Here is a 55564-nt window from a genome sequence, read left to right as displayed (position 1 = left end):
CGTCACGGTGTTCCGCGGGGACCGGCTGGTTCTCGACGGCGTGTCCCTGACGCTGGATGCCGGGGATGCCATGATCCTGACAGGTCCGAACGGCGCCGGGAAATCCACGCTTCTACGGACGATTTCCGGTCTGCGCCGCCCCGATTCAGGCGAGGTCATCCGTTATGGCGATCTTGCCTGGCTCGGCCATCAGGACGCCCTCAAGCCCGGCCTGACGCTGGCGCAGAACCTTGCTTTGGCTGAAAAGCTCGGTACGAACAGCCTGCCAGACGCACTTGAAGCCCTGGACCTGACCCACCTGACTGATCTTCCGGCGCGTCTGCTCTCTTCGGGACAGAAGCGCCGCGCCGCTTTCGCCCGCGTCATGCTGTCCGGCGCTCCGCTCTGGCTGCTCGACGAACCAACCGTCGGGCTGGATGTCGCCAGTATCGAACGCCTCGGTGCCGTCATGGCCGCCCATCGCGCCAAAGGCGGTGCCATGATCGTCACAACGCATGTCCCGCTTCCCCTCGACAACACCCGTTCGCACGAGCTGCCATCGCTCGCACATGTAGAGTCCTTCTGGCTGTCATGACCGCTTTTCTTGCCCTGATCGACCGTGACCTTCGTCTGGCGTTCCGCTTCGGTGCCGACACGCTGGCCTCGCTGCTGTTCTTTATCTTATGTGGCAGCCTGTTCCCGCTCGCGCTCGGCCCATCGCCGGATCTGCTGCGACACATGGGGCCGGGCATCATCTGGGTCTGTGCCCTGCTTGCCTGTCTGCTGCCGCTGGACCGTCTGTTCGGAGCCGAACTCGAGGACGGCTCCCTCGACCTGCTGATGCTGACCGGCCCGACTCCGGCCGCCGTGGCCTTCGCCAAAATGGCCGCCCACTGGCTGACGACCGGCCTGCCGCTCCTGATCGCCAGTATTCCGCTCGGCATCATGCTGGGCGTCAGAGGCTCGGAACTGCCGCTCCTGCTGCTCGGCCTTGCGATGGGCACGATGTCCCTCTCGCTCCTCGGCGGTATGGCAGCCTCGATCGTGCTTGGCGCGCGGCGCGGCGGCGTGCTGCTGCCGCTACTGGTCCTGCCGCTCGCAACGCCTGTGCTGATCTTCGGCGCAGCCTCGTCCTATGCGGGACAGCTTGCGACGTCACCTGCCGCCAGTCTGGATCTGCTGGGAGCGTGCCTCTTCGCCTGCCTGCCGCTGTGCCCCCTCGCCGCCGGACAGGGCCTGAAGGCCGCCGTGGGCTGAAGGAGCTGTCATACCTTAACAGGATGTCATCCGCAGGCCTTTGACGACATGACTCCTTTGTGAAACGACTGGAGCATATTCGTTTCATATCGAGATCATCGTCATGCCCAAACGCCCTTCGCTCAGAAGCTCCCTTTTATCCTGCGCAGCCCTGATGGGCTTCAGTCTTGGCGCTGCTCAGGCCGAGCCGGGCTATCTGCGTGAACCCTCGATTTCCGACCAGACCGTCCTGTTCAATGCCGAACAGTCCGTCTGGAGCGTGCCCCTCGCTGGCGGGCAGGCCCAGCGTCTGACGACCGTACCGCAGGGTGCGAACGCCATTGATCCGCACCCCGTCATGTCCCCGGACGGCACCCAGATCGCCTTTGCCGCCAATTTCGATGGCCCGACCGAAATCTATGTCATGCCCCGCAGCGGCGGAACGCCCCGGCGCCTGACATTCGAGAACGTCGCCCGCCTGAAGATCATCGGCTGGGACGCTCATGCAGGCATCCTCTACGCCGCCCCCGCCGCCACAGGGCCGTATTACACCCAGACCGTCACCGCCATTGATCCGAAAACCAGCGCAAAACACGTCTTTCCGCTGTCGGGCGTCAATGATGCTGCCCTCAGCCCGGACGGACGCTGGCTCTATGCCGTCCGCTTCGGCCTCGCCACGACCGGCGACCACATGCGCGCCTATCGCGGCGGTGCATTGTCCCAGCTCTGGCGCTTCGATCTTCAGAACGGCAAGGAAGCCGAGCGCATTGGCACGCATGACGCCAACCTCATCCGCCCGATGCCCTGGCGCGACCGACTGATCGTCATTTCCGACGAGAACGGCCGTTACAATCTGTGGAGCCTCGCCACGGACGGCACGGACGCGAAACAGCTTACCCATTTCACGGATTACAGTGTCCTCGAAGCCTCCATTTCCGGCGATCATATCGTGATGCGCAAAGGCGCGGACCTATTCGATTTCAATCTGGCGAGCGACGAGACCACACCCATCAAGGTGGACCTGACCTCCGACAACCTGCCCCGCAGCCCGTACTGGCTGGAGAAGCCCACGCGCTTCCTGACCGCATCGGCTCTTTCTCCCAAAGGTGAAACCGCAGCCTTCACCATGCGCGGACATGTCGTCGTCGCAGGGGCTTCGCCGCGACGCGTCGTCGTCCTCGCCACGCCTGACAATGTGCGCCTGCGCCTCGCCCAGATCACGCCGGACGGCAAATCCGTCATCGCCTTCAGCGACGTCAACGGCGATTCCGCCCTGTGGCGCTTTGCAGCAGACGGCAGTGGCAAGGGCGAGGCCATCACCCAGCCCTCCCCGACCGAACCCGTCATTCTGTCGCTTTCGCCGGATGGAAAATACGCCGCCCATACCGATCTTCTGGGCCGGCTGTGGCTGACGGACCTGTCCACGAAGGCCGACAAGCTTGTCGATAACGCCACGCAGGACGGCACCAACGTTTTCGACTCCCTGTCATGGTCGTCGGATGGTCATGTTCTGGCTTTCGTGCGCACCCGTGGTGCGAACCTGCGTCGTCAGATCGCGCTCTATGTTCCAGCTACCGGCCAGACGAACTGGGTCACGGACGGACGCTACGAATCCTATACGCCGAGCTTCTCGCCAGACGGGAAATGGCTGTGGTTCCTTTCGGACCGCACCTTCTCGCTGTCCAATGGTTCGCCCTGGGGTGACCGAAATATCGGCCCGGCTTTCCCGAAACGGACCGGCATTTACGCTCTGGCTCTTCAGTCCGGCGAACGCTTTCCGTTCCAGCCCGCCACCGAACTGGACCCGGCGGACAAGAAGCCTGATGCCGACAAGAAGGATGCCAAAAAGAAAGACTCCGACAAGAAAAAGGCACTCCCCGCCATTGAATGGGCTGGCCTTGCGACACGTCTGTATCAGGCTCCCGTCCCGGCCGGTGATTACGAAGGGCTGGGCGTCTCTGACGAGTATCTGTTCACCATCGACAATTCCGGCTCAGGCGATGGTCCGGGCGATCTGAAGTCGATCCATATCGACAATAACGAACACAAGATCGAAACCTATGCTGCCAAGATCTCGGATTTCGACATCACGCCTGACGGCAAGACCCTGCTGACCCTCAGCCGCAAGGGGAAGAATGCTCCCGACCTGCTCCTTACGCCTGCGGGCGAAAAACAGCCCAAGGAACTGGCCGGCAAGAAGATCGAGCTCGACCATCTGCGTCTGCGGATTGATCCCGGGCAGGAGTGGTCGGACGAATTTGTGGATGCCTGGCGCCTGCATCGCGACCACTACTATGACCGTGACCTGCACGGTGTGGACTGGAAGGCCGTCCGTGCCCATTTCGCCCCCTTCGTGGACCGCCTCGGAGACCGCGCGGATCTCGACGATCTGCTCGGCCAAATGGTCGCGGAAATCGGCGCCATGCACTCGCAGCTCCATGCGCCCACGACGGTCGATCAGCCCGCGTCCAGCCTCATTGCGGGCCTTGGCGCGCATCTGACGCATGAAGACAACGGCTTTCGCATCGATCACATCTATCAGGGCGACCGTGACCTCCCGGACCAGCAGTCCCCGCTGGCAGCTCCGGGTGTGGATGCCCGAAACGGAGATCTCATCACTGCCGTCAACGGACAGCCCACGGCCGGACAGCCCGATCTGGGTTCGCTCCTTGCCGATCAGGCCGGAAAGCAGGTTCTCCTGACGCTCTCGCGCGCCGGAAAGGAGCACAAGGTCATCGTAACTCCCGTTCCTTATATGAAGGAGCGTGACCTGCGGGCGCGGGACTGGGAAGTCGGCCGGGCGGATGTCGTCGATCGCGCCAGCCACGGACGCATCGGCTATCTGCATCTGCAGTCCATGGTCGGTGACGACATGGAAGCCTTCGCCCGCGAGTTCTATGCCAATATCGACAAGGACGGCCTGATCGTTGACGTCCGCGGCAATACGGGCGGCAATATCGACAGCTGGGTTCTGACCCAGCTCATGCGTCGCCCGTGGATGTTCTGGGGCCGCTACGGCAATGCGCCTTCGGTGGACATGCAGCAGTCCTTTCAGGGCCGCCTGATCGTCCTGTCCGATGAGATGACCTATTCGGACGGCGAGACTTTCTCCCAAGGCATCAAGTCCCTGCATATCGCCCCGCTGCTTGGCGAACGTACGGCAGGCGCCGGTGTCTGGCTGTCGGATGGAGATCGTCTGATCGACAACGGCAATGCCCGCACGGCCGAGAACCCCTATTTCGACCTGAACGGACACTGGCTGGTCGAGAACAGGGGCGTTTCCCCGGACATCGAAGTCGAGAACATGCCGGTCGCCACCTTCAACGGGGAGGACCAACAGCTTGAAGCCGCCATCGCCTGGCTCCGCAGGGACATGGCCGACCATCCGCGTCCGGTTCTCAAGCCCGAAGCCTTCCCGGTGCAGCAGCCCGCTGCCCCTCGTTAATCCTGAAAGGTTCTGATGGATCGGCGGACTGCTGATCCTTCAGGATACGACGACATGCCGGCTGTTAAAGAAGTCATCAGATCTGGCACGGGCTCAATGAGATCAGGACAGACCCGATGATGGAATTTTCGTTAGCGGTTCTGGCTGCCGCTTCAGTTATTCTGTTTGTGTATATTATATTAAACTACAGAAATATCTTTATATATAAAAATGTATTAGGGAATATGGTTCTTTTATTATTTATGATTCTTCTATTTTTAATGATATTTTTTGCTTTTTATATAATTTACTTGTTTGTTTCCACAATCCAATAGAGCACAATCAGTAACAGTACACTCTATGGATCAGGCTTCAGAGCATCCGGTCCATGACCCTATCCTTGCGGCCATAGCGATGAAGCAGTGCTGCGATCACATGCCCGGCGATCAGAACTCCCAGAACCCATGACGAGAACTGGTGCAGCACATTCACCAGCGGCACGAAAACCGGCGCCTTGTGCGTCAGGGGTGGCAGATTGACGACCCACATCATCGGGATCGGCAGGCCGTGAACCGAACTCCGCACCCATCCCGTCAGCGGCACGACCAGCATCATCGCATACAGCCCGAAATGCCCGACCTGAACCGCCAGACGCTCTTCCTCGGGGATATCCGCTGACATTGCTGGCGGCCGATGCGTCGCGCGCCAGACAAGCCGCAGAACAGTCAGAATAATAATGAACGGTCCGATTTCTTTATGGATCAACAGCAGGAGTGCCTTCTGCGACGTCGCCGCATGCGGCATGATCCGTCCCACATAAAATCCGAGCAGCCACAGTGGAATGATGATCGCCGCCATGCTCCAGTGAAACATCCTGGCCACAAGGGAATAACGCTGGAACGGCGGAAGGGTCTTGTCCATGAAACGGCAACACTCCGGAAGAACGATTCCGCTTTCTATCACCCGTTCCCGTGCCGGAACACACGTTGCGCGAGGCTACGGATTTTCAAGCGTGAGCAGGACGGCTAGGACAGCCTCTACGCCCTCACAGGAATACCCGACCGCCATGCTGACATTGCTGTACACGCGCATTACCGAACTCGCCGCGTCTCCGCGCGCCGTATGGTGGCTGGTCATTGTCGCGATGGCGGAAGCCTCGGTCTTTCCGCTGCCGGTGGACCTGATGCTCGTACCCATGCTGCTCGCGAACCGTAAACGCGCCTGGTTTCTGGCCTTCGTCTGCACCTTGGCCAGTGTCGGAGGCGGCTTGATCGGCTGGATTCTGGGCGCGTTCCTCATGGAGCATATCGGCATGCCGATCGCGCATTTCTATCATGCCGATCAGCGCATCCTGAACCTTGAGGCCATGTTCCGCCATTACGGCGTGTGGATCATCCTCGCCAAGGGCCTGACCCCGCTTCCCTACAAGTTCGTCACGCTGGCCGCCGGGGCCGCCCATTTCTCCCTGCTGCCTTTCATTGCGGCCAGTATCGTCACCCGCGGCGCCCGCTTCTTCCTTGAAGCGGCCCTGCTCCGCACGTTCGGCGAACCCATCCGCGACTTCATCGAAAAGCGTCTGGCCCTTGTTCTTCTGGCCGCCCTGATTCTCATTGCAGGCGGTATCGCCCTGATCGAGCTTTTATAAAAAAATTTTAATGTTTGTATTTTTTGACCCATTAACCGGGTCGATGCCGGATGTTTCAGGTCATCCGATAGAAATTCACATCCAAAAAAAATCAAACACCGTTAATTTGATCGTTAAAATCGTTAAATTTTAAGTAACATATATATGTCAAAAAATTGCCGTAAATCAGATACTTAAAACCAACAATACAACAATATTAATCTGAAAATTCATCTGCACAATTCCACAAAAAACTCGCAAAATAGCGTTGAAACAATATGTTTGCGAAAGGTAATCAAAATCTTTCTGCATGGATTGTTTATCTAATAACTTATAGTTGAGTTAATTTTTTATTGATTAGAATCGCAAAAACGATCGAAGTAACTGCATCCTGTTTCTAAATGGTGAACACCACATCTTTAGAGGCCGGATCCGATGCTAGTGCAATCCTAATTGCAGGGGAGAATTGGCATGACTTCGTATAGCGATGCTGATGCTACTTATACCGTCACGCAAACCGGTCTTTTTGGTCTCACAAGCGATGTGACCATTAAAGACAGTACAGGAAGTACCCTCTACACTCTTTCCGGTGTTCCTACGGGAAACATCATCACTGGCTCAGATTCAGTGAACGTCCTCGCAAGTCTACTGGGGGGGACTTATGTCAGTGTTCCCGGCTCGACTGGCGACATCAATATTCTTCTGAATGCCCTGAGTGCCGTTAATTTCTATATTGGCGGCGACACGACGGTCTCCCTGGGCGTCAGCGCCATTTCGGGACTGACACTGAACGTCGTGGGCGGGCAGCTCAGCTTCTCCAGCGGCCTCGTTGCGAGTGCCCTGCAGGGCTCCACCATCAATATCAGCGAGGGCGGAACATACGTTTCCGGCTCCAATCTCGCCAGTGTTCTGACCGGATCCACAATCAACTTCGGTGCCGGCGGCGGAACACTCATCCTCAATGGTGGCGGAACGCTCATCGACCTGAGCGGCACAAGCATTACCAACTACAACCCCGCCAAAGACACGATCGAACTGCAGAATACCGTCACCGCGATCAGTGGCTATACGGTCTCCGGGACGGGATCGTCACGCACGGTCACGCTCTTTGGCGGCAACAACAACACGCAGATCGCGACCTACACCGTAACTCTTGCCAGTGGCGCCACCCTCCCGGCCGGCACCTATAACGCCCTGAGCGCCACCAATAACCCGCTCAAGATCACCTATTCCAACGGCAACACCTATATTGGTGTCTGCTTCCTCGCTGACTCCATGATCCGCACGCCATCCGGCGAAACCCCGATCCAGGACCTCCGCACGGGTGACGAGATCCTGGCATGGCACGAGGGCACACCTGCTGTCCGCAAGGTCATCTGGACCGGCCGGCGACAGGCCACCACCAACCCGTCCCTTCCGGATGACCAGGCGGGCTATCCCATCCGCATCCTCGCCAACGCCATCGCAGAGAATGTCCCCCACAAGGACATGCTCATCACGGCAGAACACTGCCTGTTCCTGGATGGCCGGTTCGTCCCCGCGCGCATGCTGGTCAACGGCAGTTCCATCTTCTACGACCGCTCCCTGACCTCTTACGAATACTTTCACGTCGAGACCAGAGAGCATTCCGTCATCATGGCCGACGGCATGCTGACCGAAAGCTATCTCGACACAGGCAACCGGCACACCTTCCGGCAGGACGGAAAAATCCTCGCCATCGGTGGCCAGCACAAAAGCTGGGACGATGCCGCAGCGCCGCTGGAAGTCAGTCGGGCCTTCGTCGAGCCCCTCTATCGCCAGATCGAAGCCCGCGCGCTTACTCACTGCCAGCTGGACAAATCAATGGCGAGCACGGGCCAGACCCCGCAAATCACAGAAGATCCCGATCTGCATCTCCTCGCCTCAGACGGCCAGATCATCTATCCGATGCGACAGACGAAAGACCGGGTCCTGTTCATGATTCCGCCAGGAATCAGCTCGGTCAGGCTCATGTCCCGCGCGTCGCGTCCCTGTGACACGACCGGCCCCTTCGTCGATGACCGCCGAGCCCTTGGGGTCCTTGTGGGCGATATCGTGTTTTTCGATTCAGGAAACACCACCGACCTCGAAGCTCATCTGGAGCATCACCCCCTGGACGGATGGGCAGGGCCGGAAAATGCTCGCTGCCGCTGGACGACCGGGAACGGTCTCATCCCGCTTGGCGAGCGCGCACCCCTGAATTTCGGCGTTCTTTCCATCACCATCCTGGCGACCAACACCTATTTTACGGAGACCGTCCTCCCCGAGGGACAGACGGCCCGGCGGGCCTGAAGGTGTAGAAAAACCATTGCTCAATCTGCTCACGGTTCCATTTATGACCGTGAGCAGATTTACGGTCTTTCACAGGGACCCACAGCAGCGGAACAAAAAAAGCCCCGGTCCAGGCCGGGGCTTTTTTTGTTTCGTATCTTTTAGTTCAACGCCATTCGCTCATGCGCCATGGCCTGCTCTTCCCTGAAGGACGGCCATTCAGACCGTGTCAGCGCCTTCAGCGACGGAGAAGGCAGGCCCATGCGGTGCGCATAAAGCCAGGTATAGGTCAGGGCGCGATGGACATAGTCCCGCGTTTCCCCATTGGGGAGCGTTTCCATAAAGAACAGCGGATCGTGCATATCCGCCTTCTGCGTACCTTCCCAGCGGGCAATGGCACCCGGGCCGGCATTATAGGATGCCAGAACCCGGACCAGATCACCGCCTTCGGGCGGCGTAACGGTTGCGACCCGGCTGGACTGGTTCGCCAGATACAGCACGTAGAGCTGCCCGATCTCAAGATTGGAGGACGGGTTGTGCAGACGACTGACCATATCCGGCGCAACCGGGATCACCGCCACCCCATGCGAGTTATACGTCATGTGCGACGCAGTAATGAAGCTGGCCGTTACGGGACGGATCTGCATGAGGCCATGCGCTCCGGCGCCTGACGTCGCCGAGGGATCGAAGTTGGATTCAACCCGTGTCAGGGCATAGACCAGCGCTGGGTTCATGCGGAAGCCATGACTGGGCTTTAGGGACGGCAGGGGAAGCGGCGTCGGCTTCGTTACCTGGGCTTCCTGATGCATGATGAGGGAGGCAAGCTGTTCGGACAGATCCTCGTAGCCTGCTGCCTGTGCCACGAGCTGAAGCGAGCGGGAGCGCGCGCTGTCATCCGCAACATCGACCCACATCCGCCGGATCAGGTTCTCGGCCCGCATCCTCTCGCCGACCTGCAGCAGAGCAAAGAGCTGACGCCCCTGCGGAAGGGCCCCGACCGCCTCCACGTCGATTTCCGCAAGAACGGGCACCGGATCGTGCAGCGTGATCTCAACGCCGCCATCCGGCAGGCGCGCATGACCGTGCCGTCCGAGATCAAGCGTCTGGGACGCCAGAATACCGTAGAACGTCTCGTGGTGAATGGCGGCGCGATGGAGCCATTTCACATAGCCGACCATGTCATGACGCCGCCCTTCGGCACGCGCTGCCCAGAAGGCAGCGGCCGCGCGGAGTTCCACCGTCGTGACAGGTGCGTTGGCGGCAGACTGGAACAGGTCGTAGGCCGCCTCGATATGGCCTTCACGCCAGGCTGCCAGACCCGCAACATAGGCGGGCAGTCCGACCTGACTGTTGCCGCGGCCAAATCCCGCGCTGCCATGCCGCAGGGCCAGCAGGGTTTCGCCCTGAGACAGCAGCCCAAGAGCCACCTCGCCATAAAGCTGGGCGGCATAGGGCGCCGTCATGCCCGGCGTGATATCCACGAGATGCAGCGCACTTTCCGCCCCCCGCACGCCGGTGAGCACCCGTTCCTGAACCGTCCGGTCCAGAAGCGGATTGCGCACAAAGGCATGAAGCAGGGGATCAACCGGAGCAGATGTGCCCTTCACGTCCTCAGCCCGCGCATCAGCGGCGAGCGGACGGACGAAAGACTGGGGCTGCACCGTTCCCGGAAGCGCGATTTTCAGAAGCAGGGCCTGAATACTGGCGGCATCAGGCTGGGAAGCATAGTCATGCAGCCATTCGCGGAGCTGTTCGACGGCCGGATGGGCGCCCGGCGCCAGATAGCGCTCCGCCAGCACATCCGACAGCAGGACATGATCCGTCACCAGACGCATCTGGTCCTGAACGATCCGGGCGTTGCCTTCCCGCTGCGCCTGAAAGATCAGACGGTAGCGGCTGGCCATGGCAGCGGTGAGCGGATGAGGAAGCGAAACAATGCCATCTCCGCCCAAAGACGGACGGGCTTCGGCAAAAGCGGTCTCATCTCCCACCCGCTCCGGCTGAGGGGGGAGTTCTCGTGTGCTTGCCGCACGCGCCGGGGACAGTGAGCCACCGGCCAGAATCAGCACGCTAACGAGCAGAGCCCGTGCGTTACTGCCAGAAATGAAAGGGGTTGTCCTTCGCATAGCAGCGGGTTGCTACCCGCTTTGCATGCCGTTGGCAAGAACTTGTTAAGTTTGATGCAGCCTTGGACTGGGCAATGATATAACCCAACCTCAAAACAATCCAGTGGCAAACGCCTGTCTTGGCGCGTTTTTTTACGTTTTCCCGAAGTTTTTTGATGATGCTATTTGTACCGCTTCGGTCCTCATCCCCCCGGAGCCAGTTTCTCCATCAGAATCAGCAGATCCTGCCACGCATTCCGCCGCGCAGCCGCACTGGCCCGCAGTTGAAGGGGGTGTCGCATCGGGAGGAGCGGAACCGGAGTCGCAAGCCCGGGAACCCGAACCTCCGTCCACTTCCCGCGCAACCGTCCGACAGCCGCATCTGGCCCCAGCAGCATCTTCAGGGGCGTCACGCCCATCGTCACCAGAAAGCGGGGCCGACATAGGGCAATCGTCCGCAGCAGGAGCGGATGACAGGCCTGCATCTCCGTATCACTCGGAGTCCGCCCGCCCGGCGGTCGCCAGGGCAGGGCCGGCGCCATGGAAATCTGCCCCCGCTCCAGCCCGGCTGACCGCAGCATCTTCTCCAGAAGCGAGCCTGCCTCTCCCGCAAAGAGTGTGCCGGACCGGTCTTCGTCTGCATCGGGTGCCTCGCCGATCAGCATGAAGGGGGCGTCCTCCACGAAGACCGGCTCCAGCCGGTGCGTGGCGGTCCGGGCCAGAAACAGGTCGTCCGGGGCCTCGGTCAGCCGCATCAGGGTCGGAAGATCAGGCGCCTTCTCCAGCGCCTGCAGGGAGAGGCTACCCGTTGCCGTCCCGGTAACCTTTGCGCCGGTCGGACGCGTGCCATCCCACATTTCCGGCGAAGGCCGCACAGCCATCCGCTGTCCTTCTCCCGCGCGCTGCGGCATGGAAGCGGGCAGCCGGGGAGCCGCCTCGGAGAGACGGTCCACGGGCAGTTCGCACAGAGCCTCGTCGGCTCCCCATTCATACTGAAGCTGGAGCGCGGCCAGAAGTTCGGCCCGGCTCACAACCGGCTGGGGCGTCATGATCTATCCGTTCTGGTTACCTCCAGGCCGGAAGCCCTGCCCTCCTGAGAGGAGGAGCGGTTGGCGTCAGGCCTCAAGAGGGCTAGAGTTTCGTCCATTATGCAGATCACACGCGGCTGGCCCAGATCATTCGAGGATTTTTCCCGTCCGCTCCGTCTGGCGCTTCCCGTTCTTGTGCTGGGTGGCTGCCTCACGGGGGGCGCCGCGGCCGCCGTTCCTCCCGCCATGCTGCCAGCCGTCAATCCCGAAAAATCCCTGACCGGCTGGATGATGGCCGCGACCGTCATGATGGAACGCGGAGACGTTTCCGCCGCCAATCTGGCGCTTTCGCATGCCTTGCCCCTCGCCCCGCACAATCTCCGGTTGCAGCACGATGCCCTGCGCTATGCCGCGATGGCCGGGAAGCAGGCCGAGGCTGTCAGACTCGCCAACGCACTGCCCGATCATGACGTCGGCAGCGATATCGGGACCCTCATTCTCGCGCAGGATGCCTTTGCCCGTCAGGACTGGGCCGAAATGCGCCGTATCCTGACCCGCAGTCCCCATCACGGTCCGCTCGTCGCCATTGCTGCCCCCACTCTCATGGCCTGGAGCCTTGCGGCCGAAGGGCATGCCGACAAGGCCCTGAATCTGCTGGGAGAAGCGGCAGCCCAACCCGCGACCCGCAGGCTATATCTTCTGCATGCGGCCATGATCGCGGAATCCCTGCCCACTCCGCAGTTGGCGGGACAGCTTTATCACCGGACGGGAAATGCCTCCGGAGACCCGCTGACACTCCAGATCCTCTATGCACAGCTCTATGGGAGCTGGCTCGAACGCCATGGCCGTCACAAGGACGCCAGTGACGCCATTGCAGCCCTTGGCGTGACATCTCCTCTGGCCGCTCTCGTCATCGGCCCGATCCAGCAGAGCCTTCCGCATCTGAAGAGCCCGAGCCCGGCCCTTGGCGGCGCGGTTCTCAACCTGCAGATCGCCCTCATGATCACGGATGTCATCCAGCAGGACGGCATTCCGCGGGACCCGGCCATCATTGCCCTGCAACAGGCCATTTTTCTTGATCCTGGCCTGACAATTGCCCGCATCTTTCTGGCCGACACCTTTCGGGAAGCCAACCAGATCTCCAGCGGGCTGGCTGAACTGGACGGAATCCCATCTTCCGATCCCCTCGCTGCCCTGGCGGCACAGGAGCGCATCAACCTGGCCCTGCGCTCGGGTGACCTCGAGCAGGAAGCAGATGCCCTGCATCGCGCCCTTGCCCTGCGTCCCGACAATCCCGAATTCCTGATTCAGCTTGCGGAAGTCGAAGACCAGCGCGGCAATCATACGCAGGCCATTGATCTCTATACCCGCGCCCTCAAGGCTTCCCCGCCCCGCAAGGAAATCCTGTGGCCCATCCTGCTCGGCCGCGCGATGGCTGCGGAAGAGAGCGGCAACTGGCCGATGGTACAGGATGACATGAAGCATGCGCTGGAACTCGCGCCAGACCAGCCCGAAGTGCTCAATTTCGTGGGCTATGCCAATATCGAGCATGACGAGGATCAGGCTCAGGCCCTCGCCATGCTGAAAAAGGCCGTCGATCTCCAGCCAACGGACGCCTCCATTCAGGACAGCTACGCCTGGGCCCTGCTCAAATATCGCGCGGATATCAAAACCGCGCTCCCCATCCTCGTGCAGGCTGCGGAGCATGCGCCCAGCGATGCTGAAATCGGCTACCATCTCGGCGTTGCCTACTGGTATCTCGGACGGCATACCGAAGCACAGGACCAGTGGAACCAGTCCCTGGACGACAATCCCCAGCCGCAGGATCGCGCCCTTCTGATGCAGGCGCTCCAGAGCGGCGGCCCCCATCTCGCAGCCTTCGAACAGAAACAATGACCTTTCCAGACACGACTTCTTCCGCCGCTCCTCAGGCTACCGCGCACGCCAAGATCAACCTGTTCCTGCACGTCACCGGCCGCCGCGATGATGGCTATCACCTGCTCGACAGTCTTGCCGTATTCGCAGGCGCAGCAGACCGCGTTACCCTTACTGCTCCCAGTGACACCATGTCGCTGACGATCGACGGACCATTCGGACAGGGTCTTGAAGCGGACGACCAGAATCTTGTGCTCCGCGCTGCCCGCGCCCTTCAGGCCCAGTCCGGCACCACGATTGGCGGCCTGACTGAATCCTTTCATCTGGAGTTGCAAAAGAACCTTCCTGTCTCATCCGGGATTGGTGGCGGGTCGGCTGATGCGGCCGCAACGCTGCGGCTGCTGGCGCGGGAATGGAATGTCGATCAGGCAGCACTCTTTCCGATTGCCGAAACACTGGGGGCGGATGTTCCCGTCTGCGTTGCCCAGCGCCCGACCCGGATGCAGGGCATTGGGGAGATTCTTGCCCCCGCTCCGGTCCTGCCAGATGCGGGTCTCCTGCTGGTCAATCCGGGTGTCGGTGTCTCGACACCGGACGTTTTCCGGGCCTTCGCGGCAGGAGGCGGTATTGTTGAACGTCCCGAGCCGTTTCTGCCTGCCCGCTGGAACACGGCGCAGGACATGGTGGCCGATCTGAACGCCACCACGAACGATCTTCAGGCCCCGGCCCTGTCACAATGCCCCGTCATCGGCACGGTCCTGGCCTCGATCGAGAGCCTGCCTGGCTGCCTGCTCAGCCGCATGAGCGGTTCGGGTGCTACCTGTTTCGGCATTTTTTCCAGCCCCGAGAGCGCCCTTGCCGCCGCCCGCATCCTGAATGCACAGAGCGCACGTCTGGGTTGGTGGACATGGGCGGGCGGCTTCCACCACACTGAAGCTTCCACCTGATCACAACACAACCGGGCAGAAGGGCGACGGACGTCATGACAGCACCACGCATGCAGGTCACACGTTCAGAGGACGGCAAGACCATCATCCTGTCTTTCCTGGAAGGAAGCGGCGCTTCAGGCAGCATTGCCCTGGACGAAAAGCAGCTCTCCCAGTTGATCACCAGTCTCGGGCTGGCGCATGCGAGCCTCATTGAAACGCAGCCGCTGGCCCCTATTGCCGGTGCGCGCTTTACGCCGGTCTACACAACGAACTGGGCCTTGCAGATCGATGCCCTGACCGAAGGCTCCATGCTGGCTTTCCAGCACCCCGCTTATGGTCCGGTGGGGATCGTCTTCGGCCCGCAGGATATCGAGCAGATCATTCGCGGCCTGCAGAAACAACGGACCATGATCCGCTCCAACCCTGACGACGCCAGCAAACCGAGCTGACAAAATCCTTCCGGGATTTCAGAAAAATTCTATCTCCCCCGCCTCGGGGGAAACCTGAATGGCACCTGCCAGCAGACGCTGCCGAACCTCTGAGAGTGTCAGACGATCCACTATAGAACGCTGAACCTGCACCTCCCTCACACCGCTCTCATGACTTAACTGCTCACAACACTGCGCCAGTTGACCCAGAACCTGTGTGATCCTGTCAAAATCCTGCAGGTACGTGACATTCTCGCCCACACACGCCTGCAGACAGGCGTTCTCCAGCCGGCGCAGATCCTGAAGACTGGAAGACAGCTGCGCACCCACGCCTTCCAGAACTTGCGGCAATGCCAGCTTCCCTGACGCCTCAGACACTGCAGATCGGTCCAAAAACGGCTTCGATACGGGATTTGAGCGAACTGGCCGTAAAGGGCTTGGCCAGGAAATTGTTCACCCCTTCCGCAATGGCCTGCTGAACCAGATCCTTGCTGGCCTGTCCGGTCAGCATGATGAAGCCCGTTTTCGCAGTCCGCGCATTACTTCTGACCACTTTCAGAAGCTCAAGCCCATCCATATCCGGCATGTTGAAATCCGAAATAATCAAATGAACCGGATTGCTTTTGAGATGTTCGAGCGCTTCCAGTCCATTCCGGACACCAGCGATCTGTACGAACCCGATCTGGCTCAGCGTATTACGCAGGATAGAGCGGATGGATGTCTGATCGTCGACAAGAAGGACGGACATGGAGGAGGCTGAAATCATGGATATGTCTCCAGAGAGCGACGTTCACAAAGATTGAGAATGGCTGCGCCAATGGCGGAAAGCGGAAGCTGCGTTTCGACAGCACCCAGTTCGTATGCGGCCCGGGGCATGCCATAGATGACGGAGCTCGCCCGGTCCTGACCGATTGTGGAGGCGCCGGCATGACGCATGGCCAGCAGGCCCTGCGCCCCGTCGCATTCCATCCCAGTCAGAATGACCCCCACAGCATTTTTCCCGACTGTGGTGGCGAGGGAATAGAACAACTCGTCCACCGAAGGGCGATGTCCGTTAACGGGTGGGGCCGCAACCAGCTGGCAGACATATTCTCCAGGCCGTACGCCACAGCGGACGCGCAGATGGCGTTCTCCACCAGACGCGACATACACCGTGCCGGATTTCAGCACATCGCCCTCTTCCGCCAGCCTGACCTCCGGCTTCACGATCCGGTCCAGACGACGTGCGAAGCTTTCTGAAAACTGCCGCGGCATGTGCTGCACGATAACCGTTGGCGGACAGGCCACAGGGAAATGCCCCAGAACATCCGTCAGGGCTTCCACGCCCCCTGTCGAGGCACCAATCCCCACGACAGTTCCTATCTTCGAAGCAGTCCTGCTTGCAGCATCCGTATCAACCGTCACAGGCGCCTGCCGCTTCATGGCCGCCGCCCGGACAATCGCATCTCCCAGCCCCGCAAACGGATCCTCACCGTTAGCCGTGGTCGTTTTCGAATACCATTCCGCAGCTCCCATCCGGAGCGACTGCTCAACCAGTCCCCGGTGACTGGAAAGATGACCCGACACCATCACGACGGGCATCGGCCGCAACCTCATGATCTTTTCAAGAAACTGCAGGCCATTCATGGACGGCATTTCGAAATCGAGCGTCAGCACATCAGGATTCAGTCGTACGATAAGATCACGCGCTTCAAACGGCGTTCCGGCAGTCCCCACGATCTTTACTCTGGGATCCCGCCGGAGTGCGGCCGCAATCAGGGCGCGGGTCGTCAGGGAATCATCGACGACCACGACAGTCAGGGGTCTTGCGCCACTCAAGAGCCCCTCCTGCCAGATGAAACCTTGCGATAGGCATTATGCCCGAAGCTTTCCATGCCAAACCGCTCAGGATGAGCGATACGCTCCGAGTGCCCCAGATAAAGCTCTCCCCCCGGAAAAATGCGTCCCGAAAGACTGCCCCATAGTTGATCCTGCGTTTCGCGATCAAAATAGATCGCGACATTCCGGCAGAAAATGGCATGGAAACGGGATGAAAATGGCCAGGGTTCAACCAGATTGAGACGTCGGAAACGGATCATCTCCCGGATTTTTTCGGACATGACGACCCGGTCGTCTTCAAGCCGACAGGACGTCAGCACTCCGTCTTCAAAAAGAGCCTCGGCTTCTATGGAAGCATAGCTTCCCAGGCGAGCCTGCTGCAGAACATCGGAATCTATATCTGTCGCCAGAATTTTCGCTTTCAGATGCGGAATGGTGGGCAGACATTTTATGACTGTCATGGCGATCGAATATGCTTCCTCGCCACTCGAACAGGCCGCAGACCAGATCCTGAGTTCTTCTCCGCGTTCAAGGCGGCCATATAACTGCTGACGAAGCAGGGATTCCAGGTATGAGAAGTGGTGTTTTTCCCGATAAAAACTGGTGACATTTGTTGTTAGCGCGGAAACAAGATGCTGACGTTCGTCAGAACCCGCTTCACTCATCAGAAAGGCGCAATACTCGTCGAAACAGCCAAATCCCTCCTGCCGGACACGGCGGGAAATTCTGGAATAGACGAGGCTCTTTTTCTTTTCAGACAGAGAAATCCCAGCGTAACTCTTGGCAATTCCAGCGATAATCCGGAAGTTTCCATCAGAAATTCCGTCTGTCTCCAGCACAGGGATCGCTGTCATTGCAGACTCCCCTCAAACAGCGCGTCTACATTCACAGAAAATATCAGACGATCTGCTACAGGCTGAATTCCATTCAGAAAATATTTGAGATCATCGCTGGACAATTCGGGCAGAGGCTTGAATTCCTCCTCATCCATATCCGAGATATCCGTCACATTCGAAACCGAGAACCCGATAACCTTGTCTTTGTTTTTCAGGAAAATAATTGCTTTTTTCTCATTGCCGTTCTCAGAAACGCCCATCATCCTGGCCATATCCACGAGGGGAATGACGGCCCCCCGAACATTCACCACGCCTTCAACAAATGCGGGTGCCGCCGGGAAAGGTGTTGCTTTTGACCAGGTCTTGATTTCCTTCACGGCCGAAATCTGGATAGAAAACTCCTGATTTCCCAAAGAAAAGACCAGCGCTTTTTCCCCAATCATACTCTTTCCTCCAATGAACTTTCTCTTTTCTTCAAAAGCTCACCAAATAGAAATTCTACATCCAGAATAAATGCTACGTTACCGTCTCCCAGAATGGTTGCAGTCGAGAAACAGGCAATTTTTCGATAATTATCTTCCAGATTCTTCACCACAAACCTCGATTGATCGATAATCTTATCCACAATAAATGCCATTTTTTCTTCGTTTTCATTCTCGATAACGAAGCATATTTTCTGATTTTTCTCATCCGAATGAACACCCAGCAGGTCTGAGGCATAAATTACGGACAGATAGCCCTCTCGATAAGGGTATCCATATTTTCCTTCTCCAATATGAAATGCCTTACTGTTATCGAATATTATCGTCTCTGAAACATTATTGATCGGGACAACAAAATCCTGCCCTTCCGACTTAAAGATAATGCCCTCAATAACCGAGAGGGTAAAAGGCAGAGATATTGAAAATATTGTTCCTTTTCCCTTTGATGAACTGATGAAAATCCGTCCGTTAATCTGCTGAAGACTTTGTTTGACAACGTCCATTCCCACGCCCCGGCCTGAGACATCGGTCACTTCCGCAACAGTCGAAAACCCCGGCTCGAAAATCAGGGAATAGATTTCTTCCCGATCCAGCCTTTGACCCTTTTCAATAATCTTCTTTTCAACAGCTTTTTCGTAGATCCTGTCCGGGTCCAGACCGGCCCCGTCATCCTGAATTTCCACGATGATCCGACCAGAGCGTTGAAAGGCACGCAGTCGGAGCAGACCCTCAGGATCCTTTCCCGCCTGCGCCCTGACCTCTGGACTTTCAATGCCGTGATCAATGGCATTGCGAACCATGTGGGTCAGAGGATCGGAGAGCTTTTCAAGAATGGACCGATCAACCTCCGTGTCCTCTCCTTCCAGAACAAGCCGAACCTGCTTTTCTGTCAGTCTGGCCGTCTCCCGCACAACACGCCCCAGCTTCTGGAAGACCGTCTTGATCGGATAGGCGCGCATCGTAATGACGTTTTCCTGCAGTTCGTGGATAAGCTGCTCCTGCGCTGTGACCACACTCCCCAGAAATGAATCTCCCGGCACCTTGTTACGACGCATCTGGGACTGAATGGCCCCTTGATTGATCACCAGTTCTCCAATCAGATCGACCAGTTTGTCGATCCGCTGGATATCAACCCGAACGGTCGCAGAATCCTTGCGCTCAGTTCCTTTCCGGACCGGTGGGTCCGTTTTCTCTTCTACAACCGGCGCAGATGGTATTGTGGTTTGTTCGGGTTCTTCCGGCACGGATGTAATGACCGCATGCAGGTCATCGCCACACCAGTCAAAAATCTCATCAATGTTTTCTCGTGGTTTTTCTGTTGTCAGAAAAATTTGCCATGTCAGATAACTCTGACTCGGTGAAATGTCGGCAAGAAGTGGCACAGCATCACTATCAACCTGTACCTTGATCTGTCCCAGATCTTCCAATGCCATCAGGATATTCCGGATGTCATCTCCGCGGTCATAAAACTCCGGGGATACGGTCAGGACAACTGAAAACTGCTGCTCACTGGGCGCATCAATTTCAATTTTCACCGGCGCGAAAGACATGCCGAAGATATCTTCCGTTCCGACCTCTTCAGAGGCCGGCTCCGGTTCTGAAGCATCAGACCCGAGATAGTGCTCCAGTTCGGCGCTTATCTCCGGAGCAACCTCATACGTGCTGGCTCCATTTTTAAAATCTGAAACGATATCCGACAGTGCATCCTTGCACTTTAGAAAAACCCTGATGCTCTCAGCATTTACGGACAGTTCTCCTGACCGGAAACGGTCAAGCACGCTCTCGAAAAGATGGGAGAATCTTACCAGATCTTCCATTCCAAAGGCGGCCGCTCCACCTTTGATGGAATGAACACACCGGAAGATCGTATTGATCTTCTCTCCATTCTCGGGCTCTTCCTCAAGCGCCGTCAGCTCTTCTTCCAGAAGCGTGAGTTGCTCGTCGCATTCATCAAAGAAAATCAGCCGGATCGCGTCCATATCATCGGTGAAATCTTCAGTGCTCATGCGCTGACACGCCTCACCGCTGCAAGCAGCTTGGGACCATCGAACGGTTTAACGATCCACCCGGTCGCACCTGCTTCACGTGCGGCACGCCGAAGATCGTCACCGGATTCCGTCGTCAGAAAAATGATGGGGACGTATTTTGTCTCTGACCGCGCGCGAAGGGCTCTGGTCAGTTGCAGCCCATCCATACGCGGCATGTTCAGATCTGTTATGATGACTGCCGGCAGAAAATCGGAAATTTTTTCCAGCGCTTCAACGCCGTCTTCCGATGTTTCCACCTCATAACCGCCTTTGCGCAGCTCTCGACTGACAAGGTCCCGCATGGTTCGGGAATCATCAACTACCAGAATATTCATGCGTCGCCCTGCGCCTCCAGGAGAAAATCTCCGCCCATCAGCTGCAGATTTTCTCTCATCGCATCAGAAATATTCCTTATCTCGAAGCTGCGCCCCTGCACCTGCGCCGTTCGATACGCGGAGACAAGCAACTGGAAACAGAGGCCACCGACCCGGCAAACCTGACTTCCATCCAGAACAAATTCCCTCTCTCCCTTTTTGAGGAGTTCCGAAAAAGGAACGGCGTATCTGGTATCCAGTAGCTCAGGCAGCATCAGAACGCTCATCAGCGGAACTCCTCCCATCCTTCATCCGATGTCTGAAAGGACTCATTTCCCCACTGCGACGATGGAAGATCAGAGGCTGGCGTTTCGCTCTCAAAAAGAGGTTTTTCGCCATCATGCAGGCTTTTCAGACGAAACCGTTGAAGGCTTCCGACGAGTTCCCGGGCTTCCGCGCTCAGATTATGACTGGCGGCCGTCGCTTCTTCGACCATTGCTGCATTCTGCTGGGTATTCTGATCCATCTGGCTGACCGCAACGCTGATTTCCGAAAGGTCATTGGCCTGACTGCGCGCAGCCGTCGCGATTTCACCTATCAGGACGCTGATTTCACTGACATTTTCCACGATGGATTTCATCGCGATCCCTGTCTCTTCGACCAGGGAACTGCCCCGGCTGACCTGCTGCGTACTTGAGGTGATGAGCCCCTTGATTTCCTTGGCCGCATCAGCCGAGCGCTGGGCCAGGGCCCGGACTTCAGCAGCGACAACGGCAAACCCTTTGCCTGCATCTCCCGCCCGGGCGGCTTCAACGCCGGCATTCAATGCCAGGAGATTGGTCTGAAAGGCGATGTCATCAATCAGGCCAAGGATCTGCGCAATATGGATGGAAGACTGCTGGATGTCCTGCATGGCCGCCGTGGCCGCCGCCATCACTTCACCCGACCGCTCGGCCCGGTCGCGGGTCTGGCTTGCGACTTCACTGGCATGGACGGACGCTGCCGCCGTCTTGCGGACAGTCTCCGTGACGTTCCCCACCGAGACTGTGGTTTCTTCAAGCCGGGCGACCTGAAGTTCCGTACGACGGGCCAGATCGTCGGCCGCCGAGGCGATTTCCGCCGATCCGGAGGAGATCGTTGAAATGCTGTCATTCAGCGACACCATCATCTTCTGAAGCGAGGATGCGGTATCATTGAAATCCTGCCGCAGCCGGTCGTACCGGTCCGGCAGAGCTTCTTCGAGACGAAACCCCAGTTCGCCATCGCGCAGACTGGCCATTGCATTTCCGAGAACCGCAATGACGCGCTCATGCTCGGATGCTTCTTCTCTTGCCGACTGACGCTCGTCTTCGGCCTCGATCCGAACCGCGGCAAGGGCAGACTGCGCCTGAGCGGTCATAGCCTCGCTGTGCTCGGCATGCGTCCGAGCTTCGCCGAGCAGGACCTGCAAGCGGATCAGACTGGCTTCACGGACATTCCGTGGCAGCGTTCCTTCTGACGCAAGTTGCCGCATGGCTCCGGCCAGATCGTCCCCGTAGGCCGCGACCTGAAAAAAAGCGACGATTCCAGCGACACAAAAGAGACCAAGAAGAGCCAGTTCAGGGGAAGCGGACTGCCAGATACCCGCACTATGCCCCCCCACAGCCTTCAGGTGCCATCCCACCAGACAGACAGAAACAGCGACAGGAATAGCAAACGCCAGAAACAGGCGCCTGCGCAACAGGGAACTCCGCTGCATGGGAACAAAGCGCATGTCGGACATGCCAGACCGCCTCCAGAAACACAGATAACACCACGCCAGCCACATGCAGCCGACCAGATGCTTCCCTTCCTAGAGAACAGTTGATTGAAACTCCGTTAATGCCTTCCAGACTTCTTCAGTTGGCTGATGCTGGAATATCGACGTCGTGCTGGACAAACATCCGGTTGCCCCAGCGGGGGATCCAGATCCGGTAATGCCTGAGAACATCCGCTCCCAGCAGAGCGTCCGTATCAGGAAGATCACTCCCGACCCTCAATACGACATCCCGAAAGACGATATCGCCCATCTGGAGGGTATCGAAATGATGGCGATAATTCTTCACCGGATCCCGCGTGAGACCATAACCGGTCGTGACCGGATCCTTTTCCAGCATGGCACGCGTCACACCCGCAGTCCTTGCGCCATCCATGCTGATCAGGCTGCTGGCTGCTCCCGTATCAAGCACGGCATCGGTCGCGTGACCATTCAGGCGAATATCCAGCGTGGTCTTCTGGCCGCCGTTATAGGGATGGCTGATGGGAACCGTATGAATACGCCCCGTCCATCCAGGCGTCGGCGTTTCACAGTCTTCGGTTTCAACCAGGCGCACCCGATGAGACGGCATGTCCACGACCGTATCGTAGCGCCCCAGAAAATCACGCCCGAACAATCCCACGATCGGGAGGCCGGCGATCTTTCCGGTAAATTTCCCGGCCCCGGCCACAGCGATGTTCAGGGCCCTGGAACTTCCCATGTCCAGCGTGCGGATTGTCATGACACGCGCGTACTCGTCCCCCCCGACGCCACGGACAAACACGGTTCCCCCGGTATCGTCCAGACCGAGCGGCTCCACGAAACTCTTCCCGATCGTAGTGGAAAAAGCACCCGTATCAACAATCAGCGCGACGGGATGCCCATTGATCGCGGCACGGACGATGGGACTCCCCCAGTCATTCAGAACCGGCATGTCACCGCTTATGATCAGTTTGCACTGATGCGGACCACTCTCACACCCGGCAAGAACAGTCCCCATCAGCAAAAGCGCACCCAGTCGGCCCAACGTCATGACATCCCCACATCTGTATCGATCCGTTACAAAGGACACCTCCCATCCAGACCGGGCAAGGCAGTTTTTTTGACCGGGTGAGCTTTTTTTTCAGAAAACCCTATTGCCACCCCCCGGGCAGGCTGATAAATCACCGCCACCGACCGAGAGGAAGCCAAACAGCTTCCCGAACGGAAGGTCCCAAGATGCTGAAAAGCAGCTTTGCGGGTGTAGCTCAGTTGGTTAGAGCGCCGGCCTGTCACGCCGGAGGTCGCGGGTTCGAGCCCCGTCACTCGCGCCACTCCTCCCCTGGAGTTGGCCACACTCTCAAAAAAATAAATTCCGAAAACGGTTACTTACCCCTAGGTAAGGATATGGTTTTCTTCGTTCTGAAATGTCTGATCTCTGGTGTTCTGATCGCTGCGGCTTCAGGCGTCGCGCGACGTTATCCGGGCGCGGGTGCCCTGATTGCATCCCTGCCGCTGGTATCGGTTCTGGGCATGATCTGGCTCTGGGTGGAAAAGCCTGATCGCCTCCTCATGAGCTACCATGCGGAAGCGACATTCTGGTACGTGCTTCCGTCCCTGCCGATGTTTCTGCTCATCCCACGGCTGCTGCGGGCAGGACTGCCGTTCTGGATCGCGCTGATGGCAGGGTGTGCCCTTACGATCGTCCTGTATCTCGGGACGACCTGGGCGCTCGCACGGTTTGGTTCAGGGAGTTGAGGACGCTCAGCCCGTGTGTTCCAGATAGACGTCCAGAACCTCGTCCGGTGAGGCGTCCATCCGGACATGTCCATTCTCCAGCCACAGGACACGTGTGCACCACTGACGCATGATTTCGGGCTGATGGGTCGAGAGCACCAGGATCTCCGCCTTCTGGACGAGTTCCTCAAGCCGGGTGCGGGCCTTGTTCATGAAAATGCCGTCGCCCGCCAGAAACCATTCATCCATCAGCAGGATCTCCGGGGCAGATGCCGTCGCCAGACCGAACGCCAGGCGGACACTCATTCCCGCACTGTAGGCCTTCACCGGCATATCCATATACGGCCCGAGTTCCGCGAAGTCCTGTACGTCCTGTTCGATCCGGTCGATCTGCTGGCGTGACAGCCCTTCATACCGGCCTTTGAGACGGATGTTCTCACGCCCGGTCAGATCAGGATTCATGCCCAGACTGCTATCCAGCAGGGTGCGCATCGTCCCCTCAAGCCGGACCCGCCCGGCGACAGGCTCATAGATGCCGGCAAGTGCCCGCAGGAGCGTAGTCTTGCCAGCGCCGTTACTGCCAATCAGCCCCAGCCGCTCGCCGGAGCGCAGCGTGAAACTGATTTCCCGCAGCACGCTGACAATCGTGCGTTCCCGCTGGTCATGCATCAGATGCGCCGACGGCGAGGACGGCGCAAAGCGGGTCAGGGTCTTGCCAACCTGCCGTTTCAGGGAACGGCTCTGACCATGATACAGCGGAAAATCGATACAGAGACGGTCAACAACGATACCGGGCATCAGATCAGATCCAGTAGGGAATGCGCGACCGCATCCGGCAGAACAGGATAGCCGCCAGAAGCCACAGGAGCATGCTGTGTCCGATCGCCGCTCCCCAGACGACAGCATCGACCGTCCGCCCCAGAAGAGGCGCGCGCACGATTTCAAGAAGAGAATAGAACGGATCAAACAGCAGATACTGACGTCCGGTCGTGATCAGCTCGGGCTTCCAGATGACTGGCGTCACAAAGAAGAAGATCTGCATCAGGGACGCCACGATCGGTGCGATATCGCGAAAACGCGCGCCCAGCATCCCGATCAGCAGGATGACGCAGAAGCTGTCCACGATCCAGACCGGAAGGCTGAGCAGCAGACTCCAGATCTGGTGCGGCCAGATCCGGAAGACCGCAAACACAACCGCGACCACCACCATATTATGAAGCAGAATCAGCAGGTTCCGGACGATCACCTGCATGACGGGCAGGCTGGCCGGAATCCGCATCGAATGGAACAGGGGGGTGTTCTGCGTGAAGACCGTTCCTGCATCATTGACGACCGTCCCGATATACCCCCACAGCACGATAGAAAGTGACAGGAAGGGCAGATAGGTTCTCAGGTCCATGTGGAAGAGGTAGCCGTACACCACACCCGTTGCGCCGATCATCACGGCGGTGGAGAGTGTCAGCCACAGCGGCCCCAGAATGGAGCCGCGATACCGCATCTTGATGTCCAGCCAGCCGAGTGCCGCGGCGAGCGGAAACAGCCGCAGACCTGCCCTCAGATCGGCGGCGGCAGAGCGGAGAAGCCCCCACCCACGCTGGGGTTCAAGAACCAGAACAGGAGAACGGGCATTCATGTCTTCCATGCGCTCTCCCTACCATGAAAGCGTGTCCTGCCCATCCCCCCCTGACGGCCGAAACCACCCTCTGCAACCATCGCATCAGGCTGGCGTGATGATTTCCCTTGCATCCTGCGCCAACCTCGCCGACATGCTGCGGTCATGTCATATGCTGTGAAGGAAATGTTCGTGACCCTCCAGGGCGAGGGTGCACAGACAGGCCGCGCGTCGGTGTTCTGCCGGTTCGCCGGCTGTAACCTGTGGTCGGGCCGCGAGCAGGATCGCGCCACGGCTGCCTGCACGTTCTGTGATACCGATTTCATCGGCACGGACGGTGAAGGCGGTGGCCGTTTCGAGACGGCTGAAGCGCTGGCGTCCACCATCGAGGCCTGCTGGACCGATACGGCCGATGACAGCGGCCGACGCTATGTCGTCTTCACGGGGGGCGAACCCCTGCTCCAGCTCGACGACGCCCTGATCGCCGCTGTAAAGGCCCATGGCTTTGAAATCGCCGTGGAAACCAATGGCACCATCACGGCATCCGCAGGAATCGACTGGATCTGCGTCAGCCCCAAGCCGGGCGGCGCACTGGTGCAGACCGAAGGCGCGGAACTCAAGCTGGTCTATCCCCAGCCCGAACTGTCGCCCGAACTGTTCGAACAGCTTTCCTTCCGTCATTTCTGGCTCCAGCCGATGGACGGTCCCGACCGCATCGCCAACACACAGGCCGCCGTCGCCTACTGCCTGCACCATCCCCGCTGGCGCCTGTCACTCCAGACCCACAAACTGATCGGAATCCCCTGACCATGACCATCAGCAGCAACACTGCTCTTGTCCTGTTCTCCGGCGGTCAGGATTCCGCAACCTGCCTCGCCTGGGCCCTTTCCCGCTTCGACCGTGTCGAAACCGTCGGCTATGCTTATGGACAGCGCCACGCCATCGAACTCGAATGCCGCGAGACCCTGCGCAACGAGATGGCCGCGTTCTCTCCGGACTGGAAAACGCGCCTTGGCGAAGATCATACGATCGACCTCGCCTCCCTCGGCGCCCTGTCCGAAACGGCCCTGACCCGCGAAGCCGAGATCGGCCTGAGCGAGAACGGCCTGCCCAATACTTTCGTGCCGGGCCGCAACCTCATCTTCCTGACCTTCGCAGCGGCCCTCGCCGTCCGCCGCAATGCACGGCACATTGTCACGGGCGTCTGCGAAACCGATTATTCCGGCTATCCTGATTGCCGCGACGACACGATCAAGGCGCTTCAGGTTGCCCTGAACCTCGGTATGGACCAGCGCTTCGTCCTGCACACGCCCCTGATGTGGATCGACAAGGCCCAGACATGGGATCTGACCGAAGAACTCGGCGGCCAGAAGCTCGTGAACCTCATCAATCGTGACAGCCATTCGTGCTACATGGGCGATCGGACCCATCAGCATGAGTGGGGCTATGGCTGCGGCACCTGCCCGGCCTGCAACCTGCGTGCCGAGGGCTGGCGCCGTTACCGGCAGAGCCACCCTGAGGGAGGTGCCGCATGACTGCTGAACTCGTCTTTACCCGCCGCTTCTGCATGGGGCACCGGCTCATCACCGGGGCCAGCGAACGCTGCGCCATCCCGCATGGGCATAACGAATATGTTCGCGTAACGCTGCGTCCGGCAAAACAGACCCGGCTGGACGGCCATGCGAACATGATCCTGCCCTTCGCCGAGGCCAAGACGCGCTGGCACCATTTTGTGGATAACAGCCTCGACCACGCGCTCCAGCTTTCGGAAACCGATCCGCTGCTTGCATGGTTCCGCGCGAACGAGCCCGAGCGCGCCCAGCGCATCGTCGTTACCCCCGGCGATCCGACGACCGAGCTTATGGCTGCCCTCATGCTCGCCAAACTGACCGCCATCCTCGCAGATCAGGGCGATATTCTGCGTGTCCATGAGATCGAACTGGAAGAAACGCCCACCAATACCGTCCGTCTTGGCGGCAACCCACAGCATTACCTGCCCGCCGTTTCACGGCCACCGGAACAGTGCTGGTGGAACAGACCGGACGCCAGTATCGCCTGACATCCGGCCCGGAACCCGGGTCTCAGACCTTGTGGACCGAAGCGTCGTAGATCTCGTCGATCGTCTTGCCCAGCGTCGCATCGAACTGCGCATCATCCATCTGATGCCGCAGATCCCCGATCAGAGCCCGGGAGAAACTCGCGATCATCCGATGGTTATGACGCAGCTTCTCGCAGGCCTGATCCAGCGGATAGCCCCCTGAGAGGGCAACAACACGAACCATGCGCGGATCACGCGTGATATCGTCATACAGATCAGGCACTTCCGGGATCGTCACCTTCAGCATGATCCGCGCGTCTTCGGGAAGCTTCTGAAGCTCCTCCAGAACATAATCATGCAAAAGCTGCTCGCAGGCCTTCTTGTCCGGACTCTTGATCAGCACTTCCGGCTCCAGGATGGGGACCAGCCCGTGCCGGCGAACCTGCTCCGCCACTGCGAACTGCTGCTGCACGATAGCGCGAATCCCGCTCTCGGACGGCAGGCGGATCGTGGAGCGCTCCTTCGTTCCGTAAACACCCAGCTTTACTGCCCGCTCCAGCAGATCATCCAGCCCCGGCATCGGCTTCATGAGCTGGACGCCGTCCGCTTCCGCTTCCAACCCCTTGTCGATCTTCACGAACGGAACGACACCCCGTTCGCGCCAGAGATAGGCCGGGACCGGTTCACCTTTCACGTCTCCATCCATGGTTCGTTCGAACAGGATGGCCCCGATCACCTTGTCTCCTGTGAAAGACGGCGCCGTGATGATCCGCACCCGCATCTCGTGCATGCGCGCAAACATCTCGCTCTCACCCGAGTAATCGCTTTCAGGGATGCCATACTGTTTCAGCGCACCAGGAGTGGATCCGCCGCTCTGATCCAGAGCCGCGATAAATCCGCCTTTTTCGGCCATCTGAGACATCATCGTTTCCGCGGTACTCATCAAGATCCCCTTCGATACAGGGAAAACCGTCACCACTCCCGAAGGACCCCACGGATCACCCCCTGTCGCGGCACGTTTCCCGACACAGCCCAATCGCACGGACACCCGGGGAGTTCCGGCACGACGGTTTCAAGAAACCGTACTGCAAGCCTGCCATCTCATGAAGGCGAAACGCCACTCACCAAATCAGGATGAACCGTCCCCCGACCCGTCCGGAGCATTTTCATAAAGGTCCAGGAACGCTTCAATATCGGCGCTCATCAGACGACCGGAGCGTTCTTCCACCAACATTTCCGGCCATTTCCACCATGCCAGCGCCAACAGCCGCGCAATGACCGTTTCGGAAAAACGGTAGCGGATCACTTTTGCCGGATTGCCCCCGACAATCGCATACGGCGGCACCGATTTCGTCACGAGAGCCTGTGCGGCAATGACAGCCCCATCACCTATCGTCACCCCGGACATGATCGTGGCATGCGCCCCGATCCAGACGTCATTGCCAATGATGACGTCCCCTTTTGAGGAGTGATCGTTCTCTCCCTCTGCAGCAGAGGGCCAGAAATGCGACAGGGTTCTGAAAGGATAGGTGCTGACCAGATCGGCGCGGTGATTGCCCAGGATGATCGTGACACCAGGCCCGATCGAGCAGTAATCGCCGATGCTCAGCCCCGCTTCCTCGACTTCCAGAACAGTGGGCGCACCATAAGTATGCGGGCCGATGTCCCAGCCCCATTCGTCGATCTGAGCCGCCAGCGCATAACGCGTCAGAGCCTGGAAAACGTTGTTTCCAAAGGACACGGGCATCACTCCTACATTCTGACGCCGGACATGCGGCTCTGCGTGCCGGGGAGAAAGAAACGGAACAACGGAACTGAGCGGCGCGTTGGGATAAGGGTAACCTCCTCAGCCCGGAAAAGAACAGCATGAAAACCATCCTCATCACAGGTGCAGGCACCGGATTCGGACACGAAGTCGCCCTGCGACTGGCTGCAAAAGGATTTGACGTCATCGCAGGCGTGGAAATCGCAGCACAGGTCCATGCCGTCACCGAGGACGCGAAAAAACGCGGCGTCTCCCTGCGCGTCGAGAAGCTCGACGTCACCTGTGAAGGCGACCGACAGAAAGCCGCAGACTGGGATGTGGACATCCTGCTCAACAATGCCGGCATTTCCGAAGGCGGCTCCGTCGCCGATATTCCAGCCGAAAACCTTCGCCGTCAGTACGAAGTCAACATCATCGGCCCCGTCATGCTCACACAGCTCGTACTGCGGAAAATGGTCGCGAAGAAGAAAGGCCGGGTCGTGTTCATGTCTTCCGTCGCCGGTCTGACCACGGACCCGTTCGCCGGAGCATATTCATCGTCCAAACACGCCCTGGAAGCCATCGCCTCCGCGCTGAGCCAGGAAGTGAAAGAATTCGGAATCGAGGTGGCCACCGTCAATCCGGGGCCGTTCCTCACCGGCTTCAACGACCGCATGTTCGAAACCTGGAAGAGCTGGCAGGACGATCCCTCCCGGCGCCTGTTCGATTACAGCAAGATCGCCTTTCCGCACGAGCAGTACGATCCGGAACCTGTTTTCGAGACGACCATCAGTGTGCTGACCGGAGCCATCGACACCTACCGGAACGTGGAGCCGAAAGAGATCATCCCCCAGCAGCGTGAACAGCTGGACGCCATCTGGGGCCAGAAGGTGACGGACGGTCTCGGCAAACGTCCCGAACTCGTCCAGAAGGCCTACGACCTCAAGCCTGCCACTCCGGTCTGAAACCGGAAGAGCTGTCTCAGCCCCGCAGAAGCGACATGATTTCCATTCTGGCTGCGCTATCCCGCAGCCAGGTGCCACGCGCAATGGACGTCACGGTCGTGGAGCCGGGCGAGCGCACGCCGCGCATGCTCATGCACATGTGCTCCGCTTCGATCACGACCAGCACGGCTTCAGGTGCCAGAACATCTTCCATACCCTGCGCGATCTGATCCGTCAGACGCTCCTGAAGCTGAGGACGGCGGGCAAACCCCTCGACCAGCCGCGCAATCTTGCTCAGCCCCGTCAGGCGGCCGCCCGCCGGCAGATAGGCGACATGCGCCTTGCCATAAACCGGCAGCAGATGATGTTCGCACATGGAATGGAAGCGGATATCCTTGACGATCACCGCACCATGATGCCGGTCCGCTGAGAACTGCGTCTTCAGATGATCGCGCGGATCCTGATGCAGGCCGCTGAACACTTCCAGATACATCTTCGCCACGCGCTGCGGCGTATCGAGCAGGCCTTCGCGATCCGGGTTTTCGCCCAGAGCCTCAAGGATATCCCGCACCGCACCCGCAATCCGCACTTCCGCACCCGCAGGCAGCGGCAGCGCTCCCATAGGGCGCAATTCTTCGGAAGAAAGGCTGTCCTGACTGTCCGACTGACGTGCCGAGGCGGCGGTCATGATCGTGGCGTTCAGGTTGGTCATGCGGGTTCAGGCTCCTTGATGCCCCAACGGCCAGTGCCGTCAGGGGCGCGCCGGGTCACATCCCCCGGGCTCCGCGGCAGGACTGCTAGCGCGTCCCGCACGCGGCGTCCACCAATGACGTGATCTGGATCAATTTCTACAAGAGGCTCGAGCACAAAAGCCCGCTCGAACAGACAGGCATGCGGCAGGGTCAGGGTCCGGTCCCGGACGTCCCGCTCCCCATAATAAAGAATATCGATATCGACAGCCCGCGCGCCCCAGCGCACACCCGGCACACGCCCCAGATCGGCCTCGATCGCCTTGCAGCCCCGCAGAAGCGCGTGAGGCTCCAGTGTCGTCCGCCCGGTGGCGCAGATATTCACAAATGCCGGCTGCTCCACCCCGCCCCAGGGCGCGCTGTCATACAAAGACGAGACTTCCACAATCTCAAGCCCGTCCACGAGCGACAGCCGATCCACCGCCGCCGCCAGAACAGCCTCGCGCTCGCCCAGATTGCTTCCGAGCGAGAACGCAACCTCGGACACCCGGGCCTGCTCAACGGCCACCGCCGTCCCCGATACCGCATAGGGTACTGGCGCGGAGGGCTTGCGGACCTCGACCCTCACCCATTCCACACGTTCCAGCCGCGCCAGCACGGCTTCAGCAATGCGCCCCGCCACTGTTTCGATAAGCTGAAGGGGCGGCCCCGTCACGACGGCCGAAGCAATATCGCACAACGTTCCGTAACAGACGGCCTGCTCGTAATCATCGCCCGCGATCGCGCCTGACAGATCGGCCCGGATCTCGATATCGACCACAAAGCGCTGCCCGATCCGCGTCTCTTCCGGCAGCACACCGTGATAGCCAAACAGACACAGATCCCGCACAAAAACGGAAGTCAGGGCAGGAACGATCATCGGACATCCTTCAGAATCTGGCGCATTTTCAACGCATCCACATGTTCGCGCACATCATGCACCCGCAGGATCGTGGCTCCCTGATCCGCCCCGTACAGATGGGTCGCCAGCGTCCCAGCCAGCCGTTCAGATGCCGCGCGTCCCAGAAAATGCCCGAACATCGACTTGCGCGACACCCCCAGCAGAACCGGCAGCCCATATTCGGATTTCAGGTCCCCAAGACGGGCTACGGCCTCGACATTCTGCGCCTGCGTCTTGCCAAACCCGACACCGGGATCAAGCACGATCCGCTCCCGTGCCATTCCGGCCCGTTCTGCCAGTGCCAGCGAGCGATCAAAAAACCGCCGCCAGTCCGCTCGCAGGTCAAGCGCCGCATCCACCTCATGCCGGTTATGCATCAGCACGGCCACGGCATCCGAATCCGCCACCACAGATGCCATTTCCGGATCAGCCTGTAGCCCCCACACATCATTGATAACCGCAGCACCAGCCTCCAGCACCCGTTTCGCGACGAACGCCTTGGTCGTATCTACCGAAACGACGGCCCCTTCCGCCACCAGCGTTCCCACAACAGGCGAAAGCCGCGCCCATTCCTCTTCTGCCGGGACAGGCTCAAATCCCGGTCGCGTGGATTCAGCCCCAACGTCCAGCAGATCCGCCCCGTCCGCCAGCAACGCCCGTCCATGGGCCAGAGCCGCTTCAGGGCGCAGAAAACGGCCACCATCGGAAAAGGAATCCGGCGTGACGTTCACGATCCCCATCACGGCCACCGGCCCGTTTCCAACCAGCTTCATCCGATTTTCCTTCATCCACGCCGTTATCATACAGGGATCCTCAACAGTGCTTTCGGGAACTGCGGCAGCATGATCGTGTTTTCAGCTTTGCCCCAACCCAATCGCGCCCCCAGAAAGAAGGTACGCTTCATGTCCATCATCGATGACACTCCCTTCGAAGGCGAAGACCGCAAATACCAGGTCGCGACCGAACAGGCCGAGGCTGCTCTCCGCGCCCGTCAGATCGGGGACAACGCCCTGGCCGAACGCCTTCTGGACGCTGCCGAACGCACGGACCCCGAAGCGCTTGCCAGTGTACTGCAGCGCGACATTGACAGTCCCGACAGCCGCTCTCCGAACCACAGAACGCCTCCTGCCGCCTCCGATGCCGAAGTCGCAGCGATCACCCGCACGGTTCAGCCCGGTTCGGATGCTCCGTCCCGCGCTGGTATCCTTGACGGCAACGGAGAGGCGGATGGCTCAGGCGCAGACAGCGAAAAACGCTGACACCTTTAAAGTGCCCTGATTAAAGTGTCCGAAGGCTCACGCCTTTCGGGCACGCTCCAGAAACGCATCCATCTGGTCCGCTTCGAGCGCGCCGGGTGCCACGGCCGCCGTACCGAAAATGAACGTCGGCGTTCCATCCAGACCAACGGCGCGCCCCTGATCCAGATTGGTGTTGATGAGCGCCACAGTCTGGGGGGAGCTCATGTCGGCCGTCAGCTTCTTCGTGTCGATGCCATTGGCCTGGGCCAGTTCGACGATCCGCTCCATGCTCGGCTTGGTGGTGTCTGCCATCAGCGCCCGGCGCATAGCCTCATACTTGCCCTGTGCGCTGGCGGCGAAAATCGCCCGCGTGTCGAGAACGCTATTGTTGCCCAGGACCGGCACGACCTTTTCCACCAGCCGGACATCCGGATGGCGGCTGAGGAAACTGTCTACCTCGCCCATCATGGACCGGCAGTACGAACAGCGCGGATCATAGAACTCCACTACCGTGATCCTACCATGCGGATTGCCCCGGATGGCGAAATCAGGCGCGCTCTGAAGCTCGGACTGATGCGCCTTCACGGCAGCAAGCGTCGAATCCTGCTTCTGCTCCTCGGCCTTTTCACGGATCGCGCGGATGGCGTCCGTCAGGATGCTCGGATCGTTCTGCAGCGCATCACGCATGATGCCGACAATCTCGGCCCGCTGGGCAGGTGTGAAGGATGTCGCCGGAGCTGCCAGAGCCTGACCGCCCACAAGAAAGGCCATTCCGGCAACAACGGCAGACGCTGTGGCAAGCAGAGAGTATCTCAACGGAAAGCTCCGGATCAGCTGAAGGAAAGACAGGACATCAGGTCCATACGGCATAAAGAAGGTCTGTGGCAAAGAGAAGACACCAACTCGCCTCTCCCACAAACAACAGATTCCCGTTATGAGGGAACAACAACCGGACCAGGACCCACGGCGCAGACCCGTCTGCCCGCGCCCGCCATCCGCGAAGGCCACGAGGCCGGACAGTCGTGACCAGACATTGGAGAAACGCCAGGTGGCGCATCGACAGCACCAGATTTCCACCCCGGACGCCACACAGGCCCGTCGCGTCTCTTCCCGGCTGCCCGCCTCACTGATGGCGTCGGTCGCCTCAGGCCTTCTGCTGGGCGCCTGCTCGTGGATCCCGGGCTCCCATCTCGTTGGCATCAGCGAAACATCCGCTCCCGCAGGCGGCAGCATCGGCACGGTCGTCGCTGACGAACCGCAGGCTGCCCTGGTCGGCCATGATGTTCTGGCGCGTGGCGGCAACGCGGCCGATGCCGCCACCGCGACGGCTCTGGCGCTCGGCGTTACCCTGCCGTCCCGTGCGTCTTTCGGCGGCGGTGGCGCCTGCCTCGTCAGCCGGCCCGGCGAAGTGGCACAGTCCATCGCGTTCCAGCCCCGCGCTGGCACCAGCAAGGGCGCCGATCGCCCGGCTGCCACACCGGCCGACTTCCGTGGCCTGTATCTGATGCAGCTCCATTACGGCACGGTCGATTTCAATGATCTGATCGCTCCGGCCCTCAATCTCGCCAGCACGGGCATCACTGTCAGCCGCACGCTGGCAGCCGATCTGGCCGCCGTGCGCCCGGCCCTTCTGGCCGATGACGGCGCCCGCGCCATCTTCGGTCGCGGCGATGCCTCTACTCTCGTGGCCGGTGACAGCCTGGCGCAACCACGCCTCGCAGGCTTCCTGGAGCGCATCCGCGTTGCTGGCGTCGGCGACCTCTATAACGGGGCTCTGGCTGACGTTTATGTGACCGCGGCCCAGAAAGCTGGGGGTGGCCTGAATGATGATGACATGCGCCAGACCCTTCCCCTCCAGACAGAAGCCCTGATAACCCGCCAGGGCGGTGTGGATGCCTCGTTCCTGGCCCCGCCAGCAGATGGTGGGCTTGGAGCCGCCGTCCGCTATACGACCGGTGCCTCCGCACAGGGTACCGTCGCTGCGTGGCGGGCCTCGGGCAACACATCGCTCGCCGCCGCCCAGGCGGCCCTCAACAGCGGCCGCTCCGGTGGCGGCTCTCTCCCGGCCCTTCCGGCCTCCACGTCCTTTGTCGTGACCGACCATTCCGGCATGGCCGTAGCCTGCGTCCTGAGTGACAACAACCTGTTCGGAACCGGCCGCATCGCGGGCAGCACCGGCGTCGTCCTCGGCGCATCCCCCGCCCACACGCCCCAGCCGCTGCTCTCTGCCGCTGTCCTGCGTGACCAGCGCAACCTGCGCGCCGTCATCGCGGCCTCCGGCCAGAACGAGGCCGCCGATGCCGTCGGAGACGCTGCCCGCGCCGCCGCACATGAAACCCCGATCCCGCATGAAGGTGCAGGCCGCATCAACGCCATCCTTTGCCACGGCAACGATTCATGCCGCGGCTCCACGGACCCCCGTGCCGCTGGCCTCGCCGCGGGCACGACGAACGACAGCAGGAACTGACGAAAAAGCCCCGTCGGTCTACTGACCAGCGGGGCTTTTCCGAACCCGGGCTCCTACCCGGTGAAACTTCGTACCAGGCTTCCCGCCACCAATGACCAGCCGTCCACCACAACGAAAAAGATCAGCTTGAACGGCAGGGATACGGTACTGGGAGGCAGCATCATCATGCCAAGGCTCATCAACACGCTGGACACCACCAGATCGATGACCAGAAACGGCAGATAGAGCAGAAAGCCCATCTCAAAACCGCGACGCAGTTCCCCGATCATGAAGGCCGGAACCAGCACACGCCACGGCGTATCCCCGATCTTCGCGGGTGGCTTCTCATGCGCGATGTTCAGGAACGTCGCCACATCCGCAGGACGCGCCGTCACCGCCATAAAATCATGGAACGGCTGGGCCGCGGCCGTCAGACCTTCCATTTCACCGACACGCCCGGCCATCAGCGGTTCGATTCCCGCATCCCAGGACTTCTGAAGCGTCGGCTGCATCACGAACAGTGTCAGAAAGAGCGCCAGCCCGATCAGAACCGTATTGGGGGGCGTCCCCTGTGCACCCAGCGCACTGCGCAGCAGGGACAGGACGATCACGATCCGCGTAAACGCCGTGATCATCACCAGCAGGCTCGGCGCCAGCGACAAAACGGTAATCAGCGCCGTCAGCTGCACCAGCCGGCTGGTTGTGCCTGCGCCACCAGAAGCGCCATTCTGCCCCAGATCGATACTCACTGCCTGCGCATGCGCCAGATGTGGCCAAGCCAGACAGGCCAGCAATACGAACACCGGAACCACTCCCCAAAGCACGGACAGACCCTTCTTCATGCCAGATCCTCCGCGCCAGAAGCGTCGAGCGCCGAAGCAAACGTCTCCCGCTCTGTCCAGTCCATCAGGATGTCCTGATTTCCACCCGTCAGAATCAGAACCTCCCGTGCGCCGTAACGTACGACCGAAAGGCGCCGCGTCCGGTCCAGCGCCATCTGCCCCACCAGCGAAAGTCCCGCCTGTTCCTCCCGCGCACCGCTCTTTTTCTGTTCCAGAAAACGCAGCAGGGGTCGGGCACAGAAAATCAGCACGATAATAAAAATCAGGGCGGCAATCGCGTTCACACACTCATGCAGGGTCATAGGTCAGTCATCCTCATTCCCCGGCATGATGCCCAAGACCGGTTAACGACCGCTTAATTGCCCGTCAGTTTTGCCGAAGATGCTGCCCCTAAAGCAGAAACCCCCTGTCCTGAGCGCCTTGCCCCTGCCACAAATATTTTTCTGAATGTTTCTGCGCAGGACCAGACACCGTGAACGCCCACCCCTCAGACGATCCAGATTTTCCTTCCCTCCGGCGATCCACAGGGAATCCGGATCGCCTCCATCACCACCCGGATCGTGCAGGTTGTAGAAATCCCCCGCCTGCGGCTGGAGGATTTTCTGGAGCGACGCGAAGCCAACTCGGTCGGCATCTACATCCTGTTCGGTGAAAACGACGAAACGGAACGGCCGCGCGCCTATGTCGGGCAGACCGGAAATTTCGGAAATCGCCTGAAGCAGCATAACGAAAAGAAGGGCCTCTGGTGGAACCGGGCCGTCGTCGCCTTCTCGCTCACCCAAAGCCTGACCGTCACACACGCGCACTATCTGGAATGGCTGGCTATCAGTCGCGCCGCACAGGCCCAGCGTTTCGAAATGGACAACGGCACAGGTGGAACAAGACCCCATACTCTTCCCGCGCTGGAGGCAGAATGCCGCGAAGTCTTCGAAACGATCGACATCCTGCTGACGACCTTGGGATATCCGATTTTCGAACCCCTCATCCGCAACCGGAATTCTGTCGCGGTCACTCAGACGACTGAACCTGTTCTGGATTCACAGAAACAGTCCCTCCCAACCGAATTTTATTGTCACGCATCCGGCGTGGACGGACGCGCCCAGTATACGCAAGAAGGACTGGTGGTACTGGCAGGCTCTTATGGCCGCGCTGAAGTTTCTAGCAGTTTTAATTATGCTCAGAAGCGACAGGCCATGCTGGAGCAAGGTCTGCTACGCATTGAAGGCGATCGCATTTATTTCACCCGCGACGTACTGTTCAAAGCCCCAAGTCCTGCAGCCACCGCCCTGCTGGGACATTCAGTCAACGGCTGGACGAAATGGAAAGACAGTACCGGGAGGACCTTAGAAGAGGCTATGGATCGCTCTACGCCCGGTAACGACTACGAAGCCTGACGAAATCCCCTCACACCCTTCTCTCGCAGCAGAATCGACGGCTCAGGCAACCATTTATTAAAGATTTCACGCCATCATGCGCTTCGCCGGGATTTTTCCGGCACCTGCATGATGGAGACTGTCTCGATGCGTAACATCGACCCGACCAGCGCAGGCGGCACCGACCTTTTCTCTCTGGGCCGTGACCGCATGAACTGGCTTCAGGCGCGCCAGCAGGTGCTGGCCGGCAACATCGCCAACTCCGATACACCGGACTACCAAGCCAAGGACGTCTCCCCGTTCGAGGCCGCGATGGGCGAATTCGACATCACGCCCACCGTCACCCAGCCCGATCATATCGGTTACAACGCTTCAGGCACCCACACCATCGAGACCACATCCGAACAGTCCCTGGACGGTAATCAGGTTTCTCTGGACCAGCAGATGGAACAGGTCGCGGACGTAAACGACCAGCAGCATCTCGCCGTGAACGTCTATTCGAAATACCTGAGCATGTTCCAGACGGCACTCGGCAAGTAAGGAGCCTGACGGATGAACCTGTCCACCACCATCGGCATTTCCGCAAGCGGCATGGACGCACAGGCCCAGCGCCTGCGCATCGTCGCGGAAAACCTCGCCAATCAGGATACGACCGGCTCCCAGCCGGGCGCGGATCCCTATCGCCGCAAAACCATCACCTTCTCCGAACACGTAGACAACGAAACGGGCGCCTCGACCGTGGATGTCCAGAATGTCGGGCAGGACATGTCGGACTTCGACACCCGCTACGACCCCTCCCATCCCGCCGCTGACGAGCGCGGCTACGTCAAGGTTTCCAACGTGGATTCCATGACCGAGATGATGGACATGCGAGAAGCCGAACGTTCCTACGAAGCCAACCTCAATGCTCTGTCGAGCACCCGGACCATGCTGTCCCGCACACTCGACCTGCTGAAGTAATCCAGATGCTCACATCTCTCACCCAGGCCCATAACGCCTATGCCGTCCAGAGTCTCCAGAGCCGCCTGCAGGGTGTCACGGACAATGTCGATGACGGTATCCAATCGTCCGCGACGACTGCCAGCAGCAGTTCCGGTACGGATTTCGGATCCATCCTTTCCCAGTCTGTCGGCAATGTCATCGACAGCGGTCATGATGCCGAAGCCAAAGCTGCACAGGGCCTGACAGGCGGCGGCGACATGACCCAGATCGTAACTGCGGTGTCCAATGCGCAGCTAGCCCTCCAGACCACGACCGTGATCCGTGACCGTATGGTCCAGGCGTATCAGGACGTGATGAAAATGACGATCTGAGCATGCAGGCCATCGATCTCGGCGCCATTCTGGAACAGACCTTTCTCGTCGCTCTCAAGCTGAGTGCTCCCGCTCTTCTGACCGCGCTCGGGGTCGGTCTTCTGGTTTCGCTCGTACAGGCGGTCACCCAACTCAATGAAGCCACGCTGTCCTTCGTGCCGAAGGTTCTGGCCATCGGTGCCGTCATGGTCATGGCTGGCTCCTTCATGACCGCAACACTCATCAGCTTCACCCGACATCTCTTCGACCAGCTCATCCTCGTCGGCACCACCTGAGCCCTCACCTTCCGGATCCGGAGTTGACTGACATGCCTGTGTCCGGATTTTCCGGCCTGAAAGACGCTCTCCTGTGAACGCCAGCTTTGACGGACCGGGCGGAGCAGGCGCGCTACAGGGGCTGGATCTCAGTGGACCGGTCCTGAGCGTCTGGGCTCTCGCCTTTGTTCTGGTCCTCTCGCGCACCGGGGCGGTCGTCATGGTCATGCCCGGCCTTGGCGAACAGTCCATGCCCATGATGATCCGTGCGGGATGCGCCATCACCCTCACAGTCCTGCTTCTTCCGCTCGTCGCGCCCCTGCTGATGCAGGGCCATCTGGATGCACTGGCCCCGCTGGGGCTCTGCGGCATGATCGCAGTCGAACTCTTCGCCGGAATCCTGATCGGCTGGATGGCGCGTCTGATCTGCATGGCCCTCCCGATTGCCGGACAGATCATCGCGGTCTGCATGGGGATTTCGAGCGTTCTTCAACCAGACCCGGATCTGGGTTCCGGCAGTTCCGCGCCCGCCCGCTTCCTGAACCTGCTGGCTCCTCTCGTGCTTCTCGTGACTGGCGCATATATCCTGCCCGTCCGCGCAATCCTCGGCAGTTACAGCATCATTCCGCCGGGAGGAACCCTGCTGGCCGCGGCTTCTCACGCACACTGGAACCTGCTGGGCGATTCCGCCCAAGGCATCATCCAGCTCACGGAACGCAGCTTCGCCCTCGGCCTGGAACTCAGTGCGCCTTTTCTGATCCTGTCCCTTGTCTGGCAGGGCATGCTCGGCATCATGACGCGCCTGCTCCCCACCCTGCAGATCTATAATGCCGCCAGTCCCCTTCAGCTTCTCGGTGGCATCGCTCTTCTGGGCCTCACGCTGAGCACCATGGTCACGATCTGGCAGGGACAGGCCTTCGACGTCCTCCGGGCCCTTCCAGGACTTTGAAGAATGTCTGATTCTGACGACAAGACAGAAGCCCCGTCCTCACAACGCCTCCAGAAGGCACGTGAGGACGGGCAGATCGTCATGTCCCGCGAGGCCATGAATTTCGTGGCTCTTCTTGGAGGATTTGCAGGAATTTTCATGGTCCTGCCGTATCTGGTGACGGACTTTGTACATGTCATGCAGGTCCTCATGGCCAATGCCGGTACGGTCCCCATGGCACAGGGAGGCCTGCTCAACAGTACGGACCACGCCATTGAAGCCGGACTGAAGCTGGCAGTGCCAATGGCAGCAACCGTTGCCGTGCTCTGCCTTGGGGCCGGGTTCCTGCAGACAGGGTTTCTCATCCATCCTGAATCCCTGCTTCCGAAATTCGAACGGATCTCCCCTCTGGCAGGTTTTAAGCGCATCGCCGGTGGCGGAACGCTTCCCGATACGTTCAAAGCGCTCGCGAAATTTGCGATTTTTGCCGTGGTCCTCTGGAATATCTCCAAGGGAGTCATCCCAAGCGCGCCGCGGATGGTCGGGCTGGAACCCGGCCCTCTACTGAAAATGATGGCAGATCTCGGCTTCAAGGCCGCATCTGCCATGATTCTGGCACAGTTGGTCATCGCCGGCTTTGATATTTTCTGGATGCGTTTCCGTCATATCTCCAAACTGAAGATGAGCCGCGAAGACCTCAAGGACGAGTACAAGAACACCGAAGGCGATCCGCACGTCAAAGGCCGCCAGAAAGCCCTGCGTGCAAAGGCGGCCAGGCAGCGCATGATGGCTGCCGTCAAGACAGCGACTGTCGTCGTCACCAATCCGACGCATTACGCCGTCGCACTCGTTTACGAGAGAGGTGGAGGTGGCGCGCCCAGGATCGTGGCAAAAGGCATGGACGATGTCGCAGCCCGCATCAGGGACATCGCACAGGACAACCGCATCCCCATTGTAGCCAATCCGCCCCTAGCTCGTGCGCTTTTCACCCTTCCCCTCGACAGCGAAATCCCTGCTGAACATTTCAAGGTCGTCGCGGCCATCATTGCCTATGTCTGGAAACTCAAACGCCCTGCCAGCCGTTCCGCTCCCCTGCGATAGAGACAGCCGCCGTTCCTGAAAAAATCTTTCCTGGAAACGACCATACCCCTTGGCGACAGGGGGGTCAGGCATGATATGTCTGCATAAGAACATTTTGCGAACACAGGAAGCCGGCAATCGTGGAAATCACGGCTCTTTGCGAGAGTGGCCGCCCGGTCTATCGTATCCTGGAAACGCCAGCCCAAACCTATTGCGAGGATTGAATGGACAAGACCAAGGCGCTTGAAGGCGCACTCAGCCAGATTGAGCGTGCCTTCGGCAAAGGCTCGATCATGCGCATGGGCCAGCGCCCGAAAGTGGAAACCAATGTGATTTCCACCGGGTCTATCGGGCTGGACATCGCTCTGGGGATCGGCGGCATGCCCCGCGGCCGTATCGTTGAAATCTACGGACCGGAAAGCTCCGGCAAGACCACCCTCGCCCTTCACGTTCTGGCTGAAGCCCAGAAGAAGGGCGGGACCGTGGCCTTCATCGATGCCGAACATGCGCTCGATCCGGGATATGCCCGCAAGCTTGGCGTCAACATCGACGATCTTCTCCTGAGCCAGCCGGATGCCGGCGAACAGGCACTGGAAATTGCCGACACGCTGGTCCGTTCCGGCGCCGTTGACGTGCTGGTCGTGGACTCTGTTGCGGCCCTCGTTCCCCGCGCCGAACTTGAAGGCGACATGGGCGACAGCCATGTTGGCCTGCACGCGCGTCTCATGAGCCAGGCTCTGCGCAAGCTGACGGGAACGGTCTCGCGCTCCAACACGCTCGTCATCTTCCTGAACCAGATCCGCATGAAGATCGGCGTGATGTTCGGCAATCCGGAAACGACGACGGGCGGTAACGCGCTGAAGTTCTACTCGTCCATCCGCCTCGACATCCGCCGTATCGGGTCCATCAAGGACAAGGACGAGGTCGTCGGCAACCAGACGCGCGTCAAGGTCGTGAAAAACAAGATGGCGCCTCCGTTCCGTCAGGTCGAGTTCGACATCATGTACGGCGAAGGTATCAGCAAGATGGGCGAACTGCTCGATCTGGGCGTGAAGGGCAACATCGTCGAGAAATCCGGCGCATGGTTCTCCTTCGACAGCCAGCGCATCGGACAGGGACGTGAAAACGCCAAGCAGTTCCTGCGCGACCATCCGGAGATGGCCTCCGAGATCGAGCGTCGCATCCGCGCAGAAGCGGGCGTCCTCTCCGATGCCCTGATGACGGATCCGGAGCCCGACGCGGAAGGCACCCCTGAAGACTGAAACGAAAAAGGGCTCCTTCCCGGAGCCCTTTTTTATGCCGTGTGACTGTCGTGGAGAAGGTCGCTCAGGCGGCGACCTTGCTCCGGACACGATCCCAGAGTTTTGCACCCTTGATGATCGCGCGCGCAATTGCCGGCGTTGTCGTCGGCCGCAGCAGACGCGGATCATAGCCGGAGAAGCGGCGGTCATCTTCATCCAGACAGAGCTGCATCAGGTCTGGAATACTGATGTCCATCGTCGTCATGTCCTTGGCACCCGTGACCGTGAAATTGTTGTCCTGAGTGTGCTCTTCCCCGTTCTCGTCAATCGAGCGGGCGAGCCCCATGCGCTCATAGGCCAGGAACAGCCAGACCCCGATCACACGCAGTTCAAACCACGGCCGCTTCCAGAACGGCATGGTCGCCCGGTGCCAAGCCAACCAGTTCGCAAACAGCAGGATATGGCGGCACTCTTCCTGCATCACCGGCTCGAACGTCTCGATCAGTTCCTGCGGAAACAGCCCGGCGCGCTCGGCCAGCGCGAACAGGCCGAACGCGAAGAAGCTATCCACACATTCCGAGAAACCCGTGACCAGATACGCCCATTCCGTATCCTTCGGCGTGATGTATGGAGGCTCCGGCGCCATCGGAATGTTGTAGGCCTCGACCAGCTTGGTCAGGACTTCCTTGTGCCGGTTCTCTTCCCAGGCATTGCGCGACAGCGCATCCTTCATGTCCGGATCGGTAATCATGTCCGCATAGGCGGCCATGCGCAGACGGGCCTTGCCTTCGGTCTGGACCGCAATATCCCAGATCGGCAGCGACGTGATGCGATGCAGCGTCTCCGGATCCAGTTTCGGCCAGTCGATTACGGACGGTTTGTACGGATTGAACGTATCGCGGAACATCGCGGCGACGGCCCGTTTGTGCTCTTCCGTACCGGGCTTGAGCGGCCCCTGGATCGGGCTGCTCCAGTGGCGCGCTTCGTAATCAACGCGCTCGAGCGTCTTCTCCGACGGTGCGTCGGGAAGATGGGAATAGATTTCGGCCAGACTTTTCATAACTGTGTTCGCGGCGTGCCGGAAAGGCACGCCGTGCCCCTTGGAGCTTGTAGTTTTTACTTGAGTTCGGTTGCCGAGTGGACGATGCGGTTCACGAGGCCATAGGCGATGGCTTCATTGGCCGACATCCAGTAGTTGCGGTCCGTATCCTTGGCGACCTTTTCGTAGGTCTGGCCGGTTTCCTTGGCGAAAATCCGGTTCAGACGCTCGCGCATCTTGATGATCTCGCGGGCTTCGATGTCGATATCCGTTGCCGGACCACGCACGCCGCCCATCGGCTGATGCAGCAGGAAGCGCGTATTCGGCAGGCAGACGCGGCGCTCGGGACGGCCGGCGGCGTAGATCAGCGCACCAGCGGAGGCGACCCAGCCCGTTCCGATCATGTTGATCGGCGCAATCGAATCCACGAAACGGATCATGTCATGGATGGTGTCGCCACTCTCCACATGGCCGCCCGGCGAGTTCACATACACGTCGATCGGCTTGTCGGACGTCCCGGCCAGCGCCAGAAGACGGCCGGTGACATCGCGAGCGATCTTGTCGTTGATACCGCCGAAGATCAGGACTTTCCGCTGATCGAACAGACGGCCCTCAAGCTCGCTGATCGGGCTGTTCAGCGTCTTGTTGTCGTCTTCGCGGGTTTCGGGTTCCGGAGCATCCGGCTCGTCGTCCAGGCGGGTCGGGGTCATTCTGGTGATATCCATATCGTTTCCAGATCCAGCATGCATCTTCATACCCCCTATCCTGCGCTTCGTTTTCGTCGGTGCCAAGTCCTCCTTCGGATCGGGCTTCCGATCCGGACCGACAGGAACTCTCGCCATCCCTGCCATGAACCGCTAGTCTCCGCCGCATTTGGACATTCTACAGACGGCAGGAACGGCACAGTGGTCCCAGGGAACAGCAGGCAGCCCATGACAGCGGCGACACGCAGGACTGCGGGGAAAATCCCGTTTCTCCTGCTGATGACCGCGCCGCTGCTGGCGGCCTGCCAGCATCAGGACGCAACGGATACCGTAACCGGCTGGTGGCACAACTTTGAAGGCGGCGAGATCGCCAAGCTGCGCGCCCCACCGCCGGGCGAGAACCTGCGCTATCCGCATGTCGGCCGTACCCCCACGCGGGCTCCCGACCTTCCAACGCCCGAGGCACGTCTGTCACTGACGACGCAGCTGGAAGCCCAGCGGAACCTGGCCCAGCGCGAAAGCGCGGCCCAAGGCGCCCTGCCGACCATTCCCCCGCCCCCCAAACCAGCACCGGCCGCCACGACAGCCAATACGGAACAGAGTGGCATGACCATGACGACAGTCGGACAGCCGGAGCCGGAAAGCCCTTCCGCCATCAATCCGGCGCCCGATCTGGCGACGACATCGGCTCCCAATGCTTCCGCACCGGCAAGAAAGACGGCTCCCTCCGCTCCGGCAGCGGAAGCCAAACTCCCCGCCGTCGTGACGAAATCCATCCCCCCGACCCCGCCGGGCCAGTTCCCGAACATCGGCGATCTGCCGCCGCCCCCACCGCAGTTTCCCGGCTTCGACCTGCCGCGTGATGCAATGGTCAGTGATCCCGTTCGCCCGGATATCGACACGTCCACGCCCGAAGGCACCCTGATCCGCTTCCAGCCCGCAACAGACCACGTCGCGGGTGATCCGCAGGGCGATTACCAGCACATTGTTTCTTTGCGGGGGAACAGGCGCCTGACCATCCTTGGCTTCGGGGCCTTCATGAGCGCGGATGCAGCCCTCGCACCCGCGGACCAGAACCGGGAAATCGCGCTGGGCCTGTTGCGCGCCCGCGTGGTCGCCCGTGCCCTGATCGCGCGCGGCGTACCTTCATCCGCAATCATTCTCAGGGCCGAAGCCATTGGCGACGGCGTCCGGGTTACGATCAACGACTGACGCAGCGAACAGGCCGGAAGACGACATTGTGAGATCGGGAACAGTCAGGCTGTTCCACTCCTGAAAAAACCTGTCTATCGTCGCTGCTCCCTTTCACTCCCTGTCCCAGAGCTGGTCATGACCGAAGAGTTCCACCGCATCCGCCGCCTGCCGCCCTACGTGTTCGCTGAAGTGAACAAGGCCAAGGCCGCCGCGCGAGCCGCCGGTGACGACATCATCGATCTGGGCATGGGCAACCCCGACAGCGCGCCCCCGGCTCACGTCGTGCAGAAGCTGATCGAGACGGTCGGCAATCCGCGTGCGCACGGCTATTCCGTCAGCCGAGGCATTCCGGGCCTGCGCAAGGCCATGGCGAATTATTACGAGCGCCGGTTCAACGTTTCGCTGGATCCCGAAACCGAGGTCATCGCGACCCTTGGCTCCAAGGAAGGTCTGGCCAATCTGGCCGCCGCCATCACAAGCCCCGGCGACACGATCCTGGTCCCGAACCCGTCCTATCCGATCCACCAGTTCGGCTTCATCATCGCCGGTGCCTCCGTACGCTCGATCCCGGCCACGCCGGACGAAGACATGCTCCGCGCGCTCGAACGTGCCGTCCGGCACTCGGTCCCGAAGCCGACGGCCCTGATCGTCAACTTTCCGTCCAACCCGACAGCTTTTGTCGCAAACCTCGATTTCTACAAGGAACTCGTGGCCTTCGCACGCCGGGAAGAGATCTGGATCCTGTCCGATCTGGCTTACGCGGAAATCTATTTCAACGAGAACGAGCCGCCCCCGTCCATTCTCGCCGTTCCGGGCGCAAAGGATGTGGCCGTCGAGTTCACGTCCATGTCCAAGACCTATTCCATGGCGGGCTGGCGCATGGGCTTTGCGGTCGGCAACCCAAGGCTGATCCAGGCCCTGACGCGCATCAAGTCCTATCTGGACTATGGCGCCTTCACGCCGATCCAGGTGGCGTCCGTCGCCGCGCTGAACGGCCCGCAGGACTACGTTTCCGAAATCCGCGCCATGTACAAGGACCGCCGCGACGTGCTGCTGCGCGGTCTTCAGAGCGCAGGATGGGACGTTCCCGCACCGGCGGGCTCGATGTTCGCCTGGGCTCCCATTCCCCCCGCTTTCGCCGAAATGGGCAGCGTCGCCTTCTCCAAGCTGCTTCTCAAGGAAGCTGGCGTAGCGGTTGCACCCGGCCTCGGATTCGGGGAATACGGTGAGGGCTTTGTCCGGATCGGACTTGTCGAAAACACCCAGCGGCTGCGTCAGGCGACGCGGGCCATCAAAGGCTTCATGTCCCGGCACGGCGCCGGAGCCGGAACCGCTGATCTTCTTGGAGCTGCATCATCGTGAAACCACTGCGGATCGGACTGGCTGGACTCGGGACTGTCGGGATCGGTGTCATTCGTCTCCTGCGTGAGAACGCTGACATGATTACCGCCCGGGCCGGCCGGCCGATCGAAGTCGTGGCCATCACGGCCCGGGACCGCACCCGCGACCGCGGCGTGGACCTGTCCGCCATGCGCTGGCACGACAGTGCCACTGCCGTGGCCCAGGACCCGGAGATTGACGTCGCCGTCGAACTCATCGGCGGTTCCGAAGGTCCGGCGCGCGATATGGTGCGCACCGCGCTCGAACGCGGCCTGCCGGTCGTGACCGCCAACAAGGCACTCGTGGCCCTGCATGGCGACCGTCTCAGCCGCCTGTCCTCCGAAAAGAATGCCCCCCTCCTGTTCGAAGCGGCCGTGGCTGGTGGCATCCCCGCCATCAAGCTCGTCCGCGAAGGGCTGGCGGCTGATCGTCTGCTCAGCGTGGGCGGCATCCTGAACGGCACCTGCAACTACATCCTGACCGAAATGCGCGCCACGGGCCGGGACTTCACGGACGTCCTGACCGAAGCACAGGCCAAGGGCTATGCCGAAGCCGAACCCTCAACGGACGTGGACGGCTGGGACACGGCCCACAAGCTGGCCATCCTTGCCGGTCTGGCCTTCCAGCCCATCGCATTCGACACCCTCTCCGTTCAGGGCATCCGCGACGTCACCGCGACCGACCTGAGATTTGCGGACCAGCTCGGATACCGCATCAAGCTGCTCGGCATGGCCCGACGGGCTGAAAACGGCACTGTCGCCGCCTGGGTGCGTCCGTGCCTCGTCCCGGCCAGCGCCCCCATCGCCAGCGTCGAAGGCGTCTTCAACGCCGTCTCCACACAGGGTGTGTTCAGCGGCCCCATGACCATTTCCGGTCGTGGGGCCGGCGAAGGCCCGACCGCCAGTGCCGTGGTCGCCGATCTGATCGATCTGGCCCGTGGAAGCGCCATTCACGTCTGGGGCACACAGTCCGTTCCGGCCCCCGTCGCCTGCGCGAATCTCGCTGATTTGAACAGCGCATTCTATTTACATGTGAACGTTCAGGACCGTTCGGGCGTAATGGCTGATCTGACATCCGTTCTTCGGGACCATGATGTCTCTGTTCACTTTGTTTCCCAGCATGATGCTGCAACAGGATGTGCTGATCTGGCGATCGTAACCCATCAGGTTCCGGAAAAGGCCATCCACGCAGCTGCCACAGCGCTTGCAGCTCTTCCTGTCGTGACAGGAAAGCCTCTGGTGCTCAAAATCGAGGATCCCCTTGCGTGATCGACCCTCAGAATGTTCTCCCCTACCGCGTCACTGACCGCAATCTTGCTCTCGAGCTCGTCCGTGTAACGGAAGCGGCCGCGATCGCTTCCGCCCACTGGACCGGTCGCGGCCAGAAGAACGAAGCCGATGGCGCTGCTGTGCAGGCCATGCGCGCCGCTTTCGACACCGTCGCCATCGATGGCGTCGTCACCATTGGTGAAGGCGAGATGGACGAAGCCCCGATGCTCTACATCGGCGAAAAAGTCGGCTCCGGTGGCCCGGCCATGGACATCGCGGTCGATCCGCTCGAAGGCACCAATCTGTGCGCCAAGAGCCTGCCCAACGCCTTGACGGTCGTGGCCCTCGCCGAGCGCGGCAAGTTCCTGCACGCACCTGACATCTACATGGAAAAGATTGTCGTCGGTCCTGACCTGCCCGAAGGCGTGGTGGATCTGGATGCCTCGATCGGCAACAACCTCCGTTCGCTGGCCAAGGCCAAGAAGCGCGATGTCTCGGATATGGTTCTCTGCGCACTTGACCGCGAAAGACATGAAGAACTCATCGCCCATGCCCGCGAAGCCGGTGCACGCGTCATGCTCCTGAGCGACGGTGACGTGGCAGCGGCCATCGCCACCTGCGTCGACGGCGGCGGCGTGGATCTCTATGCGGGTTCTGGCGGAGCTCCAGAAGGTGTCCTCGCCGCCGCAGCCATCCGCTGTATGGAAGGCCAGATGCAGGGCCGCCTCCTGTTTGAAGATGACACGCAGCGCGAGCGTGCACGCGAAATGGCCAATGGCCTCGACCCGGCCCGCAAGCTCTTCCTGCACGACATGGCATCGGGCCACGTCCTGTTCTCGGCAACGGGCGTCACGTCCGGCCCGCTCCTGAAGGGCGTGGAACGCCCGAGCCCGAGCCGGGCCCGCACGCATTCCATCGTCATGCGTTCAAAATCCGGCACGGTGCGCTATATAGAAAGCCACCATACCTTCAAACCGAAGGTAAAAGCCGCTTCCTGAACGGAGAACCATGCTCGCAGACGATACGGGTGCCGTCCTCGGCGTAACCCGAAGTGCAGGACACCGCCGCTGGATCTGGCGCGATCCCCGCCTGGCGGAAGCAGATAACCGCCTCGCACTCGCCCTGGCCCAGCAGGCCGGTATTCCCGAACTTCTGGCCCGTATCCTCTCGGCAAGAGGCGTCGCTCCCCACGACGCCTCTTCGTTTCTCAATCCCCGTCTGCGCGACGCCATGCCCGACCCATCCTGCCTGCAGGACATGGACCGGGCCGCGGAACGCCTTGCACAGGCCGTGCGCAACCGTGAGCATGTCGGCCTGTTCGGCGACTATGATGTGGACGGCGCCTGCGGAACCGCCCTCGTCTGCGACACATTGCGCGAACTGGGCTGCACGGTCAGCACCCACATCCCCGACCGCCTGGCCGAAGGCTACGGACCCAACACGGCCGCTCTTGAAAACCTGCTTTCCCAAGGCGCCACGCTTCTGGTGTGTATCGACTGCGGCACAGCAGCGATCGACATCCTCAACGGCCTGACCGACCGCGCCGACATCATCGTGCTCGACCACCACAAACCCGACGGCGCCGCCCTGCCGAAAGGTATCGTGGTCAATCCGAACCGTCTGGACTGCACCTCCGGTCTGGGCAGCATCTGCGCCACAGCCGTCGCCTTCCTCACCATGGTCGCCACGATCCGCCACCTGCGCCGCACCAACTGGTTCGACGAGGGCCAGGTCATCCCTGATCTGCTCAAGCGCCTCGACCTCACGGCGCTGGCCACCATCTGTGACGTCATGCCCCTGACCGGCCTGAACCGCGCTCTGGTCATGCAGGGCCTGCGGGTCATGTCCCGCGGTGAGCGTCTCGGACTGGCCACGCTCTCCTCAGTCGCAGGCGTGAAGGAAGAAGCCAGCGCCATGGCCTGCGGCTTTGCCCTCGGCCCCCGCATCAACGCCGGTGGCCGCATCGCACAGGCCGATCTGGGCCTGAAACTCCTGCTGTCGGACGACGTCGTGGAAGCCCGCGCCCTCGCCGAACAGCTCGACCGCGTCAACCGCCGGCGCCAGACCGTCGAATCCACAATCCTCGATTCCGCCATGGAACAGGCGCAGCAGCAGCTTGATGAGGGCCACGCCGTCATTTTCCTGCATGGTGAAACATGGCACCCCGGCGTTGTCGGCATCGTCGCAGGGCGCCTGAAAGAACGTTACAACCGTCCCGCTCTCGTCGCGGCCCTCACGGACGGCGTCATCAAAGGCTCGGCCCGCTCCGTCCCCGGACTGGATCTCGGAACCGCCATTATCGCCGCCCGCCAGAACGGTCTGCTGCTCAGCGGCGGCGGACATGCCATGGCCGCCGGCTTCTCCCTCGCCGCCGATCGTGCTGACGAGTTCCACAGCTGGCTCGACACACAGCTCTCCGGCGCCCTCACCCTTCCGAAACAGGATGCCCTGAAGCTCGACGGCATCATGACGCTGGCCGGCGCCTCCATCGCTGTCGCTGACCAGCTCGCCCGGCTGGAACCCTTCGGCCCCGGCAATGAGGAACCGATCCTCGCCATCAGCAATGTCCGCTGTGTCAAAAGCGAACGTATCGGCAAGGACGGCAACACCCTGCGCGTCATCCTGCAAGGCGAGGACGGCGGCACACGCCTGCGCGGCCTCGTCTTCCGTGCAGCCGACAAACCCTTCGCCGCCCTGCTGGAAGACCGCTCCATGCCGCTGGTCCATGTCGCGGGTACTTTGCGGGCCGAAACATGGCAGGAGAGAAAAAATCTGTCTTTTTTCATTTCTGACGCTGCCCCCGCTTGACGGACGCAGGAGCCGCCCCTATACACCCGCTCACGCCTCCAGTCCCGTTCGTCTAGAGGCCTAGGACACCGCCCTTTCACGGCGGCAACACGGGTTCGAATCCCGTACGGGACACCAATATAGGCTAAAATACCTATATAAAACAAATCGTTATATGGGGCGCAGTATTCTCCGCCCCTCTTAACGCCCGCCTTTGAAACTACGCTCGGTAGAGACCATGATGCGCCTCTGCGAAGGGCAAAAGAGAGCTCCTCTTTTCAACGTGGGCGTATTAGAAATTATGTGCAATGAGCACCGAATCTACCCTATCTCCGCAAGAGCTATTTGATTGGGCTGGTTTAGCAGGCCATGGCCCGTTTCCTTGGCGAGAAGCAATTAAGGAAAAGGCCTCGGGTATCTACATCATTACAGCCAGCCACAGGGACGAGGAACCAGAAATCGTCTATATCGGGCGAGCAAAGCAGTTAAATAAGAGGCTCAGGCAATTCTTCCGGCACATACCGGGTAACCGAGGACCACACAAGGGTGGGGAGACAATAATCCATCTCCTAGAAACCGGACAAGAATTACAGATATATTACGCACTCTGCGATAAACACATTGAATGCGAACGAGTAATTATAAATAAATTTGAAGAAGTTTGTGGGATATTGCCGTATGGAAACAAGAAAAGAGGGGATTTATTGTCTATTCAGACAGAAATATGAATTAGTCGCAGGACGCTGTCCGCGCTATAAAGGGCTAACGACTGCTTTCTCCAGTCGGGCTTTTTCTGAATCGCCGCCGATACCCCTCCGCAGTCCCCACGGCGGAGGGGTTTCTTATTTCAGGACCGAGCCACGCCAACCGGGGCGATGAGATCAGAATAACGCTGGCGGACTTTCTCCCGCCCTGCATTGGTCTTGGCTACCCCTTCCCCGTTCAATTCACGGTAGCACGAAGGCGTCAGGGAATTCAGGTGCTCGGCGATAGTATTCCATGAATACCGGCTATACCCGGTGGAACCGAGAGCGAGAACCTCCCGAATCGCCTCGATATAGTCGGCCCACACAGCTTGAGCCCGATCCCAGACCTCCGCCTGTTCGGCTGCAAGGATGGCCCCAGCTTCCTGGCGGATAGCCTCTTCGGCCTCGTCAATCGCCGCCTGAGTAACGGCTCTTTCCCCGGCAAGTGCTTCCTGTCGACGAAGTGCTGCCGGGAGAACTTCGTCAATCTCCCGCAAGCGCTCATATTTCTTTGATACCTCGGCCGGGAGATAGACGGTGGTTTTCCCGGTCTCCATCGCATCAAGACGGATGTTATTGACCTGCTCCTGTACGTCGGCAAGGGCGTCTTTTTCGGCCTGGAGCATCGAGACAACCTTGGCAGCTTTGACTTGCTTAGCTGCAACTTCATCGAGAGCCTTGAGGACATCCCGGTGCCGATTCTTGGCTACGGCTAGATTGATTTCTGCACTGTTCATCATTTGTTCCAATATTCTTTATTACGTCTGATCATTTCCTGAAGTCTGTGGGCATCAGCCTCTTCCTTGCGGCGAATAGCTTCTTTCAGGGCCCTATCTTCATCCGAGTAGTTCCGGACGGGAGTGCTGATCTCTTCGGCCCGATCTTGCTGCTTTTTCAGAACCAAGCCTGTGACCTTGTTTCCCGTAACTGGCGGTAAGCCGTCTTTGGGACTGTTCAGCGCGGCTTCAGTCGAAGCGTCATGCGTCCGAAGCAATGCGCCGGGGATTGGCTTATCCTTGGTGCGAGCACGAGACCGGGAGGCTGGCAGTGCAAAGTGCCTACCGCCCAAGCGTGAGGGCTTAAAGGGCACGGTTACTCCTTGATTCGTTTGTGACACTGGCGTCATAGAGCAGATCCAATGCCTCAGTGATGGCTGCTATAGTCTCACCGTCATAGTTGACTTCATCGAGGGTGCTTTGAGCAGCTTCAAGATGATATTTTGCCAACTCAATATGTGATTCTTTCCCAGTCAAACCGGAAATTTCTCCTCGACACTGGCGCTCGTAATCATCCCCGGGGATGCTCATTAGAAATACTCCAATACTGATTTGCGGGTTGCTTCCAATTCCGCAAGGTTACGTCGAACAGCATTCTGCCACGCGATGTATTGATTATTGTCGAGTTGACCGAACTCATCATCCATGAGAATTCGATTGTCGAGATAGTAAAGTCGGGTAAGCATCATGGCCGTCCGCTCAACCAGAAGCAGCTGGGACGGCTGGAGCGTCTCTCCGAAATCCTGCTTAAGCATCTTCATGTATTTGCGATATCGACGAGCCGGGGCACTACGACCGTCAGCGATAAGTCTTTCATCGCTTTTGGTGTATGGACCCAACTTTTTTACACTCATGAGAGGGCCTCCACTATAATCGCCCCATAACACGATGGTAACAGGGGCCTAACCCCTATCTAATTAGCGTGTATTATTTAGAAATTAATCGAAACAGGCTTTCATATTATTCCATCTGATAAATATTATTTTTCATATAAACCAAATCCCATGTCGTTGGGTTTGGAAACCACTGTAAAGACCAATGCCACCGAAACTGTTGTTATTTGACAGTGATTTGCTGATACCCGGTTGGCATAGCCCTTCTTCGAACCCCTCTTGGTATCGTGCGCTCGGGATAGGATGAGATCACCGGGGTGAGTATAAGTATGCACGATAAAAAGGTAATGGTTACTTACCTATTCTAGTTCGCATCAGCGCAGGAGGACGCCAGAGGACCACTGGACGCCCCACGTGGGCTTCCGAGGGGTTTTAATCGGCCTCGCCCCGCAACCGAGCCAGCGGTCTGCCTTGACCCCCATCCCCGAAGATGCTCGCCTTCGTCAACAGAAAGGCGAAGTAATGCACGACCAGAGTGCCAAAAATATATGCCGGGAAGTTTATGCGGCAACGAACGATTACTACCGTCGGTGTGAAAAAGACCTCGGTGAACATGCCCTTGGTTTCCGCATCCTATACGGCCCACCAATAGTCGATGCGTCATTTCTATTTCTTGGGCATCAGCCGGGAGGGCAAGCGATTGACTGTTCCGAACACCATGAGACGTGGCCGGAGACCTGCGACTATGCGACGGAGGAATGGCCACTCGCCAGACAAGTGAGAATGATATGGGGACAGGAAGTAGTGGCCCAATGCACTGGGTTGAATGCGATCTTCTTCCGCGCACCAAGCGTCGCAGCATGGAACCGGATAACGAAATCTCTACGTGAAAATCTTGAGATCTTCAGTCGAGACAATGCGGAGCGCATCGTGCGAGCACTTCGACCGGAGTGCCTGATCGTTATAGGACTGGGAACGTTTTCTTGGCTGGCTCAAGGTGAGCCGTCGCTACACGGTGAGAAAGGTCGAGTACTTGCCCGGCGCGGCACCCTATGGGGCTGCGAAGCGATAGGCACGGTTCATCTCAGTGGTTCACGGATAAGCCGGGAGGACCGGGAGCGACTAAGGGCATACTTCGCAGCGTTACAGGCCACCCCGAGGACAGAGCAGACGCAGGAAGGATGCATCCCGTAAGGCGCTACCTTTTACCGAGCCAGAGGGCGGGAGGAGTCCTGCGGGGCTCCAGCGGGCTTCCGGCGGCGAATGGTCTTCGCGGCCCGAGCCATGGCCCTGTTCTCTTCTTCAGTTGGGATGGGGCCGGGGTAGCGATACGGGTGGGGAACTGTTTCGGCCAGAAAGTCCCGGATCGCCGAAAAGAAGGTAACACCCCGTGTCGTCGTCTCGACAATGGATTTCCCGAGCAAGCGATAATAGATCGGGATTGCCTTCATGAGATCCTCTTCTGCGCCATCGGGATTGTTGATCCACACCTCCGGGTTCTCGAACACATAACCGGCATTGTCCAAGATCACCAATTCTTTGGCTGTGAAGTCATATCGGTCTTCGTATTCAGTTTTTACCCACGGCATCTCATGCTCTCCTCTTTCCGTTAGTTATTTTACTATTGCAATCACAATAACAAAATGGATTGCGTCAGACTGCCATCGCCCAAAATTCGGGGTCATTCCGCATGAAATCCGGGATCTCTGCCGGATTGATGTCCAGCCATGGGAAGAGTGCGTCCGGCTTTTCAGAAAACTCAGGCCAAAGGGCCGGGTTATCATTGGCAGGGTCAGCCGGGGAGAATGGTAGCGGGGGCTGTTGGCGATACCGTTTTTTAGGTTCTCGTATAGTAATACCTTCCGAAACGGTATCGCCCCAACGCTCGGAGGCCCACCGATGCTCTGCCATCTGGCGTCCCGCATCGAACCCGGTCACCAAATAGGATTCAGTCCCGGCGCGGGGATTACGCCTCTTCGCGAGGACCAGTCCCAGCCGAAGGAATATGTCCTTGATTTCCAGCTAGGTCACGTTGACAAAAGGTCTATACGATCTGCGTGAGATCTGATTCACTGTTGTCTTCAATGAAGGCAGTACAGTGGAGCAGGCATGGCACGAGGTGATCTGACGGATCAGGAATGGGCGATCATTGGTCCACTTCTGCCGGCTGAACGCGGACGTTGGGCGCGTCCGGCTGGAGACAATCGCCGGTTCCTCAATGGTATGCTGCATGTTCTGCGCACAGGTTGCCCCTGGCGAGACATGCATGAG

60 protein-coding genes and 2 tRNA genes (1 of these 62 cut by a window edge) are annotated in these 55564 nt (G+C 59.7%); 32 read left to right on the top strand and 30 right to left on the bottom strand.

Features of this window, described 5'->3' with window-relative positions:
* The 3 genes from ccmA to KP701_RS10400 form a co-directional block, all read left to right on the top strand.
* Positions 1 to 574, top strand: partial view of a heme ABC exporter ATP-binding protein CcmA gene (ccmA, locus tag KP701_RS10410; RefSeq protein ID WP_215747148.1) — the 3' portion only. 62 nt of this gene lie to the left of the window's left edge; 574 of the gene's 636 nt are visible here — the last part of the coding sequence; its start codon lies beyond the left edge, outside the window; its stop codon occupies positions 572 to 574.
* Positions 571 to 1236 carry a heme exporter protein CcmB gene (gene ccmB / locus KP701_RS10405; RefSeq protein ID WP_215747147.1) on the top strand — a complete coding sequence of 222 codons (666 nt, stop codon included), beginning with the start codon at positions 571 to 573 and terminating at the stop codon, positions 1234 to 1236. The genes ccmA and ccmB overlap by 4 nt, the downstream gene beginning before the upstream one ends.
* Positions 1237 to 1339: 103 nt before the next feature.
* Positions 1340 to 4660 carry a S41 family peptidase gene (locus KP701_RS10400; RefSeq protein WP_252345547.1) on the top strand — a complete coding sequence of 1107 codons (3321 nt, stop codon included), beginning with the start codon at positions 1340 to 1342 and terminating at the stop codon, positions 4658 to 4660.
* Between the two features lie 351 nt (positions 4661 to 5011).
* Here KP701_RS10400 and KP701_RS10395 read toward each other — a convergent pair whose 3' ends face one another.
* Entirely contained in the window at positions 5012 to 5560 is a 549-nt protein-coding gene (locus KP701_RS10395; RefSeq protein ID WP_215747146.1) for a cytochrome b, read from the bottom strand.
* A 145-nt stretch (positions 5561 to 5705) separates the two neighbouring features.
* On the opposite strand from KP701_RS10395, the gene KP701_RS10390 reads away from it, so the two are divergent.
* Together KP701_RS10390 and KP701_RS10385 are read left to right on the top strand one after the other, a co-directional pair.
* Positions 5706 to 6284, top strand: a complete 579-nt coding sequence (locus KP701_RS10390) for a YqaA family protein (RefSeq protein ID WP_215747160.1) — start codon at positions 5706 to 5708, stop codon at positions 6282 to 6284.
* A 450-nt stretch (positions 6285 to 6734) separates the two neighbouring features.
* On the top strand, positions 6735 to 8573 hold the full coding sequence (locus KP701_RS10385) for a Hint domain-containing protein (protein ID WP_215747145.1): 1839 nt from the start codon (positions 6735 to 6737) through the stop codon (positions 8571 to 8573).
* Positions 8574 to 8713: 140 nt separating this feature from the next.
* Here the strand turns inward: KP701_RS10385 and KP701_RS10380 are convergent, their stop codons facing one another.
* The gene (locus tag KP701_RS10380; RefSeq protein WP_215747144.1) at positions 8714 to 10678 is read right to left on the bottom strand and encodes a transglycosylase SLT domain-containing protein; all 1965 of its coding nucleotides are present in this window, start codon (positions 10676 to 10678) and stop codon (positions 8714 to 8716) included.
* A 182-nt stretch (positions 10679 to 10860) separates the two neighbouring features.
* On the bottom strand, positions 10861 to 11706 hold the full coding sequence (locus tag KP701_RS10375) for a uracil-DNA glycosylase (RefSeq protein WP_215747143.1): 846 nt from the start codon (positions 11704 to 11706) through the stop codon (positions 10861 to 10863).
* 99 nt (positions 11707 to 11805) lie between these two features.
* On the opposite strand from KP701_RS10375, the gene KP701_RS10370 reads away from it, so the two are divergent.
* The 3 genes from KP701_RS10370 to KP701_RS10360 are packed head-to-tail and all read left to right on the top strand — an operon-like array spanning position 11806 to position 14938.
* Positions 11806 to 13581, top strand: a complete 1776-nt coding sequence (locus KP701_RS10370) for a tetratricopeptide repeat protein (protein ID WP_215747142.1) — start codon at positions 11806 to 11808, stop codon at positions 13579 to 13581.
* Positions 13578 to 14507, top strand: coding sequence for a 4-(cytidine 5'-diphospho)-2-C-methyl-D-erythritol kinase (locus KP701_RS10365; protein WP_215747141.1), 930 nt, complete (start codon positions 13578 to 13580; stop codon positions 14505 to 14507). Before KP701_RS10370 ends, KP701_RS10365 begins: the two co-directional genes overlap by 4 nt.
* A 35-nt stretch (positions 14508 to 14542) precedes the next feature.
* On the top strand, positions 14543 to 14938 hold the full coding sequence (locus KP701_RS10360; RefSeq protein WP_225197659.1) for a hypothetical protein: 396 nt from the start codon (positions 14543 to 14545) through the stop codon (positions 14936 to 14938).
* An 18-nt stretch (positions 14939 to 14956) separates the two neighbouring features.
* Here KP701_RS10360 and KP701_RS10355 read toward each other — a convergent pair whose 3' ends face one another.
* From KP701_RS10355 to KP701_RS10310, 10 genes are all read right to left on the bottom strand, one after another.
* Positions 14957 to 15268 carry a hypothetical protein gene (locus tag KP701_RS10355; RefSeq protein ID WP_215747140.1) on the bottom strand — a complete coding sequence of 104 codons (312 nt, stop codon included), beginning with the start codon at positions 15266 to 15268 and terminating at the stop codon, positions 14957 to 14959.
* Positions 15269 to 15287: 19 nt separating this feature from the next.
* Complete coding sequence (locus tag KP701_RS10350; RefSeq protein WP_215747139.1) at positions 15288 to 15683, bottom strand: response regulator; 396 nt, start codon at positions 15681 to 15683, stop codon at positions 15288 to 15290.
* Positions 15680 to 16735 carry a chemotaxis response regulator protein-glutamate methylesterase gene (locus KP701_RS10345; protein ID WP_215747138.1) on the bottom strand — a complete coding sequence of 352 codons (1056 nt, stop codon included), beginning with the start codon at positions 16733 to 16735 and terminating at the stop codon, positions 15680 to 15682. The genes KP701_RS10350 and KP701_RS10345 overlap by 4 nt, the downstream gene beginning before the upstream one ends.
* Positions 16732 to 17589 (bottom strand): protein-glutamate O-methyltransferase CheR, encoded by an 858-nt coding sequence (locus KP701_RS10340; protein WP_215747137.1) that lies wholly within the window; start codon positions 17587 to 17589, stop codon positions 16732 to 16734. Before KP701_RS10340 ends, KP701_RS10345 begins: the two co-directional genes overlap by 4 nt.
* A complete protein-coding gene (locus tag KP701_RS10335; protein WP_215747136.1) occupies positions 17586 to 18014 on the bottom strand; it encodes a chemotaxis protein CheW in 429 nt (142 codons plus the stop codon). The genes KP701_RS10340 and KP701_RS10335 overlap by 4 nt, the downstream gene beginning before the upstream one ends.
* A complete protein-coding gene (locus KP701_RS10330; RefSeq protein WP_215747135.1) occupies positions 18011 to 20059 on the bottom strand; it encodes a chemotaxis protein CheA in 2049 nt (682 codons plus the stop codon). Before KP701_RS10330 ends, KP701_RS10335 begins: the two co-directional genes overlap by 4 nt.
* On the bottom strand, positions 20056 to 20415 hold the full coding sequence (locus KP701_RS10325) for a response regulator (RefSeq protein ID WP_215747134.1): 360 nt from the start codon (positions 20413 to 20415) through the stop codon (positions 20056 to 20058). Before KP701_RS10325 ends, KP701_RS10330 begins: the two co-directional genes overlap by 4 nt.
* Positions 20412 to 20681, bottom strand: a complete 270-nt coding sequence (locus KP701_RS10320) for an STAS domain-containing protein (protein WP_215747133.1) — start codon at positions 20679 to 20681, stop codon at positions 20412 to 20414. The genes KP701_RS10325 and KP701_RS10320 overlap by 4 nt, the downstream gene beginning before the upstream one ends.
* Complete coding sequence (locus KP701_RS10315; protein ID WP_215747132.1) at positions 20681 to 22156, bottom strand: methyl-accepting chemotaxis protein; 1476 nt, start codon at positions 22154 to 22156, stop codon at positions 20681 to 20683. The genes KP701_RS10320 and KP701_RS10315 overlap by 1 nt, the downstream gene beginning before the upstream one ends.
* Positions 22157 to 22271: 115 nt before the next feature.
* Positions 22272 to 23201: a retroviral-like aspartic protease family protein gene (locus KP701_RS10310; protein WP_215747131.1), complete on the bottom strand. Its 930-nt coding sequence runs from the start codon at positions 23199 to 23201 to the stop codon at positions 22272 to 22274.
* 203 nt (positions 23202 to 23404) lie between these two features.
* Here KP701_RS10310 and KP701_RS10305 point away from each other — a divergent pair.
* A tRNA-Asp gene (locus KP701_RS10305) sits at positions 23405 to 23481 on the top strand.
* Positions 23482 to 23554: 73 nt separating this feature from the next.
* Positions 23555 to 23905 (top strand): DUF3147 family protein, encoded by a 351-nt coding sequence (locus KP701_RS10300; protein ID WP_215747130.1) that lies wholly within the window; start codon positions 23555 to 23557, stop codon positions 23903 to 23905.
* 6 nt (positions 23906 to 23911) lie between these two features.
* On the opposite strand, the gene KP701_RS10295 is transcribed toward KP701_RS10300, so the two are convergent.
* The gene (locus KP701_RS10295; RefSeq protein ID WP_041111890.1) at positions 23912 to 24682 is read right to left on the bottom strand and encodes an ABC transporter ATP-binding protein; all 771 of its coding nucleotides are present in this window, start codon (positions 24680 to 24682) and stop codon (positions 23912 to 23914) included.
* Between the two features lie 4 nt (positions 24683 to 24686).
* Positions 24687 to 25526, bottom strand: a complete 840-nt coding sequence (locus KP701_RS10290; RefSeq protein ID WP_215747129.1) for an ABC transporter permease — start codon at positions 25524 to 25526, stop codon at positions 24687 to 24689.
* Positions 25527 to 25661: 135 nt separating this feature from the next.
* Here KP701_RS10290 and queE point away from each other — a divergent pair, with 135 nt between their 5' ends.
* Genes queE through KP701_RS10275 form a run of 3 tightly spaced genes read left to right on the top strand, consistent with a single transcriptional unit; the run spans position 25662 to position 27555 of the window.
* A complete protein-coding gene (gene queE, locus KP701_RS10285; RefSeq protein WP_215747128.1) occupies positions 25662 to 26303 on the top strand; it encodes a 7-carboxy-7-deazaguanine synthase in 642 nt (213 codons plus the stop codon).
* A 2-nt stretch (positions 26304 to 26305) separates the two neighbouring features.
* Positions 26306 to 27031, top strand: a complete 726-nt coding sequence (gene queC / locus KP701_RS10280; RefSeq protein WP_215747127.1) for a 7-cyano-7-deazaguanine synthase QueC — start codon at positions 26306 to 26308, stop codon at positions 27029 to 27031.
* On the top strand, positions 27028 to 27555 hold the full coding sequence (locus KP701_RS10275; protein ID WP_215747126.1) for a 6-carboxytetrahydropterin synthase: 528 nt from the start codon (positions 27028 to 27030) through the stop codon (positions 27553 to 27555). Before queC ends, KP701_RS10275 begins: the two co-directional genes overlap by 4 nt.
* A gap of 22 nt (positions 27556 to 27577) precedes the next feature.
* Here the strand turns inward: KP701_RS10275 and KP701_RS10270 are convergent, their stop codons facing one another.
* Together KP701_RS10270 and KP701_RS10265 are read right to left on the bottom strand one after the other, a co-directional pair.
* Entirely contained in the window at positions 27578 to 28477 is a 900-nt protein-coding gene (locus KP701_RS10270; protein WP_215747125.1) for a fructose bisphosphate aldolase, read from the bottom strand.
* 186 nt (positions 28478 to 28663) lie between these two features.
* Positions 28664 to 29275, bottom strand: a complete 612-nt coding sequence (locus KP701_RS10265) for a CatB-related O-acetyltransferase (protein ID WP_215747124.1) — start codon at positions 29273 to 29275, stop codon at positions 28664 to 28666.
* A 125-nt stretch (positions 29276 to 29400) separates the two neighbouring features.
* Here KP701_RS10265 and KP701_RS10260 point away from each other — a divergent pair, with 125 nt between their 5' ends.
* Complete coding sequence (locus KP701_RS10260) at positions 29401 to 30243, top strand: SDR family oxidoreductase (protein WP_215747123.1); 843 nt, start codon at positions 29401 to 29403, stop codon at positions 30241 to 30243.
* A gap of 16 nt (positions 30244 to 30259) precedes the next feature.
* Here the strand turns inward: KP701_RS10260 and folE are convergent, their stop codons facing one another.
* Genes folE through folP form a run of 3 tightly spaced genes read right to left on the bottom strand, consistent with a single transcriptional unit; the run spans position 30260 to position 32624 of the window.
* Positions 30260 to 30934, bottom strand: a complete 675-nt coding sequence (folE, locus tag KP701_RS10255) for a GTP cyclohydrolase I FolE (RefSeq protein ID WP_215747122.1) — start codon at positions 30932 to 30934, stop codon at positions 30260 to 30262.
* Complete coding sequence (folK, locus tag KP701_RS10250; RefSeq protein WP_215747121.1) at positions 30931 to 31830, bottom strand: 2-amino-4-hydroxy-6-hydroxymethyldihydropteridine diphosphokinase; 900 nt, start codon at positions 31828 to 31830, stop codon at positions 30931 to 30933. Before folK ends, folE begins: the two co-directional genes overlap by 4 nt.
* Positions 31827 to 32624 carry a dihydropteroate synthase gene (folP, locus tag KP701_RS10245; RefSeq protein ID WP_252345545.1) on the bottom strand — a complete coding sequence of 266 codons (798 nt, stop codon included), beginning with the start codon at positions 32622 to 32624 and terminating at the stop codon, positions 31827 to 31829. Before folP ends, folK begins: the two co-directional genes overlap by 4 nt.
* Positions 32625 to 32753: 129 nt before the next feature.
* Here folP and KP701_RS10240 point away from each other — a divergent pair, with 129 nt between their 5' ends.
* The gene (locus KP701_RS10240) at positions 32754 to 33110 is read left to right on the top strand and encodes a hypothetical protein (RefSeq protein ID WP_252345544.1); all 357 of its coding nucleotides are present in this window, start codon (positions 32754 to 32756) and stop codon (positions 33108 to 33110) included.
* A gap of 36 nt (positions 33111 to 33146) precedes the next feature.
* Here the strand turns inward: KP701_RS10240 and KP701_RS10235 are convergent, their stop codons facing one another.
* Positions 33147 to 33905, bottom strand: a complete 759-nt coding sequence (locus tag KP701_RS10235) for a DsbA family protein (RefSeq protein WP_252345543.1) — start codon at positions 33903 to 33905, stop codon at positions 33147 to 33149.
* Between the two features lie 232 nt (positions 33906 to 34137).
* Here KP701_RS10235 and KP701_RS10230 point away from each other — a divergent pair, with 232 nt between their 5' ends.
* Entirely contained in the window at positions 34138 to 35556 is a 1419-nt protein-coding gene (locus KP701_RS10230) for a gamma-glutamyltransferase (RefSeq protein ID WP_215747117.1), read from the top strand.
* Between the two features lie 53 nt (positions 35557 to 35609).
* Here the strand turns inward: KP701_RS10230 and fliP are convergent, their stop codons facing one another.
* Positions 35610 to 36377 (bottom strand): flagellar type III secretion system pore protein FliP, encoded by a 768-nt coding sequence (gene fliP / locus KP701_RS10225; protein WP_215747116.1) that lies wholly within the window; start codon positions 36375 to 36377, stop codon positions 35610 to 35612.
* Complete coding sequence (locus tag KP701_RS10220) at positions 36374 to 36679, bottom strand: flagellar biosynthetic protein FliO (protein WP_215747115.1); 306 nt, start codon at positions 36677 to 36679, stop codon at positions 36374 to 36376. Before KP701_RS10220 ends, fliP begins: the two co-directional genes overlap by 4 nt.
* Positions 36680 to 36937: 258 nt before the next feature.
* Between KP701_RS10220 and KP701_RS10215 the strand changes: the two genes are divergently transcribed.
* The 8 genes from KP701_RS10215 (at position 36938) to recA (ending at position 42587) form a co-directional block, all read left to right on the top strand.
* A complete protein-coding gene (locus KP701_RS10215; protein WP_371818949.1) occupies positions 36938 to 37771 on the top strand; it encodes a GIY-YIG nuclease family protein in 834 nt (277 codons plus the stop codon).
* A 126-nt stretch (positions 37772 to 37897) separates the two neighbouring features.
* On the top strand, positions 37898 to 38290 hold the full coding sequence (locus tag KP701_RS10210) for a flagellar basal body protein (RefSeq protein WP_194264341.1): 393 nt from the start codon (positions 37898 to 37900) through the stop codon (positions 38288 to 38290).
* 12 nt (positions 38291 to 38302) lie between these two features.
* A complete protein-coding gene (flgC, locus tag KP701_RS10205) occupies positions 38303 to 38710 on the top strand; it encodes a flagellar basal body rod protein FlgC (protein ID WP_215747114.1) in 408 nt (135 codons plus the stop codon).
* 5 nt (positions 38711 to 38715) lie between these two features.
* Positions 38716 to 39063, top strand: coding sequence for a flagellar hook-basal body complex protein FliE (fliE, locus tag KP701_RS10200; RefSeq protein ID WP_215747113.1), 348 nt, complete (start codon positions 38716 to 38718; stop codon positions 39061 to 39063).
* Between the two features lie 2 nt (positions 39064 to 39065).
* Positions 39066 to 39338 carry a flagellar biosynthetic protein FliQ gene (locus tag KP701_RS10195; RefSeq protein ID WP_011253052.1) on the top strand — a complete coding sequence of 91 codons (273 nt, stop codon included), beginning with the start codon at positions 39066 to 39068 and terminating at the stop codon, positions 39336 to 39338.
* A gap of 73 nt (positions 39339 to 39411) precedes the next feature.
* A complete protein-coding gene (locus KP701_RS10190; protein WP_215747112.1) occupies positions 39412 to 40266 on the top strand; it encodes a flagellar biosynthetic protein FliR in 855 nt (284 codons plus the stop codon).
* 3 nt (positions 40267 to 40269) lie between these two features.
* Positions 40270 to 41346 carry a flagellar biosynthesis protein FlhB gene (locus KP701_RS10185; protein ID WP_215747111.1) on the top strand — a complete coding sequence of 359 codons (1077 nt, stop codon included), beginning with the start codon at positions 40270 to 40272 and terminating at the stop codon, positions 41344 to 41346.
* 203 nt (positions 41347 to 41549) lie between these two features.
* Positions 41550 to 42587, top strand: a complete 1038-nt coding sequence (gene recA, locus KP701_RS10180) for a recombinase RecA (RefSeq protein WP_215747110.1) — start codon at positions 41550 to 41552, stop codon at positions 42585 to 42587.
* 64 nt (positions 42588 to 42651) lie between these two features.
* On the opposite strand, the gene KP701_RS10175 is transcribed toward recA, so the two are convergent.
* Positions 42652 to 43626, bottom strand: coding sequence for a ferritin-like domain-containing protein (locus tag KP701_RS10175; protein ID WP_215747109.1), 975 nt, complete (start codon positions 43624 to 43626; stop codon positions 42652 to 42654).
* A gap of 56 nt (positions 43627 to 43682) precedes the next feature.
* Positions 43683 to 44360, bottom strand: coding sequence for an ATP-dependent Clp protease proteolytic subunit (locus KP701_RS10170; RefSeq protein WP_215747108.1), 678 nt, complete (start codon positions 44358 to 44360; stop codon positions 43683 to 43685).
* 177 nt (positions 44361 to 44537) lie between these two features.
* Between KP701_RS10170 and KP701_RS10165 the strand changes: the two genes are divergently transcribed.
* From KP701_RS10165 to KP701_RS10135, 7 genes are all read left to right on the top strand, one after another.
* Entirely contained in the window at positions 44538 to 45521 is a 984-nt protein-coding gene (locus KP701_RS10165; protein WP_215747107.1) for a hypothetical protein, read from the top strand.
* Between the two features lie 117 nt (positions 45522 to 45638).
* Complete coding sequence (locus KP701_RS10160) at positions 45639 to 46865, top strand: LL-diaminopimelate aminotransferase (RefSeq protein WP_215747106.1); 1227 nt, start codon at positions 45639 to 45641, stop codon at positions 46863 to 46865.
* Complete coding sequence (locus KP701_RS10155) at positions 46862 to 48151, top strand: homoserine dehydrogenase (protein ID WP_215747105.1); 1290 nt, start codon at positions 46862 to 46864, stop codon at positions 48149 to 48151. The genes KP701_RS10160 and KP701_RS10155 overlap by 4 nt, the downstream gene beginning before the upstream one ends.
* Entirely contained in the window at positions 48148 to 49149 is a 1002-nt protein-coding gene (gene glpX, locus KP701_RS10150) for a class II fructose-bisphosphatase (RefSeq protein ID WP_215747104.1), read from the top strand. The genes KP701_RS10155 and glpX overlap by 4 nt, the downstream gene beginning before the upstream one ends.
* A 10-nt stretch (positions 49150 to 49159) precedes the next feature.
* On the top strand, positions 49160 to 50959 hold the full coding sequence (recJ, locus tag KP701_RS10145) for a single-stranded-DNA-specific exonuclease RecJ (protein ID WP_215747103.1): 1800 nt from the start codon (positions 49160 to 49162) through the stop codon (positions 50957 to 50959).
* Between the two features lie 41 nt (positions 50960 to 51000).
* Positions 51001 to 51076, top strand: a tRNA-Glu gene (locus KP701_RS10140).
* 170 nt (positions 51077 to 51246) lie between these two features.
* Positions 51247 to 51666 (top strand): GIY-YIG nuclease family protein, encoded by a 420-nt coding sequence (locus tag KP701_RS10135; RefSeq protein ID WP_215747102.1) that lies wholly within the window; start codon positions 51247 to 51249, stop codon positions 51664 to 51666.
* A gap of 119 nt (positions 51667 to 51785) precedes the next feature.
* Here KP701_RS10135 and KP701_RS10130 read toward each other — a convergent pair whose 3' ends face one another.
* The 5 genes from KP701_RS10130 to KP701_RS10110 form a co-directional block, all read right to left on the bottom strand.
* A complete protein-coding gene (locus KP701_RS10130; protein ID WP_215747101.1) occupies positions 51786 to 52424 on the bottom strand; it encodes a hypothetical protein in 639 nt (212 codons plus the stop codon).
* The gene (locus KP701_RS10125) at positions 52421 to 52588 is read right to left on the bottom strand and encodes a hypothetical protein (protein ID WP_215747100.1); all 168 of its coding nucleotides are present in this window, start codon (positions 52586 to 52588) and stop codon (positions 52421 to 52423) included. The genes KP701_RS10130 and KP701_RS10125 overlap by 4 nt, the downstream gene beginning before the upstream one ends.
* A 175-nt stretch (positions 52589 to 52763) precedes the next feature.
* Complete coding sequence (locus tag KP701_RS10120) at positions 52764 to 52991, bottom strand: hypothetical protein (protein WP_215747099.1); 228 nt, start codon at positions 52989 to 52991, stop codon at positions 52764 to 52766.
* Positions 52991 to 53314 carry a hypothetical protein gene (locus KP701_RS10115; protein WP_211582978.1) on the bottom strand — a complete coding sequence of 108 codons (324 nt, stop codon included), beginning with the start codon at positions 53312 to 53314 and terminating at the stop codon, positions 52991 to 52993. The genes KP701_RS10120 and KP701_RS10115 overlap by 1 nt, the downstream gene beginning before the upstream one ends.
* A gap of 1184 nt (positions 53315 to 54498) precedes the next feature.
* Positions 54499 to 54882, bottom strand: a complete 384-nt coding sequence (locus tag KP701_RS10110; RefSeq protein ID WP_215747098.1) for a hypothetical protein — start codon at positions 54880 to 54882, stop codon at positions 54499 to 54501.
* Positions 54883 to 55402: 520 nt separating this feature from the next.
* Here KP701_RS10110 and KP701_RS10105 point away from each other — a divergent pair.
* Positions 55403 to 55564, top strand: a 162-nt coding sequence (locus KP701_RS10105; protein ID WP_215746917.1) for a transposase, incomplete at its 3' end; no start/stop codon positions are given.

The sequence above is a fragment of the Gluconobacter sp. P1C6_b genome (assembly GCF_018811945.1).
In the GTDB taxonomy this organism is placed as follows: domain Bacteria; phylum Pseudomonadota; class Alphaproteobacteria; order Acetobacterales; family Acetobacteraceae; genus Gluconobacter.
Note: the sequence above shows the minus strand (reverse complement) of the source record. Positions and strands in the feature narration are given on the sequence as shown.

Bases quoted from the DNA above. Each gene is read 5' to 3' on its own strand.
- KP701_RS10300 (WP_215747130.1), top strand. From the start codon at position 23,555: ATGGTTTTCTTCGTTCTGAAATGTCTGATCTCTGGTGTTCTGATCGCT.
- KP701_RS10340 (WP_215747137.1), bottom strand. From the start codon at position 17,589: ATGACAGCGATCCCTGTGCTGGAGACAGACGGAATTTCTGATGGAAAC.
- KP701_RS10185 (WP_215747111.1), top strand. From the start codon at position 40,270: ATGTCTGATTCTGACGACAAGACAGAAGCCCCGTCCTCACAACGCCTC.
- KP701_RS10365 (WP_215747141.1), top strand. From the start codon at position 13,578: ATGACCTTTCCAGACACGACTTCTTCCGCCGCTCCTCAGGCTACCGCG.
- folP (WP_252345545.1), bottom strand. From the start codon at position 32,624: ATGAAGCTGGTTGGAAACGGGCCGGTGGCCGTGATGGGGATCGTGAAC.
- KP701_RS10175 (WP_215747109.1), bottom strand. From the start codon at position 43,626: ATGAAAAGTCTGGCCGAAATCTATTCCCATCTTCCCGACGCACCGTCG.
- KP701_RS10360 (WP_225197659.1), top strand. From the start codon at position 14,543: ATGACAGCACCACGCATGCAGGTCACACGTTCAGAGGACGGCAAGACC.
- fliP (WP_215747116.1), bottom strand. From the start codon at position 36,377: ATGAAGAAGGGTCTGTCCGTGCTTTGGGGAGTGGTTCCGGTGTTCGTA.
- KP701_RS10350 (WP_215747139.1), bottom strand. From the start codon at position 15,683: ATGATTTCAGCCTCCTCCATGTCCGTCCTTCTTGTCGACGATCAGACA.
- KP701_RS10160 (WP_215747106.1), top strand. From the start codon at position 45,639: ATGACCGAAGAGTTCCACCGCATCCGCCGCCTGCCGCCCTACGTGTTC.
- KP701_RS10195 (WP_011253052.1), top strand. From the start codon at position 39,066: ATGCAGGCCATCGATCTCGGCGCCATTCTGGAACAGACCTTTCTCGTC.
- KP701_RS10325 (WP_215747134.1), bottom strand. From the start codon at position 20,415: ATGAATATTCTGGTAGTTGATGATTCCCGAACCATGCGGGACCTTGTC.
- queC (WP_215747127.1), top strand. From the start codon at position 26,306: ATGACCATCAGCAGCAACACTGCTCTTGTCCTGTTCTCCGGCGGTCAG.
- KP701_RS10400 (WP_252345547.1), top strand. From the start codon at position 1,340: ATGCCCAAACGCCCTTCGCTCAGAAGCTCCCTTTTATCCTGCGCAGCC.
- KP701_RS10135 (WP_215747102.1), top strand. From the start codon at position 51,247: ATGAGCACCGAATCTACCCTATCTCCGCAAGAGCTATTTGATTGGGCT.
- queE (WP_215747128.1), top strand. From the start codon at position 25,662: ATGTCATATGCTGTGAAGGAAATGTTCGTGACCCTCCAGGGCGAGGGT.
- KP701_RS10290 (WP_215747129.1), bottom strand. From the start codon at position 25,526: ATGGAAGACATGAATGCCCGTTCTCCTGTTCTGGTTCTTGAACCCCAG.
- KP701_RS10260 (WP_215747123.1), top strand. From the start codon at position 29,401: ATGAAAACCATCCTCATCACAGGTGCAGGCACCGGATTCGGACACGAA.
- KP701_RS10395 (WP_215747146.1), bottom strand. From the start codon at position 5,560: ATGGACAAGACCCTTCCGCCGTTCCAGCGTTATTCCCTTGTGGCCAGG.
- KP701_RS10165 (WP_215747107.1), top strand. From the start codon at position 44,538: ATGACAGCGGCGACACGCAGGACTGCGGGGAAAATCCCGTTTCTCCTG.
- KP701_RS10115 (WP_211582978.1), bottom strand. From the start codon at position 53,314: ATGAGTGTAAAAAAGTTGGGTCCATACACCAAAAGCGATGAAAGACTT.
- KP701_RS10275 (WP_215747126.1), top strand. From the start codon at position 27,028: ATGACTGCTGAACTCGTCTTTACCCGCCGCTTCTGCATGGGGCACCGG.
- flgC (WP_215747114.1), top strand. From the start codon at position 38,303: ATGAACCTGTCCACCACCATCGGCATTTCCGCAAGCGGCATGGACGCA.
- ccmB (WP_215747147.1), top strand. From the start codon at position 571: ATGACCGCTTTTCTTGCCCTGATCGACCGTGACCTTCGTCTGGCGTTC.
- folE (WP_215747122.1), bottom strand. From the start codon at position 30,934: ATGACCAACCTGAACGCCACGATCATGACCGCCGCCTCGGCACGTCAG.
- KP701_RS10390 (WP_215747160.1), top strand. From the start codon at position 5,706: ATGCTGACATTGCTGTACACGCGCATTACCGAACTCGCCGCGTCTCCG.
- KP701_RS10380 (WP_215747144.1), bottom strand. From the start codon at position 10,678: ATGCGAAGGACAACCCCTTTCATTTCTGGCAGTAACGCACGGGCTCTG.
- KP701_RS10295 (WP_041111890.1), bottom strand. From the start codon at position 24,682: ATGCCCGGTATCGTTGTTGACCGTCTCTGTATCGATTTTCCGCTGTAT.
- KP701_RS10110 (WP_215747098.1), bottom strand. From the start codon at position 54,882: ATGCCGTGGGTAAAAACTGAATACGAAGACCGATATGACTTCACAGCC.
- KP701_RS10315 (WP_215747132.1), bottom strand. From the start codon at position 22,156: ATGTCCGACATGCGCTTTGTTCCCATGCAGCGGAGTTCCCTGTTGCGC.
- KP701_RS10375 (WP_215747143.1), bottom strand. From the start codon at position 11,706: ATGACGCCCCAGCCGGTTGTGAGCCGGGCCGAACTTCTGGCCGCGCTC.
- recA (WP_215747110.1), top strand. From the start codon at position 41,550: ATGGACAAGACCAAGGCGCTTGAAGGCGCACTCAGCCAGATTGAGCGT.
- KP701_RS10335 (WP_215747136.1), bottom strand. From the start codon at position 18,014: ATGATTGGGGAAAAAGCGCTGGTCTTTTCTTTGGGAAATCAGGAGTTT.
- KP701_RS10120 (WP_215747099.1), bottom strand. From the start codon at position 52,991: ATGAGCATCCCCGGGGATGATTACGAGCGCCAGTGTCGAGGAGAAATT.
- folK (WP_215747121.1), bottom strand. From the start codon at position 31,830: ATGATCGTTCCTGCCCTGACTTCCGTTTTTGTGCGGGATCTGTGTCTG.
- KP701_RS10170 (WP_215747108.1), bottom strand. From the start codon at position 44,360: ATGAAGATGCATGCTGGATCTGGAAACGATATGGATATCACCAGAATG.
- KP701_RS10310 (WP_215747131.1), bottom strand. From the start codon at position 23,201: ATGACGTTGGGCCGACTGGGTGCGCTTTTGCTGATGGGGACTGTTCTT.
- KP701_RS10320 (WP_215747133.1), bottom strand. From the start codon at position 20,681: ATGAGCGTTCTGATGCTGCCTGAGCTACTGGATACCAGATACGCCGTT.
- KP701_RS10370 (WP_215747142.1), top strand. From the start codon at position 11,806: ATGCAGATCACACGCGGCTGGCCCAGATCATTCGAGGATTTTTCCCGT.
- KP701_RS10270 (WP_215747125.1), bottom strand. From the start codon at position 28,477: ATGAGTACCGCGGAAACGATGATGTCTCAGATGGCCGAAAAAGGCGGA.
- fliE (WP_215747113.1), top strand. From the start codon at position 38,716: ATGCTCACATCTCTCACCCAGGCCCATAACGCCTATGCCGTCCAGAGT.
- KP701_RS10240 (WP_252345544.1), top strand. From the start codon at position 32,754: ATGTCCATCATCGATGACACTCCCTTCGAAGGCGAAGACCGCAAATAC.
- KP701_RS10385 (WP_215747145.1), top strand. From the start codon at position 6,735: ATGACTTCGTATAGCGATGCTGATGCTACTTATACCGTCACGCAAACC.
- KP701_RS10330 (WP_215747135.1), bottom strand. From the start codon at position 20,059: ATGAGCACTGAAGATTTCACCGATGATATGGACGCGATCCGGCTGATT.
- recJ (WP_215747103.1), top strand. From the start codon at position 49,160: ATGCTCGCAGACGATACGGGTGCCGTCCTCGGCGTAACCCGAAGTGCA.
- KP701_RS10220 (WP_215747115.1), bottom strand. From the start codon at position 36,679: ATGACCCTGCATGAGTGTGTGAACGCGATTGCCGCCCTGATTTTTATT.
- KP701_RS10130 (WP_215747101.1), bottom strand. From the start codon at position 52,424: ATGATGAACAGTGCAGAAATCAATCTAGCCGTAGCCAAGAATCGGCAC.
- KP701_RS10210 (WP_194264341.1), top strand. From the start codon at position 37,898: ATGCGTAACATCGACCCGACCAGCGCAGGCGGCACCGACCTTTTCTCT.